This is a genomic window from Streptomyces sp. A18, assembly GCF_059026065.1.
Window position 1 is genome coordinate 1 of sequence record NZ_JBWLKL010000005.1, and the last position, 55,228, is coordinate 55,228.

A 55,228-nucleotide genomic window follows, 5' to 3' on the forward strand; every position below is an offset into this window, starting at 1 on the left:
CCGAGAGAATGGCGGCCCGCTTTCGCGCGGACCCCTCGCGCAATGTCTTCGTGGTCGGCGTCTTCGTCGTCGGCATGGCCACATCTTAGCCTTCCCTCGCCGTTTTCTACACTGCACGGTGTAGTGTAATACTGGCTCGACAGGCGCCGCACTCGAACAACCGCTGCGCCCCGCGCAATTGGCCGCCGTGTCCGCGCCGGGCCCGGCAAGGCGGCAGCCCTGCGTACGGCTGACCCCTGACTCGCCCGGCACTGACGGAAGGGACGCCCATGACCACAACTCTGGCTCCACCGGTCCGTATCGGGAAGGCCGCTGTCTGGGCACTCGGGCTGCTGGCACTCGCCACCGGAGCCCTGGAGTCGGTGGTGACACCAACGCTCCCGCTCCTGCAACGCGAACTGGACATGAGTCCATCCGAAGGTTCGTTACTCAGCATCGTGCTGCTCATCACCGGCGCGCTCGTCACACCGCTCGCCGGCAAATTCGGCGACCGGTACGGAGGAAAGCGGGTCCTGGTCCTGCTGATGGCGGTGGTCTCGGCCGGTGGCCTGGTGTCCGCCCTGGCACCGAACCTGCCGGTGCTGCTGCTCGGCCAGGTACTCCAAGGGGCGATGGTGGGCGCGCTGCCGCTGTCGTTCATCGTGGTGCGCAAACACCTCTCCGCGGGAGAGTCGAAGATGGCCATCGGGGTGGTCAGCGGGTTGTTCGTCGGGGGCGGGATGGCCGGAACGCTGGCGGCCGGGCCCGTGGCGGAAGGGCTGTCCCGGCACTGGATGTTCGCGCTGCCGACGTTCGCGGTCATCGGCGCCACCGTGCTCCTTGACCGACTGATGCCCGCGGATCCGCCGGGCCGGTCGGACGGCTCGGGGGTCGACTGGCCCGGCCTGTTCCTCTTGAGCGGGACGCTGGTCACGCTGATGCTCGTGCTCGCGATCGCACCCGAGATCGGCTCGCAGCAGCCACTGGTGCTCTGCGCCCTGCTCGTGGTGCTGGCTGCCTTCGTGACCGGATGGATAGCCGTCGAGCGGCGCGCGGCCTCGCCGATGGTCGATCTGAGCCTGCTGGCGCGGCCCACGATGTGGAAGGCGTGTGTGCTGACGTTCGTGATCTGCGTCGGTACCTCGATGGCGATCTACCTCATCCCGCAGATGCTCGCGGTGCCCACCCGTGCGTACGGTTTCGGGGCCAGCGCCACCGAGACCGGCTTCATCCTGCTGCCCGCCGCCGTGGCCGCGTCCCTGGCCGGGCCGCTGAGCGGCATCGGGGAGCGGCGTTTCGGCTCGCGTGCCGTGGTCGTCACCGGGCTCGTCATCATGGGCGTCGCCCTGATCGCCCTGGCAGCCATGCACAGCCAGGTCTGGCACATCGTCGTCGGCAAGGTGATGATCTCGCTCGCCAACGGCCTGTGCGTCACGGCGATGGTGACCAGCATCGCGACCTCCGTCCATCAGAGCGACACCGGCATCGCCACCAGCCTGGTCCTGGTGACTCGCGTGGTCGGCCTCGCCGTCGGGGCGCAACTCGGCGGCGCGCTCCTCACCGCAAGTACCCCTTCCGGTTCGAAGGTCCCGGCCGAATCGGCCTTCGTCACCGGCTTCGTCATAGCCGCCGCCATCACGGCGCTGTCCCTCCTCGTCACCCGCACCATGAGCAAAGGAGTCAAGGAATGACCCGCACTGATCAGTTGAGCAATGTCCGTACGACGCCGAGGCGCAAGGTCCTCATATCCGGGGCCAGCATCGCGGGACCCGCCCTCGCGTTCTGGCTGAACCGCCACGGATTCGCGGTCACGGTGGTGGAGAAGGCGGCCACGCTTCGCGACGGCGGTTACCCCATCGACGTACGCGGCACCGCACTTGAGGTCGTCCGGAGGATGGGCATCCTGCCGCGCCTGCGGGACGCGCACATCGACCTGCGCCGGCTGACCTTCCTCGACGGGGACGGCAGCGAGGTGGCCTCGGTCAGCCCGCACACCGTCACCGGCGGTGTCGCCGGCCAGGACATCGAGGTACGGCGCGGGGATCTGACCGACGCCCTCTACACGGCGGTCCGTGACGACGTGGAGTTCTTGTTCAACGACTCCATCGACACCCTCGACCAGTCCGGCCACGGGGTCGACGTAACTTTCCGCGGGGGCAGCAGGCGTACGTTCGACATGGTGATCGGCGCGGACGGCCTGCACTCACGTACCCGCGAGTTCCTGTTCGGCCCCGAAGAGCAGTTCCACCGATACCTCGGCTACTGCTTCGCCGGATTCACCATGCGCAACACCTTCGGGCTCTCCCACGAGACCGTCATGTGGAACACGCCGGGCCGGGCAGCGGCGCTCTACGCCGTGGGCGACAACGACGAAGTGCACGCCTTCCTCAACTTCGCCCACCCGGAACCGCCGTACGACGCGTTCCGCAACCCGCAAGCCCAACGGGACCTGGTCGCCACGGTCTTCGCCGACGCGGGATGGGAGGTCCCGGGCATGCTTGCGGCCATGCGTGACGCGGACGACCTGTTCTTCGACGCGGTCAGCCAGATCCGCATGCCCCACTGGTCCAGCGGCCGGGTCGCGCTGGTGGGCGACGCCGCGTACGCACCCTCGTTCCTCACCGGGCAGGGCTCAAGCCTCGCGCTCGTCGGCGCGTACATGCTCGCCACGTCCCTGGCCGACCGGGACCACGCGGCCGGCTTCGCCGCGTACGAACACGACACCCGCGAGTTCGTGACCGTGAACCAGGCGCAGGTCGGTGAGGGCGACGCCACCCTCTTCCCGACCACCGCCCAGGCCCTGAAGCAGCGCAACGACATGCTGCGCAACCTCAGCTCGATCCCCTCCTCCGAGGGACGACCCGCCCATTCGGCCCTGACCCTGCCCGAGTTGGTGCCCATGACGTGAGCCCGGAAGCGCGCGCCGATGGCGGGCGTCACCGGATCCCGGGGACGGCCAGCGGTTGGGTACAGTCCCGGCGAGCCGACCGGAGGAGGGGGCAGCGTGAACAGCTCGATCAGCCAGATCGTGATCGCCGTTCTGGGCATCGGCGGCACGCTCGCAGCCGCCGTGATCACACAGCGCGGTGCCGACCGTGCCAGGGCCCGCGAGCTCGAGCACTCCAGGCAACTCCAGCAGGACGAGCGCGAGTACGCCACGCGGCAGGCTCACCTTGAGGCGCGGCGCGCGTGCTACGCGACGCTGAGCGCCGGTACGCGCGACTTGGCCAACGTGATGACGAAGTTCCTCCATGCCCTGGAGAGCGGCGAGATGACCCAAGACCTGCGGTCGGACCTGGACCGGGCACGCCGTGAACACCGTATGCGTCACGCCGAGGCCCAAATGGTGCTGCCCGACATCGCGGCGGAGGCGGCCAGCACGGCGAACCGTCATCTCGGCGATCTCTACGGCCTGTTGATGCGACTCGACGGAGGCACAACGCGGCAGGGAGAGGACCTGGACGCCGCCCGGGAGAGCCTGAACCAGCTGTGGGAGCCGCTGTGGAGCATGCGCCACATCATGCGTGTCGACCTCGGGATCACGGAATCCGGCCAGTCCTCGTAGAGGCCGAAGCATCTGCACCGGCCAGCGCCTGCTCGACTTCGGCTGCGGGGAACGGAGTGTGCTTGCTCTGCGTGAGGAGACGCTGATGGAAGCCGTCCAGGATGATGGCGTGCGGGGCATGCCGGTCAATGATCGCGCTTGCTTCGGGCGGAACGCCGCCAGGGCGACGGCCCTCGGCCCACTCGCGCAGGAAGGCCGCGTGCTCGGTGCGACCACGCCCCACGCCGGGCAGATGGCGCAGCAGATGACCCGGCGCATAGGAGCGGTCGTACACAAGGTGATCGGCAAGGAAGTGAGCCTCTTCCGCGGAGAGTTCGAAGTCCCGGCTCAACGCGAGCCCGAAGTCCGTGAAGTACACCTGCCGACCGTCGGTGAGGAGATTGGCGAAGTGCGCGTCGAAGTGGACCATGCCGCGCGCGCTCATGAACTCCGTGCCCCGCGCCAGTTCGTCCTCGACCCACCGGTACGGCGACCGGCTTCCCGGCTGCGATCGGGCGGCCGCATCCGCGCCGGCGCCGAGCCGGGCGGCGAGCGTCTGGGGCACGGACTCCAAGAAGAGCACCAGGCTGAAGGAGGACCTCCCGATGGCCTCCAGGCGTCGACGCACGGCGGGAGACCCATCCCAATGCGCCACGGCCCCCTCGATGCCGCCGAATTCGTCGACGAAGCCGGCAGGCGGGCTGTCGGGCAAGATCCGCCAGTGATAGAGCAGCGGAAAGCCCGCGTACTCGTTCTTCAGAACCCAGCCGGTCGTCATGAGGTGCGCTGCCAACTCTCGCCAGGCACCGAACCCCGCGGACCCGACCCCGTACTGGTAGAAGAGGGGGAGGCCGAACAGGTTGGCGGTCGACCGCACGTGCTCCGGCTGACGCTCGATGTCCGTCAGCGGAACCCGCTTCACAAAGACGCGCATCCCCGCGACCTCCAGCTCCGCCGACCTGCCGCCGATCCCGGAACCGAGCCGCGGTGCGGCGGCCACAAGATCCCTGATCCGACGGTCGCTGAACATGGAGAGCCACGACCCCACGGTCGCGTACGCCGCCACTCGCTCGGCATGGCCCGACCCGGTCCCATCCATCGGCGGCTCCAACACGGCAGGAAAGATCTCTGCCGTTGAGCATGCCAGGCACCCGAACGCGAATCCCGACGAACGGGCACAGCGGGCTCGGTGACGAGCAGCCGACTGCGCCTGCGGCGGCGCTTGAAGTTAAGGTGCCGCGAGAGCACATCGTGAACCGGAACAAGGAGCAGACGTGAGCGAGCCGGCGTCCATCGCCCTGCAGCAGGAGATCGCCCAGGAACTCCAGGTCGCCGAGACCTTCGAGGCCGAGCACGAGATCGAACGCCGGGTGGCCTTCCTCGCCGAGCGGCTGACCTCGGCCGGTCTGCGCTCACTGGTACTCGGCATCAGTGGCGGCGTCGACTCCACCGCCACCGGCCGGCTGTGCCAGCTCGCCGTCGAGCGGGCCAGGGCCGCCGGGCACGAGGCGCGGTTCTACGCGATGCGGCTGCCCTACGGGGTCCAGGCCGACGAGCACGACGCTCAGCTCGCGCTCTCCTTCATCCAGGCCGACCACGTGCTGACCGTGGACATCAAACCCGCGAGCGACGCCGCGCTCGCCGCCGCGGTGGCCGCGGACGTCAGCTTCCGCGACGCCCACCACCAGGACTTCGTGCACGGCAACATCAAGGCCCGGCAACGCATGATCGCCCAGTACGCGGTGGCCGGTGCGCATGACGGCCTGGTCGTCGGCACCGACCACGCCGCCGAGGCGGTCTCCGGCTTCTTCACCAAGTTCGGCGACGGAGCCGCCGACCTGGTCCCGCTGGCCGGCCTGACGAAGCGCCGGGTGCGCGCGGTCGCGGACACGCTGGGCGCGCCCGCCGAGCTGGTGTGGAAGTCCCCGACGGCCGACCTGGAGAGCCTCGCCCCGGGCAAGGCCGACGAGGACGCGCTCGGGGTCACCTACGACGACATCGACGACTTCCTGGAGGGCAAGCCGGTGGACGAGCAGGCCTTCGCGAAGATCACCAGCCGCTACCGCCTCACCGAGCACAAGCGCCAGCTGCCGATCGCACCGCGGTAGCCGCCTGGGCGGGCTGCTCGGCAGCGCGGGCAGCTCGGCTGGGGACTGCGGGTGAATGGTGCTCGCGCAGAGGGCTCTGCTTGACCTTGACACGGTGACAGGGCTTTCACTCCTTGCCGAGGAGGTGATCTCCATGACGATCACGAAACAGGACAGGGATGCGGCACGAGCACTCCAGGGCCTGGAGGACGACCGTTCGTCGGTGCGCCTGAGGGCGGCTCTGGCGGTCGGTACGACGCCGGACCCGCGCTTCGTCGACAAGCTCATCGAGCGGTGCGCGATCGAGCCCGAGTTCTTCGTCCGCGACATGCTGACCTGGGCGCTCACCCGCCACCCGGTGTCCCTGACGCTTCCCGAGCTGCTCCGCGAGGTGCGCTCGCAGCGTGCGCAGGCACGGAGCCAGGCGCTGCATACGCTGTCCAAGATCGGGGACCGGCGGGCTTGGCCGGCGATCACCCGTACGCTCCTGTCCGATGCCGACGACGAGGTGGCGCGGAGCGCCTGGCGGGCCGCAGTCGTGCTCGTGCCGGAAGGGGAGGAGTCCGTGTTGGCTACGGCGCTGGTGACGCAGCTCGGGCGCGGTGGACACCAGACGCAGTTGAGTCTGAGCCGGGCGCTGGTCGCACTGGGGGACGTGCTGGTGCCGGCTCTGCACGCTGCGACGACGGCCCCTGACCCGCGTGTGCGCGCACACGCGGTCGCCACGGAGCGGCTGCTGCGCGACCCGGACGCAGGATTCGAGTCCCTGATCGCGGAGGCGAAGCGCGTCGTGGCCCTCGGCGGGTACGGCCGGGAGGGACGATAGGACGTGTTGATCGGTGAGGTGGCGCGACGGTCCGGGGTCAGTGCCCGCATGCTCCGGCACTACGAGTCACTCGGTCTGGTACGGCCTTCGGGTCGTACCGGCTCCGGATATCGGGAGTACTCCGGCGAGGACATCCGCCGCATCTTCCACATCGAGAGCCTGCGGTCGCTGGGACTGTCGCTGCGTGAGATCGGGCGCGCGCTCGACGATCCCGGCTTCACGCCCTCGACGCTCGTCGGCGACCTCATCCGTCAGACACGCGAACGCATCGCGGCGGAGACGGAGCTGCTCACGCGGCTGCGCCGGATCGACGCCGCGGACCCCGCAGGTTGGGAGGACGTCCTCCAGGTCGTCACGCTCCTGCAGGCACTGGGGTCGAAGAACGCCGACGCACGTCAGCGCGCGGCCCTCTCCTCGGTCGACGAGGTTCCGGTGCCGGTGGAGGCCCTGGTCGACGCGGCACTGAGCGAGACCGATCCGAACGTCGCCGGGGCGCTTCGCTGGGCGCTGGCGCGATCGGGAGACGGCGGCCCGGCCCTGCTGGCGGAGGGCCTCCGCTCACCGGTGCCCGCGGTACGGAGACGTGCCGTTCAGTCCCTCACCGAGATGCCCGGCGACGAGGCCACCGCGCAGCTGCGGGGCGCGCTCACGCACGCCGACGCCGTGGTCCGCGGGTATGCGGCTCTGGCGCTCGGGGCACTCGGCGTGACCGATGCGGTCCCGACGCTCGTCGACATGATCGTGGAAGGAAGGAACGACATCGACGCGGCCGATGCCCTGAGCGTGCTGGCGAGCGACACCGCGACGGCGGATCAGATCGCGACCAGACTCGTCGACCGCCTCGCCCACGGCACCACGGAAGCACCTGCACGCGGACGGCTGACCCAGTCGCTGGCGGGCATCCCGGGGGCGAGGGCGTCACGGGCCCTGGTGGAACTGTCGCAGGACGGGGACCGCGCCGTGGCACTGACTGCGACGTACCTCCTTCAGCTACGCGACGCGCAGTGACTCCGTCGAGTCCGTCCGGTCCCTCCGGTCCGTCGAGTCCGTCGAGTCCGTCGAGTCCGTCGAGTCCGTCGAGTCCGTCGAGTCCGTCGAGTCCGTCGAGTCCGTCGATGGAAGTTGTCCTACCCGGTGAGGACGTGGTCGTGCAGACGGGCGGACGTCAACGACGCTGTCCGTGTCGCCAAAGGACATGAACGACACGGATCACCCCAATGACTCCGGCAACCCAAGCCCCGGCAACCACCAGAAACTCCTCGACGACCGCGGGAAGTTGCCACACAGCGGTCGGGCCGGCGATCGTGGCGAACACGACACCCCCGAGGACGCAGGCGCCCCGGTAGTCCATGAGATCAACTCCGAACCGGGAAACGAGCCACAGACTCCCCCTGCTATCGTGCGCCGATGTCAACGGTCAAGCAGTTCCAAGTCACCTTCGACTGCGCGGAACCCGAGCGAGTCGCTCGCTTCTGGTGCGAGGTGTTGGGGTACGTCGTACCGCCTCCGCCGGAAGGCTTTGCCACGTGGGGCGACTACGACCGCTCCCTGCCTCCTGAGGATCAGGGTGCTTGGTTCGCCTGCGCTGATCCCTCAGGTGTGGGCCCGCGGCTGTTCTTCCAGCGCGTTCCGGAAGGCAAGGTCGTCAAGAATCGGCTGCACCTCGACGTGCGGGTCGGCACCGGACTCGTGGGTGAAGAACGCCTGGCCGCACTCGAGGCCGAATGCGCACGCCTGCTCCCGCTCGGCGCGGTACGCGTGCGACTCCTGCCTGCCGATGAGGACAACGAGTCGTGCCTCGTGATGCAGGACATCGAGGGCAACGAGTTCTGTCTCGACTGAGCATCCTCCAGGACCCCACGGATACGGGTACTCAAACGGTCAAGCGGGGGGGCAGCCCACCCGCGGCGTTAGCCATCGCTGTGAACCCCGCACCCTCCGGAGTTCACAGCGCCGCCGCCGCGCAAGAGGCCGCGCGGTGCCTCAGGTGGCGAACTCGCCGAGCCAGCCGCGTTCCAGGAGGCGCTTGGGCAGGTACTCCGACTCGACCCCGATGGGGATCTTCCCGTCGTGGGCCAGGCACGCGATGGCCAGCGGGCCCAGAGCGATACTGCCGTCGAGATCGCTCCTCCGGTCCTCGTTCAAGGTCCAGTACGCGTGGTGCAGCTTCAGCGCGTCGACAAGAGCGGGGCCGAAACCCTCCTCGTCCTTGATGACCAAGCGGTAGAAGAGCTGGATCGGCGGATAGTGGATGCCGTCCAACAGGTCCCTCGGGGCGACATGTGCCGTCGACCGGTCTGCGGCTCGGAATGTGTCCGTGAGCTTCTCCACCAGGCCGGGGCGGCGCAGCCAGTAAGTCTGCAGGGTGTCCACCCAGTGGTAGATGTACGCGTCGTAGTGCCTCTCCGAAGCACGCAAGCGGTCCAGCGGGATCTCACACAGCTGCGTCATCCTTCCCTGCTCACGGCAGATGACAGCCAGCCAGAACGCCTGCAGCCACGTGCCCACATCCGCCGCCGGCAACGGTCCGGCAGCCCGCAAGCTGCGCACCTCGCGGGCGATACGGCACTCGACGGTGCCTTCGGTCACGCCCGTGACGGCGAACAGCGCAGACCCCGACTGCGCCGCCGTGACCGCGGCCTCCCACGTCTCCAACGCCGTTGCCCCGGGGTCAATGACACAGCGAGCTCGCAGATTCAGGACCGATGTGCCGAAGACGGAGTCGATGGCGGACCCGGACTCTTCAAGTCCATCGATCTTGCCGCTGAGGTACTGACCGAGCCGCGCCGCGTACTCCTCGGCCTCGGGCCCTGACGGCAGTTCATGCCGGTCGATGCGTACGGTCACGGATGGGTCCCCTTACTGATGTCGAACCGGCGAGGCGAGCGAGGCCGAAGTTGCCCTCCGATCGTCGCATCCCAGGTCGTGAGGACAACAGCCACCACCCGGAGGCGTTCAACACGTTCCCGCACCACTACTCACCAGTCCTTCCAGAGCACAAACACAACTCCGTACGCCGCTACGTATTCTTCGCCTCCAGCACGTCTACATCCGCCGACGACCGATACCGATGGTGGGCTTCGGCCATCTCCGCCGGCCGCGGGCGATCCAGCGCCCGGTACGCCGTCACGAGGAGTTCATTCGCCAGTGCCTCGCGCGCCGGGTCTCCCCCGGACGCCCAGTGCAGGTCGCGACCCAGGAGGAGTGCCTCCGTCGGGTCGCCCGCCGTGCAACGGCGGCGGGCCTCTTCCACGGACTCCCGCAGAGTCGAGGCAACGTCGAACATGCCATACATGTACGTCGCGAACTTGTACTCGTCGGCGCCGTTATAGGGCGGGCGGCCCAGCGCGGAATCGCCCGACGCGAGTGCGCCCGCGCCGTCCAGTGTCGTGATCCGGTCGGGGTCCACGGGCGGGATACTCATGTCGTACGCCCTGGAGTAGGCGAACCCCACCTCGGGGCGCTCGCCCGTCTCAACGGCCATCAGGGCGTCGCGCAGCAGGCCCAGGCGCGAGCGCAGAGCCGGGGCCTCGTCCTCGCCGTGCATGAACGTCAGGAACTCGGGCGGATCGCGGTAGTAACGACTGTGCACCCGGACGTCGATGCCGTCGCGCGTCTTCCGGCCGGCGTCGGCGAACAGGTCCAGCTGCCACCCGGGTGTTCCGGCCCGGTCTCGGGGGGCGGAGGCAGGTCATTCCGAAAGCGTCGGCTCCGTACTGATCAGCCCCTGCCGGTAGGCGACGCCCACCGCCTCCGTGCGGCTCGCCGCTCCCAGCTTGGAGAGGATGTTGGAGACGTGGACGCTGGCCGTCTTGGGGCTGATGAAGAGCTCTTCGCCGATCTGCCGGTTGCTGCGGCCGAGGGCGAGGAGCCGCAATACGTCCTGCTCACGGGCCGTCAGTACGGCGGTTCGGTCCCGGTCGGGCACCGTAAGCCGGCCACGGCGCACCAAAGCGTCCAGCCGTTCGCGCAGGAGCGTGGCGCCCAGCCGGTCGGCCTCTTGGCGCACCGAGTCGGCTTCGGCGGCCGCTTCCTCGCGGCGGTCTGCCGCCAGCAGGGCCTCGGCCAGCCGCAGTCGGCAGCGTGCGCGTTCGTAGGCGTCGCCGTACGTGAAGGCGATCATCGCCTTCTCCCAGGCCGCCGGGTCCGGCCCGGACACAGCTCGCACCCATTCGGCTTCGGCACGGGCCAACCACGCCTGTCCCTCCGGCCCCTGGGGCGAGCCGTTCTCACCGCGGGCGGCAGAAGCCCGTGCCTGTTCCACGAGTTCGGTCGCGGTGTCCGCTCGACGCTTCGCCCCCTCCTCGTCACCGCGCATGCGCAGCTCGATCGCCGAGTCGGCGACAGCGGACAGGGCGAGAACGGCGAGCCGGACCGTGACGTCGGGCACTGCGCCCGTGTCGCCGGCGAGGGCTTCGAGGGTGTAGCGCATCGACCGCACCGCCTCCTCCGGGTCCCCGCGCAGCGCGGCGGCGTCGGTTCGCACGATGCCCGCGACCAGGGTGTTGATCCAGTCGAACGGCCCCTCCAGCATCACCCGGGCGCGCTCCACCGCGGTGAAATCGCCGCGTGCCAGGGCTACGTACAGCCCGGGTCCCGACGTGTAGTCGCCCGCGCCGGACTGTGTTCCGGCCGCCTCGGCCGCGCCCCGCGCGCAATCGTCCCAGTGGCCGAGCGTGTACTGCACCAGCAGCTGCGCGTACCGCATCTCCCGCGGGTACGGCGAGGACAGCAGCCCGGAACGGCGGGCCCTGTCCAGGCCCGCCACCGTCCATGCCAGGCATTCCTCGAGGTCACCGGATTCGTAGCAGCCGGCGGCCAGGTTGAACAGGGCGCGCATTTCCACGGGCGCGTTGCCCGATCGCTGCGCGAGGTCCCGCGCTTCCCGCAGCCGCTCTCTGCCCTCCGGGGTACGACGGTTGCTGTCTCTGTGCACACTCATGGAGACCAGCAGGTCGGCCCGCGCGTCGTCGACCCCCAGTTCTTCGGCGACGCGCAGTGCCTGGTGGCCGACCCGTTTCGCGTCCTCGTTCTCCTCGCCCTGCCGCGCGGCGGCCATCACGTAGGTGGCTGCCGCCCACACCCATGTCGCCGAAGGCGGCTCGGCGGGGATCAGGGCGAGAGCTTCCCTGCTGTGGGCGAGGGCGGCAGAGAGGTTGTCGACGTGCAGCAGGTTCCCGGCGAGTGTGTAGCGGACGCGGGCCGCGAGCTCCAGGTCGGCGTCCTGGCCCAGCCCGGCAAGCGCGGACCGGGTGAGGGCGACGGCGCGGTGCAGTTCCCCGGCGTGGGCGGCCGCCGCCGAGGCACGCAGCGTGAGCGTCACGACGTCGGTCCCGGCGGGCAGGCCGGAGGCGTCGACCGACGACCACAGGTCGAGGGCCGCCTCGATGTGCCGCAACTCCTCGGCGGGCGCGCCGACGCGCTGCGCGTGGTCGGCGGCCTCCAGGGAGGCTGCGAGCGCCTCGGGCAGGTCATGGCTTTCGCGGTGGTGGTGGGCGCGCTCGGCCGCGCTGCCGGACTGGCGGCCCTGACCGGCGAGCAGGCGTGCGAACTCACCGTGCAGTCGGGCCCGTTCGCCCGGGAGCAGATCGGCGTAGACCGCCTCCCGCGCGAGCGCGTGCCGGAAGGCGTACGTGTCACCGTCGCCGGGTACGAGCAGCTGCCGACCAGCGGCCTCGCGCAGTACCGCCTCCAGCTCCCTCTCGGGCAGTCCGACGGCGTCCCGCAGCAGATCGTGCCCGACGCGGCGTCCGGCGACGGCCGCGGTGCGCAGCACCTGCTGGGCGGTGTCGGACAACTGCTCGAACCGGATCAGCAGGACGTCGGCCAGGCCACTGGGCAGACTGCTGTCCGAGGCGTCCGCGGCGACCGTGGCTTCCGTGGCGGCGACGAGTTCCTCCGCGTAGAACGCGTTGCCCTCGGCACGCTCGACGATCCGGTGGACGGCGGCATCAGGCAGCGGGCGGTCCCGCAGGGAACGCACCAGGCGAGCCACGTCCGCATCGGGCAGCGGCTGAAGTTCCAGCCGCTCCACGGCCGGCAGCCGCACCAGCTCGGCCAGCAGGGGACGCAGAGGGTGGCGGCGGTGCAAGTCGTCCGCCCGGTACGAGGCCAACACCGCGAGCCGCCGGTCGCGCGAGCCGCCGGTCGGCCGCTGGAGGACACCGCGGCTGAGCAGGAACCGCAGCAGATCCCGGGAGGACTGGTCGGCCCAGTGCAGATCCTCCAGGACCAGCAACAATGGCGCGACGTCCGTCACTTCGGCCAGCACAGCGGCCACGTCCTCGAAGAACCGCAGCCGCCGGTTCACGTCCCCCACGGCGTCCGCACCACCCGCGAGCATCCGTTCCGTCACCGGATGACCGCCAAGAACCGAGGCGAACCGCTGGTCCGCGGCCAACGCGCCAAGGACTTCGGTGAACGGCAGATACGGCAGCCCCACATCGCCGAGGTCGACACAGTGCCCGGTGAGCACGGTCATCCCGTCCGCGGCGGCCCGCCCGGCCAGCTCATCCAACGCCCGCGTCTTCCCGACCCCGGCATCCCCGCCGATCAGCACGGCACGAGCCTCGCCGCCTCGGGCACGCTCCAGCACATCGGCAAGACGGCCGAGCTCGTCTTCCCGGCCGATGAATGGGCTGGTGAACTGGGTGTACGACACGATCCACATCCTGGCACACGGCTTCGTGAGCGCCTGGTGGTGGACCTGGACAGAGCAGGGCCGCACGGTACGCTCCGCCACGTGACGAGCACTGGCATGAGCGACGCACAACTCAACCGGCTGTGGGGAGCCCTGGCCCTGTCTGTCCAGCCCCTCACTGCCCGTCCTGGGGGCACTCGTACTGCCTGTCAGGGCCCCAGTGGTCCACAGGACCATCGTTGTTCTGACTGAACGCGCCGCAGTGCAGCACCAGCCGCTGGCCCTGCTCCGTGTGGTTGAGCATCACGATTGCCTTGCTCAAATCCGACCGCTGACCCATGAGCGGCTACTGGTCCACGAACTCAACCGAGGCGTCTTCGTCCGCAGACCGAGCGCCGCGGACGTCGCCGACATCTACCGCGTACGTCTCCTCGTGGAGTGCGCCGTCGTCCGCTCGCTGCCCGAACCGCCGTACGCCCTCGACGGCTTGGCGGAGGCCGTCATCGAGGGCGAGCGGGCCGCCGCGGCGCAGGACTGGGACGCGCTGGGCACGGCGAACTTCCACTTCCACCGCGAACTCGTAGCCCTGGCCGGCAGCCCCCGCATAGACCAGACCATGCGCACGGTCCTGGCCGAACTCCGCCTGGCCTTCCACGCATTGGACGACCCGCAGGCCCTGCACTCCCCGTACCTGGAACGCAACCGGGCCCTGCTTGAAGCCTTGCAGACGGGCGACACGCCCCTGGCCGAGCAACTGCTGGAACGCTACCTCGCCCACTCCAGCGGCAACTTGACGCGCGCAACGAGCGACCAGGGGCAGCAGACGCCCAGAGCTACTGACAGGTAGCCGATTACAGGCGGCGGACTTGCAGTTCTCTTCACCGGACACGCCGACCGGGTCCCGCCCAGTGGCCACGGTGAACACGCTGGTACAACGACGGGATGACGTTTGGCCACCATCGAAGCGCCGGCCGACGACGCGGCCCGATTCCGTGAGGTCCTCGCCGAAGTATTGGCCTACGGACGAGCTGACGCGTTGCCCGTGCGTGTGGCGCGCGGAGTCAGTCACGCACCTGGTCGGCCGCTCCAGTGTGGGGACACTGATGCCGCCGCGGTCGTCGGTTCGAGCGGGTAACGCCCTGGAGGCCGGAGCCAGGCGTCCAGATGGGCTGCGATGCGCGTGATCGTCCGGGCATTGTCCTCGTACAAATGCCCCTGCATGCCCGCCGCCTGTGCGGCCTCGACATTGACCGGGACGTCGTCGATGAAGAGACAGCTCTCCGGCTGCACGTCCAGGCTGGCGCATGCGACATCGAAGGCGCGTGGGTCCGGTTTCTCGATGCCGATCTCGTGCGAGTAGACGATCTGTTCCACCAGGTCGTCGAAGTGGTACAGCGCTGTCTCCCGCTCCCGCGCGCCCACGAAGCTGTTGCTCAGGATGCCCAGCCTGCAGATTCCCCGAAGCTGTCGGACGTAGGCGATGAGTTCCTCGTTCGGCGTCCCCAGATACTCCGTCCAAAGATCAGTCATGAAGGCTTCGACCTGGGGCGCGTCGAGCCGTAGGCGTGCTCCCACCTGCTCGTGCACCTCACGTTCGGTGATGGTCCCGACGCTCCCGGCCTCCCACACATCACGCATCCGCTCATGCAGCGTGCCCAGCGGCAGCTCCAGCCGCTCCTCCCACCGTCGCACCCACCCTGTCTCCGGAGTGACCTCCAGTACGCCGCCGATATCGAGAATGACGCAGGTCGCGGTCACGCGAACTCCCCCTTCATGTGGTCTGTGGAACAGTGTTGTCCTTGCCCTGCTGCCACGGTCAAGCGATCTTGGAACGTTGTGACAGCTCTGTCGCGAGGCGAATTTCAGCCGCTGATGGGTGTTCGCGACCCGCGAGAGCCCGGCACTCTTGCGCCGGATGCTGCCCGTGTAGTCGGCTGGCCCTCATGGGGAAGAGGAGCATTGCCGTAATAACCGCCGCCCTTGTCGCGGGGTCCCTTCTGACGGGCGTACCGAATGCGGGTGCGCAAGCCGCCGAGCATGGCACCGGCAGCTCGTCGCCGCCGACCGGGTCAGGTCTCGCATCCGGGGTCGATCTGGACACCGTGACGATTCCGGAGTTGCAGACGCGTATGGCGGACGGTTCGTTGACCTCGTCGACGTTGACCCGTGCTTACCTGCGGCGCATCGAGAAGGTCGACCCCAAGATTCACTCGGTGCTGCGTACCAGCCCGACTGCCTTGCGCCAGGCGGCCGCCAGCGATGCAAGGCACCGGAATGGAGAGACACTTGGGCCACTGGACGGCATCCCCGTCCTGCTCAAGGACAACGTGAACACCCGTGACATGCCGACGACGGCCGGTTCGCTCGCGCTCGCCGGAAGCCCGCCCGACATCGATGCCGCGCTGGTCACCCGGCTGCGGAAGGCGGGGGCGGTGATCCTCGGCAAGACCAACCTCTCCGAGTGGGCCAACTTCCGTTCGGCCAAGCCCACTTCAGGGTGGTCGGCGGTGGGCGGGCAGACCAACAATCCCTATGTCCTCGACCGGAATCCATGCGGTTCCTCCTCCGGTTCGGCCGCCGCGCTCGCCGCGTCCTTGTCGCAGGTGGCGATCGGCACCGAGACGGACGGATCCATCGTCTGCCCGGCCGGGATGAACGGCGTCGTCGGCCACAAGCCCAGCCTCGGCCTGGTCAGCCCGTCGGGCGTGGTGCCGATCTCTGCCGAGCAGGACACGGCTGGGCCCATGGCCCGCAACGTGATCGACACCGCGCTCACGCTTTCGGTGCTGAGCGGTGGTGAGAGCTCGAGCCCATCCGGCCTGCCGGCCATGGACGCCAAGGACGCTTCGGCAGGCCACGGCGGCACCGACCTCCGCGGCAAGCGCATCGGCCTGTGGCGCCTGCCCTCGCTCGGATCCGACGTGGACGCCGTGATGACACGTACGGCGAAGAAGCTGCGCAAGGCCGGCGCAGTGGTCGTGGAGGTGACACCCCCATACCAGGCGCGGCTCGCCGAGCTCGAATTCCCGGCGCTGCTCAGCGAGTTCCACCGGGACATCGACGCCTACCTCGGCACACGCGAAGGCCCCCAGAACCTCGCCGAACTGATCGAGTTCAACCGCGGTCACCCCGAGGAGCAGGCCTGCTTCGCCGGCCAGGAGCTGTTCGAGCAGGCACTCGCCGCGCCGCCCACCACCGACCCCAAGTACCGTGCCATGCGCGCCGAGTTGAAGGACCTCTCCCAGCGTTCCATCGACGAGACGATGGCCACCCATCGCCTGGACGCGATCGCGGCGCCCACGAACCCGCCCGCGTGGACGACCGACTGCGCGCGCGGCGACAACGACGTCATCCCCTCCTCCACACCGGCGGCCGTCGCCGGATACCCGTCCCTCTCGGTGCCCGCCGGGACCGTGAACGAACTGCCGGTCGGCCTGCTCCTGATGGCCGGCGACCACCAGGACGCCAAACTGCTGTCTCTGGGGTCCGCGGTGGAGCACCGGTTGCAGGCCTGGCGAGCACCGCGCTTCCTGCCGACGATCGGGGCCGGCGCCCCACGGTAAACAGGGGGTCCGTTCGGAGACCGCCGACGTCAGCTCGAACGTAGCGCGGCTACGCTCGAGCTGACGTAGCGCGGCGCAGTCCCACCGGGTCGAACGCGAGGAGTGCTTGTCCGTCACCAGGCCGACGCTGAGGGTGCCGTCATGGAGAGGAAGGGCCCATAAGCATCCGTGCTTGCGGAAGACGTCGTGGAAGCGGCGCACACCCTTGAACCCAACGCAGAGACGGCCCTTCATGTCTGAGCAGGAAATCCCGCGCGATTCCATGTCCGCCGAGGAGATCGAGGCGGCGCACTTGGTCGCCGCGCCCAAGCTCAACGGCCAGGTCACCCTCCGGGAGTACGACCCGCGGTGGCCTGTGGTCTTCGAGCTGGCAGCCGCGCGGATGCGTGAGCGCCTCGGTCACCTGGACCACCGGATCGAGCATGTCGGATCCACCTCAGTGCCTGACCTCCCCGCCAAGCCGGTCATCGACGTGCTCCTGATCGTCCCCGACGCCGCCGACGAGGCGTCCTATGTGCCTGCCCTCGAGGAGCTCGGCTTCGAGCTCGTCATCCGCGAGCCCGAGTGGTACGAGCACCGCGTCCTACGCAAAGACAACCTGGACCCGAGTGCTGATCGGGCCAACCTGCACGTCTTTCCAGCGGGCTGCCCCGAGGTCGACCGCATGCTGCTCTTCCGTGACCGGCTGCGCGAGCACAGCGACGACCGTCAGCTGTACGGCGACACCAAACGCTCGCTGTCGCAGCAAACGTGGGAGTACATGCAGAACTACGCCGACGCCAAGTCCGAGGTGGTCGCCGGCATTCTGGAACGGGCGACAGCCGAGAACGGCAAAGACTCCGACGCGTGAAGCCGAACCTCGACTCGCCCGCGCGCGGGCGTGCCGCCGAGCTTCCCTTCGGCAACACGCCCGCTGGGCGGTCCAGCTATCCGACGCGCTGGATCCGCGCATTGCGGATCAGGAACTTCCCGGCCTCTCGCACCTCCTCGAATGCCGCGTTGTTGAGCAGCGCACAGCTGCCCGACGCCGAAGTGACCTCCACCGTGGTGGACTTGGAGTTGTCCAGGTTCGTCACCTTCAGTTGCGTCCCGACGGGGAACTCGTTGCTGGACGCGGCCGGTGCGCCGCCCTCGCCGGACAGCGTGACGGTGGAACCGGCACAGACGACCTCGCCCTCCGCCCCCGCGTTTCCGCCACCCGCGGGCGGCGCCGTGCCCGTGGCGTCGCCTCCCGGCTCCTCCGCCGGCGGCTGGGCAGCGTCCCCACCGGCGCCTTCACCTTCACCGGCGCCTGCTTCCTCACCGGCTCCCGCGCCGGCCTCCGCGCCCGCCTCGGCACCGGCCCCGGCCCCGGCACCCGCGTCCTCACCCGCGTCGCAGCCCGACGCCGCCTGCTTTCGCCTGATCTCCTCGATCACCGCTTCCCGATTGGCGATCCGCGCCGCGGACTGCGCATCAGGGTTCGCCCGCTGACCTGCGATGAACTCCTCGTTGTTGCTCAGTGCGGTGGCCAGTCCGTCACACGCCGGTGAGGCCTGGCTCGTCCCCGTCATCACCACCGCGGTGCCCGCCACCAGCGCGGCGGCGCCCACCATGAGGGCGACCTTCTTCTTTCGGCTGAGGGTCTTCTTGCGCGACACGAGCGACTCCTGTCCCCCGGGGTGTACGCCACCGCCGGATGGGTTCCGTGTGCCGTCACGTACGCGCAGCAAGCCCGTTCGTCTCAACTGCCCCATCAACAACTTCCGTACCAGGGAGGGGAATGCGCGCCGGGGTGCACGTCCGTGCCTCAGACGGTTTACTCGCCGCATGAGTGACACCACTGGAATGCTGACCGGTAAGACCGTCATGATCACGGGCGCGTCGAGCGGCATCGGAGAAGCTGCCGCCCGTCTGTTCGCCGCCGAGGGAGCAGCGGTCCTTCTGATGGCTCGCCGCGAGGACGTACTCAAGCAACTGGCCCAAGAGATAACCGACTCCGGGGGCCGGGCGGCCGTCAGCGCGGGCGACGTCGCGGTCGCCGAGGACGTACAGCGCGCCGTGGACGCGGCCCGTGAGCACTTCGGCGCCCTGGACGCGGCGTTCAACAACGCGGGTTTCGCCGGCAAGGACCTCGCCCCTCTGCACGAGCTCGATCAGACTGTCTTCGACCGCACGATGGCCGTCAATGTCAGCGGGACCTGGAACTGTCTGCGTTCTCAGATCCCGGTGATGCTCGAGGCGGGCAGGGGCGCGATCGTCAACACGTCGAGCACCGCGGCCATGGGAGCCACCGGAGCCCCCGTGCCTTACGTCGCCGCGAAGCACGCGGTGCTCGGCATGACCAGGGCCGCGGCGGCCGAGTACGCGGCACATGGCATCCGCATCAACACGCTCGTCGTCGGCACCACCCGCACAGACATGATCAACCAAGCGGTCGAGACCTACCCAGAGCTGGCCACGGCTTTCGTCGCCCGCCAGATGCAGCAACGCATGGCGGATCCCTCCGAGATCGCCGAGGCGGCCCTGTGGCTGTGCAGCGACCGCGCCTCGTTCGCCACGGGGTCGGCACTGGCCGTGGACGGCGGGTGGACAGCCGGCTGACGGCTGCCGCAGGGCGAAGACAGGAGGCCATGGGAAGCGCTGCGCGGCCTCCGAGCCGCGCAGTTGACCCAGACTCGTCGCCCGTCCATTCGGTCGAGGCGGTCGAGTCGGTCGAGCCCGAATCGCTTGATCACGTGTTCAGCTACCCCGTCCGCCGATCTGTGGGTGTTGTCGACGCGGACGTAGTAGCCAGCGCACCAACTCCCTTACTCTCCTTTCGAGTTGCTCCGATGCTCGCTGTCGACCTCCCGCAGGTGGCGCCGAGAAGCCTGGACGTCGCGCTTGGACGGCAGAGCGCGGGGGCTGGCCGCGCCGTCCCACGCGCCGACGAAAGGAAGGCGGGCCGAAAGGCCCTTCGGTCCGGGCCCTTCGCCGCGGTCCCGGCGGGCCGGGATGGCCCAGACTTGGCTTCGGACGGAACTTACGGTTCCGTAGGTTCCGGGGTTCGAGCAGCGAGGTTGTGCCACATGCCGAAGACCACAGTGGGCGGGGCGCTGCCCCAGATCATCCAGGGCGGTATGGGCGTCGGCGTCTCCGGCTGGCGCCTGGCCCGCGCCGTCTCCCGTGCCGGGCAGCTCGGAGTCGTCTCCGGCACGGCGCTCGACGCGGTGCTGGCGCGCCGCCTCCAGCTCGGCGACCCGGGCGGCCAAGTGCGGCGCGCCCTCGCGGCCTTCCCCGCCCCGGAGTTGGTGTCCGCCGTCCTGGACCGCTTCTATGTCGAGGGAGGCATCGGCGAGGGCGAACGCTTCCGTACGGAACCCATGCTGCGCGCCGAGCGGGGCCGCCCCGCGGAGCTCCTGACGGTGCTCGGCAACTTCGTGGAGGTGTGGCTGGCCAAGGAGGGCCACGAGGGCCGCGTCGGCATCAACTACCTGGAGAAGGTGCAACTGGCCCTCGCGCCCGCCATGTTCGGGGCCATACTCGCGGGCGTCGACTGTGTCCTCGTGGGCGCCGGTGTCCCCGGCCATGTCCCGGATCTGGCGACACGCCTTGCCCGCGCGGAGCCGGTGACGGTCGCCGTCGCGGTGGACGGGGACGACGATCCCTACCCGCACCGCTTCGATCCGCGAGCGGTCATGTCCGGGGACGCAGCTATGCCCGGGGAGCGGGAGCATTCCTCAACTCCCCCACTGGCGGCTGGCGTTGTGACGGACATCGGCGGTTCCCTGGTGACCGGGCTGCGCCGGCCCGACGTCCTCGCCATCGTCTCGCTGCCCGTCCTCGCCTCCTACCTCGCCAGGGACGACGCCACCCGGCCCGACGGCTTCGTCATCGAAACCCACGGCGCGGGCGGTCACAGCGCGCCCCCGCGCGGAAGGCTGACGCTCGACACCGACGGTGACCCGGTCTACGGCCCTCGCGACCACCCCGACCTGGCCAGAATGACCGCGCTCGGCATCCCCTACTGGCTGGCCGGCGGCACCGCCCATCCCGACCGACTCGCTGCGGCCCGCAGCGCCGGAGCCAACGGGGTGCAGGTCGGCAGTGCGTTCGCACTCAGTGAGGAATCCGGGTTCGACCCCAAGCTGCGCGGGGAGCTGAAGAAGCGGGCACGTTCCGGAACCCTCGCGGTGCGAAACGATCCCTCGGCCTCCCCGACCGGCTTCCCCTTCAAGGTGGCGAAGCTGCCGGGAACCCTCGCCGACGCCGATGTGCTCGCAGGCCGCCGTCGCGTCTGCGACCTCGGATACTTGCGTACGCCCTACCGCACCCCCACGGGCGCCATCGGCTACCGCTGCCCGGCCGAACCCGAGGCCGCCCATCTGCGCAAAGGCGGCGAGGCGTCCGCCACCGAGGGACGGCTGTGTCTGTGCAACGGGCTGCTCGCCACCGTCGGGCTCGGCCAGCGGCGCCCCGGCGGCAGCATCGAACCGCCCGTCCTCACGCTCGGCCAGGACCTGGACTTCCTGGGCGAGTTGAGCCCTGACGGCGCACCGTACGGCGCGGTCGACGTGGTGCGGTGGCTGATCGGCACCGCCTCCGACCTGCCGCGCTCCCCCGCCGAGCACGTCGGGTAAGCCGAGCACGTCTGGTACGCCGAACACGCCGGCCGCCAAGGAGCGTGCCCGCCGTGATCACAGGCCGCTACTGCAGTGCGTGGACCGTGGCCGAGAACACCGGAGGCAACCGGGCGGCTGCGGGGACGATGAGTCGGGCGGTGCCTGGGCGGCGGCTCGCGGCCAGCAGGGCTCCGGTCAGCAGCCGGTGGCGTCGGGTCAGCAGGGTCCAGGCGCGCTCGTACTCCTGCGGCCGCCCGGCGGCCAGGGCGTGGACGGCTGCCTCGGCCGTCGCCAGGCCAAGGGCGATGCCCTCACCGGTGAGCGCGTCCATATAGCCCGCGGCGTCGCCGACGAGCAGGACGCGCCCGGCGACCCGGCACCGTACTCGCTGCCGCAGTGGTCCGGCTCCGCGCACGTCGGTCGCGGCCGGGCCGCGCAGCGACGCCGCGAGCGCCGGGAAGGCGGCCAGGTGTCCGTCGAACCCGCGGCGGATGCGGCTGAGGACGGCGACACCGACCAGGTCGTCACCGACCGGTGTCACATAGGCCTCGCCGTACCGGGACCAGTGGACCTCAACGAAGTCCGTCCACGGCTCGACGCGGTAGTGCCGGCGCAGTCCGTAGCGGCCGTGCGGGCGGCCCGGCAGTTCAAGCCCGAGGCTCCGGCGCACCGGGGAGTGCAGTCCGTCGGCGGCGATCATCCAACGGGCGGTGATTCCAGCGGCGTTGACCGTGTCCGCGCTCTGGTGCACCTCGCCGACCTTGCCCCGCAGCATCCGTACGCCCAACTCCTGGGCGCGCAGGTGCAGTGCGTGGTGCAGTGTCGTACGACGGATTCCCAGCCCGCCGCGACCGCGGAAGGACGCTTCGGCGCGGGTGGCGCCGTCGACGTAGCGGATGCCCCGCAGTTCGCGGCCGGTGACCTCGACTCCCAGTGCGCGCAGCGCGGCGACGCCGCCGGGCATGACCCCTTCTCCGCAGGCCTTGTCCACCGGCCCGGCCCGGGGTTCGACGACCACGGCCTCAAGTCCGTGGAGCGCGGCGCGGATCGCGGCGGCCAGACCGGCGGGTCCACCGCCGGCCACCAGTACGTCGATCACGCCGGAACGGACGTGGTCGTCGTGGCCGGGGCAGCCAGCGCCCGGTTCTCGCAGCGGATGCGCACCGTGAGCAGGGCCGCGTTGAGGACCGTGAACACGGCCCCGGTGACCCATGCGGTGTGCACCAAGGGCAGAGCCACGCCCTCGGCGACGACGGCCACATAGTTGGGATGGCGCAGCCACCGCCACCGGTAGGGGCCCCGCGTCACCAGCGGAAGGCCCGGCACGACGATCACGCGGGTGTTCCAGCGGGGCCCCAGGGTGTGGATGCACCACCACCGCAGCGCCTGGGATGCCGCGAGCACGATCAGCATCGGCCAGGCCAGAGCGGGCACGAAGGGCCGGTCGGCCAGCCACACCTCGAGTGGGCAGGCGACCAGCAGGCCGGTGTGGAGGGCGACCATGACCGGGTAGTGGCCCTGCCCGGTCATGGTCCCCCCGCGGGCGATGCTCCACCGCTCGTTGCGGCGGGCGACGACGAGTTCGGCGACGCGCTCGGCGGCGACGGCGGTCACCAGCAGTCCGTACCAGATCATGCGTCCTGTGTCCTTTACCCTTCGCCCTTCGCCCTTTGCCCTTCCGAACTACCAACGCAGCAGGACCAGTTCGCAGGCGAAGCCGGGTCCCATCGCCAGGAGCACCCCCGGCGTGCCCGGCGGCGGGCGGCGTTCGGCCAGGGTGTCGCGCAGTACGTGGAGCACCGATGCCGAGGACAGGTTGCCCACGTCGGCCAGATGCCGCCAGGTCACGTCGAGCGCCTCACCGGGCAGCGCCAGCGCCTCGGTGACGGCATGCAGGACCTTGGGGCCGCCGGGATGGCACACCCAGGCGGTCACGTCCTTCGGCTTCAGGCCGTGATCGCCGAGGAACCCCTCGACATCGTCGGCGAGGTGACGGCGCACCACATCGGGGACACTCGGATCGAGGACGACCTGAAAGCCGGAGTCCTTGATGTCCCAGCCCATGACGCGCCCGGTGTCCGGATACAGGCGGCTGCGGGTGTCCACGATCGTCGGACCGGCACTCCCGCCCCGGCGGTCCGCGCCGCACGCGACGACCGCCGCGGCACCGTCGCCGAACAGACCCGTGGCGACCAAGTTGGCCATGGACGCGTCGTTGCGCTGGAAGGTGAGCGAGCACAGCTCCACGGACAGCAGGACGGCCACGTTGTCGGGCCGACCCAGCAGGTAGTCGTGCATCCGAGCCAGTCCGGCGGCGCCACCCGCACAGCCCAGGCCGAACAACGGCAGCCGGGTGACATCCGCCCGCAGTCCGAGCCTGGCGGCCAGCCGTGCGTCGATCGAGGGGGTGGCGATACCGGTGACGGACGTGAAGATCAGCAGGTCCACGTCGGCCGCGGTCAGACCCGCCATGTGCAGTGCGCCTCGGACGGCTTCGGCACCCAGGCCCGGGGCAGCGCTGATGAAGACGTCGTTGGCGGAACCGAATCCGTCCAGCTCCGCATACCGTTCCAGCGGCAGGGTCATGTGCCGTGAACGGACCGAAGCACTGCGGTGCAGACGGTCCAGGACGCGGCGGTCGGTGCCCTCGGGCAGACAGGTGCGGGCCACTATGTCGGTGATCTCGGTCTGGGCGTGACGGTACGGTGCGAGGGCACCGCGAACGGCGGCGATCCGCGTCATGTGATTCCCGTCCGGTGTACCGACTGGAGCGTTGCTCTGCACCTGTTCCCCGGTCGGGCCCATCCGCACCAGGGATCGCCCGTCCGGCCGTTAGCCCTGGTGGCGTGGCCCGGCCCGCGGGGCGGGCCACCTACGATCGGCCGCGTGGGCACTCCCGAGCAGTCGACGGCCTCAGATGCGGCCACGAGTTGGGCCGCCCGGATCGGTGGACTGGCCGGCTCATGTCACCCCGGGCCCGTCGTGGCGGTCACCGCCCTGACCACCGCTCTGGCCGTGACCGCCGGCCAGAGCGCCGGGCGCTCCGTACTGACCGCTACCGCCGTACTGACCGGGCAACTGTCCGTCGGCTGGTGCAACGACGCCTTCGACGCACGCCGGGACACCGCCGCGGGCCGCCGCGGCAAACCCGTCGTCGACGGCACGGTCGGTGTCACGCAGGTGTGGGTGGCCGCGTACGCCGCACTGGCGCTGTGCGTACCGCTCTCACTCGCGTGCGGTCTGTGGGCGGGCGCCGTTCACCTGACCGGGGTGGCCGCGGCATGGGCGTACAACGTGCGCCTCAAGGCCACCGCTTGGTCCTGGGCACCGTACGCGGTGGGCTTCGCCGTGCTCCCGGCGTTCGTGACGCTGGGGCTGCCCGGACACGCTTGGCCCGCCTGGTGGGTCGTCGCCGCCGGAGCGCTCCTGGGGATCGGCGCCCACCTGGGAGACGTACTCCCGGACATCCACGGGGACCTGTCGACGGGCGTACGCGGATGGCCGCACCGCCTGGGCCCGGACGGCGCACGTATGCTGCTGCCGGTTCCGCTGGTGCTGGCGTCCGCGGTTCTGGTGCTGGGCCCCGCCGGGCCTCCCGGCAGCTGGGGCATCACGGCGCTCGCGCTGGCCTGCGTGATCGCGGCGGCGGGGACGGTGCTGGGACGCCGTTGGGAACGGACGGCGTTCGCGGCAGCCGTGGCCGTGGCGGTGGTGGACGTGACGCTGCTCCTGCTGCGCGGCACGGGGCTCGCCTGACCGACCGCGCACCCGCGTCGAATGATCCGCCCCCTTGCCGGGATCGCCAGGGGGACGAGCTCAGCGTTCGGCGGCGAGGGTGACGCCCAGGCCGATGAACACGCTGCCGGTCGCCGCGTCCATCCGGCGGCGCACGGCGTCACGGCCGCGCAGCCAGGCGCCGATCCGCCCCGCCAGGACACCGACCGTCCCGTCGGCCAGGAACTCCAGGACGATCAGGACCCCGCCGAGGACGGCGAACTGCAGCCAGACCGGCCCCGCCGTGGGCTCGATGAACTGGGGAAGGAAGGCAACCATGAAGGCGAACGTCTGCGGGTTGGCCATGGAGGACACCACACCGTTGAGGAAGGCTCGCCGCCCCGACATGCCGCCGCTGCCGGGGCCCGCAGCCTGACTGCTCTTGCGCTTACGGATCATCTGGACGCCGAGAAAGATCAGGTACGCGGCACCCGCGACCCTCAGCACCGTGAACACCACAGGGAACGCCGTCAGCAGCGCGGCGAGTCCTCCGGCCGCCGCGGCGATGTACAGGGCGTCCCCGGTGATCACGCCCACTGTGGCCAGCAGCCCGGCGCGGACTCCTCCGCGCACACCGCACCCGAGTACGAACAACATGTCGGGCCCCGGCGTGACCAGGGCCACGATGGTGCTCAGCGCGAACACGGCGAGGAGATGCGGATCGACCGGCATCGGGCGACCATGTCACCTCTCCCAGCCGGAAGCCACCGAGATTCCGCAACGGTTTTTGCCTGCTCGCACATCAACTCTTGACGGCCTCTGCGATCTGCAGGGCGGCCTGGGCGGGCGTGAGGTGTGTGGTGTCGACGACCTCGGCCTCGTCGTGCAGCCATGTGCGGGCGGCCTCGGCGTAGGGCTCGAGGTACTTGAGACGGAACGGTGAGGGCCCAAGAACAGTGTCCCCCTCGATGCGCCCACGGAGGGCGTCCTGGTCGGCGTGGAGGACGAAGTGCCGTACGGGAATGGCATGTTGGGCGAGGCCCGTGCTGATCTCACGCCAGTACTGCTCGACCAGGACAGTCATGGGCATCACCAGCGTGCCGCCGGTGTAGTCGAGCACGCGGTGGGCCGTCTCGACCACGAGCGGACGCCAGGGCGGCCAGTGCTGGAAGTTGTCCGTCCCGGGCAGCCCCGGAGTGATGTCCATGAGTGTCTCGCCGACCTTCTCGGCGTCGAACACCCGCGAATCCGGGATCAGCTGCTGCACGAGTGCACTGGTCGTCGTCTTGCCCGCGCCGTGGGTGCCGTTGAGCCATACGATCATGGGACCCAACGCTAACGCTGAGCGGGCCGCGGGGCTGGGCGCAGCAGAAATCGAGAGCTGCTGGAGCTCGATCCAATCATGCCGGTTCGGTCTGGCCCACCGTCCAAGCCGTGCCGCTGTGCGATCCCGCCGAGCACATGATCGCTGTCCACGGGCCATCGATATGTACAGCGCATGGCGTCATGTACAGCGCATGGCGTCGGTCGTCTTCGCGGGGTCCGCATCGTCGGTCAGCCGGCTCTCACCCGGGCCGCGAACCCGCCGGCCGAGTCCACCTCGTCGGAGGGGCCTGGACCGAAGCCGCTACTTGTTCGTCAGGTGGGCCGTGACGACGACGTTGCCCTCGTACTGCTGGCGTTGTCTGTCGAAGCCGCCGCCGCAGGTGATCAGGCGCAGTTCGGGGCGGCCCGTGTCGGCGTAGACCTTGTCGTCGGGGAAGTCGTCGGCGTCGTAGACGTCGACGCTGTCGATGGTGAAGCGGGCCGTCGACCCGTCGGCGCGGCTGATGTTGACGCTCAGGCCGGCTTTCAGGGCGCCAAGGTTGTAGAACACCGCGGGGCCGGCGGGGACGTCGACGTGGCCCGCGATGACAGCGGTGCCCTGCTCTCCGGGGGTGGGGCCGCCTGCCCACCACCCCGCGAGGTTCTTGTCGTTCTCGGGCGGCGAGGCCAGTCGGCCGCCGTCCTCCAGGGCCAGGTCCATCAGCGGCGCGTCCACGCGAATCTCCGGGATACCGACCCGCCGCGGCGGGGAGGGCGACAGGGGCGCGGCAGCTTCCGTGTGCGTCGTGCCCGAACCCGCGTTCTGGGCGGCGGCGCTGGGCTGCGGTGGGCCGCCGGGCTGTTCCGTCACCGCGAACGCGAAGGCCACCGTGGCCGCCGTGAGCAGGGTCAGACTTCTGAACGCCCGCCCGGCAAGGGAGGGCCGCACGCAGTCGCAACCAGCCATGAGCAGCCCTCCTCCAGCAGGAAGTGAGCCGCCCTGCCACGCCAGTGGATCCCGGCAGGGCGGCTTACGGGTACGCGACCGTCAGTGCTGGCGGCTGCTAGCGCGGCGGCGCAGGACAATGCCTGCGGCGGCGACGACCGCGAGTCCGCCGGCGGCGGCGAGGGCAGGCACGGCCGCCGGGTCGGTGCTGGTGGAGCCGGTGCCGGTGTGCATGGCACCACTGGGCTTCTTGGTGGCGGGCGCTGTGGGGTTCATGACCGTGTCGCCGCAGATGCGCTGGGCTTCGGAGGCGAGGGAGTTGGCGTTCTGCTCGGCCTCGGCGACCTGCTGCTTGAGCGAGGTGTCGCCGGCTTCGTACTGCTTCTTGGCGGCCTCGTAGTCGTCCTCGGCCTCGACGGCCTGCGACTGGGCCTCCTCACACGAGGAGGGCGCCATCGGTACGGCTGCCTGCGCGGCCGTCGGCGCGGCGATCAGCAGAGCGGTGCCCGCAAGGACAGTGCCGGTGGCTATCTTCAGCGAACGCATCAGGACTTCCTCCAAAAGGAGCGGCCGCGGCACGGGAGGCACCGCCAACAAACCGCCGTAGCCCCGACACAATCCGCACCGGCGACACGGTGCAGGCGCACATGTCTCCGCATCCCCAGGGCATGAGCAGACGCTTGCTTGAACGTCGCAGCTCACAGAGGCGCGTGTGGTGCGCCAGGGTGACGCACCGCCGCTTACGCCGAACGAGCACCCACCCTTCTGGGGAGGCAGGCCGAAATCAGGTCAGCCTGGGGAGGATTTCGGCGGCGACTCGGTGGCCGGAACCGGCGGCTCCATCGATGTAGCCGGCCCATTTGGTGGCGGTCTCGGTGCCCGCCCAGTGCAGGGGGCCGACCGGCCTGCGCAGAGCCGGGCCGAAGCGGGTGAGGGTGCCGGGAACGGCGAATGCGCCGTAGCAGCCGCGGCTGTACTCCTCCTCCGCCCAGTCACGTTCGAGGTAGGCGATGGGGTCGCGTGCGCGGGGGCCGAAGTAGCCGACGAGGTCGTTGATCACGTGGGCGCGCCGCTCGTCGGGGTCCATGCGTGCTCCGGCGTCCGCGTGGCGGCCTTCGAGGAAGCCGACGAGCACGCCGGGCGAGCCGTCATGGGGTGTGTTGTCGAAGACTGTGGCAAAGGGACGGTGGGTGCTGTTGGCCGTGCCGCTGAGGCCTGCCTGACGCCAGAAAGGCTCGTCGTAGGCGACGTTGATTTTGATCACCCGGCCCATCGGCATGCGCTGGACGAGCTGGTCTCGGTCGCCGGGCAGGCCCGGGGAGTACCGGATGCGTGCGGCGAGCGGAGGCGGCACCGCGACCACGGCCCGGCGGGCGCGCACGGTCAGGCCGTGGCGTGTGGCGACGCGGACGCCCGAGTCGTTCCAGTCGATGTCAGTGACCGGCGCGTCGAGGACGACCCGGTCGCCGAGTTGCTTCGCCATCTCCAGTGCGATGCGCTGTGTCCCGCCGATCACGCGGTCCTGCTGCGCGCCGCCGACGGTGTTGATCAGCATGTCGAGGCCGCCGGCCGACCCGATGTAGAAGGCGGCCCAGAGCGCGGACATGTCCTGAGGCCCGGTGGAGAACACCGCCTCGGTCACCATCCGGAAGAACGCGCGGCCGTTCTCGGTGTGCGCGGTCTTGCGCAGCCAGGTGTCGAACGTCTGGGCGTCCAGCTCCTCGGCGCCCGCCGCCAGCCACGGATCGCTCGCGGCGACTTGGCGTGCGATCCGGTCCAGGCGGTACTGGACCTGCCCGATGTCGGCCAGGACGATGGGGTTCGACTGCGGGATCCGGCCCGTGTACTGCGACCGGGACGAACCGAACTCGGCGATGTGCTCGCCGTCGACATGGGTGGGGTAGGTGCGCAGCCCCAACTCCTTGATCAGCGCCAGGACTTGGTCCTGTCCCGGACCGACCCACTGTCCGCCCGCCTCGATGGGCGCGCCGCCGGGCAGCTCACTGTTCAAAAGGCGGCCGCCCACGCGGTCGCGTGCCTCGATGACCAGTACGTCCGCACCGTTCTGCGACAGGTCGCGGGCGGCCACCAGGCCGGCCACCCCGGCCCCGACGATCACGACGTCCACCGACTTATCCATCACCCTCACCTCACATGCAGAGTGAATCTGACATACACAGCGTATGTGATATCCATGCCGCATGGATACGCTGCGTGAGAGGTACGCGGAGAACACCCGCCGGACCCTGCTCGAGACCGGCCTGCGCCTCTTCACCGAGCGGGACTACGCGAACGTATCCGCGGAAGAACTCGTGCGCTCCGCCGGGCTGACCCGCGGCGCGCTCTACCACCACTTCAACGGCAAGCCCGGACTCTTCGAGGCCGTCTTCGAGGAACTCGAGCGCCAGGCCACCGAACGCATCGAGGCGGCGATCGCCTCGTTCCCGGACGCGCGCGAGGGCGCCGACCGCGCCGTCGACGAGTTCCTCGACGTGTGCACCGAACACGCCTACCGGCACGTCGTGCTCCAGCAGGGCCCCATCGCCCTGGGCTGGCAGCGCTGGCGCGAGCTGGACCAGCGTCATCTCGGCGGCCTGGTCCTCGACATCGTGAACACCGCCCGCGACGCCGGCCTCATCCGGCCCCACCCGACCGATCTGATCGCCAGAGCGCTCTACGGCGCCTTCACCGAACTCTCCCTGACGATCTCGGAGTCCGACGATCCCGACCACGCCCGGGACCAGGCAGCGAGCCTCGCTCGTGATCTCATCAGCGGGCTGATGGTCAACAGCCAGTCCTCATCGGCGTGATGGCCTCCACCGGCACATAACCCCCTTGGCCCTGGCCATCATCGGTCAGCCGCGCCCCTTCCGGCCCGACTGTAAAGAGCACACCAATTCCCGGAGCGCTCCACCGGCGCTCCACCAAGTGCCCTTCACCGAGCCGCCGTCGGCCAATTAGTCTTTCCTCCGCCGTCTGCACCTCCGATGGCGCCGGTGCCACCAGCGGCCACTGACAACTCCTGGACGTGCCGTCCTAGTTGGAGCCCGCGGTCCCACCACACCGCGTGGCCTGTTCCCCTTTCCCGAGGAGCCATCGCATGCACCAGTCACCGCCCCTTGTCCTGGACGCCGCCGGCAGCGACCGGCACTCCGAGGATGCCGAACTGCGCTCGCGCGGTCCGGCTGCGCGCGTCGACGTCCTGGGCGTCGACGCGTGGGCGGTGTCCGACCCGGCTCTGCTCAAGCAACTCCTCACCGACCCACGGGTCTCCAAAGATCCGCGGCAGCACTGGCCGATGTTCCCGGACAAGATCGTCGGCGTGTGGCCGCTCGCGCTGTGGGTGGCCGTCGACAACATGTTCACCGCCTTCGGCAGCGACCACCGGCGGCTGCGGCGGCTGGTCAGCCCGGCCTTCACGTCGCGCCGTATCGCCGGCCTGCAGCCGCGCATCGAGGAGATCTCCCACGCGCTGCTCGACGAGTTCGAGCACGAGCTCGCCAACGCTTCTGCCGCAGAACCCATCGACCTTCGCGAGCGGTTCGCCTATCCGCTGCCCATCCGGGTCATCAGCGAACTCATGGGGCTCCCCGACCACTCCAAGACCGGCTTTCGCCGTACCGTCGACGCCATCTTCGACACCACACTCAGCCTCGACGAGGCCGCCGCGAACACCCAGGAGGTGTACGCGATCATGGCCGACCTGGTCGCGGCCAAGCGCGCGGAGCCCGGCGATGACATGACCTCCGTACTCATCGCCGCCCGGGACGACGACGGCTCCACGCTGACCGAGCAGGAACTCCTCGACACGCTCCTCCTCGTGATCAGCGCGGGCTACGAGACCACCGTCAACCTCCTCGACCAGGCCATCGCCGCGCTGCTCACCCACCCCGAACAGCTCGCGCTCGTCCGCGAGGGCAAGAGCGCGTGGACGGACGTCGTCGAGGAGACGCTGCGCTACGAGGCACCGGTCGCGCACCTGCCGATGCGGTACGCGGTCGAGGACATTCCGCTGGCTCAGGGACTCACGATCCGTGCGGGCGAGGCGATCCTCGCCTCCTACGCGGCAGCGGGCCGCCACCCCGACCTGCACGGCCCGAGCGCCGAGTCCTTCAACCTGACCCGGGCCAGCAAGACCCATCTCGCCTTCGGCCACGGCGTGCACGTCTGCCTCGGCGCCGCCCTGGCCCGGATGGAGGCCGAGACCGCGCTCCGGGCGCTGTTCACCCGCTTCCCGGACCTCACCCTCGCCGTCCCGGCATCCACCCTGCTCCCCGCGGAGTCATTCATCTCCAACGGACACCGGGAGCTGCCGGTCATCCTCCGTCCGAACACCGGCAACTGACCGGGGCCGTCCTCACCCGGAGGGCTCGTCCGGCACCGGCTTCTCGGGGTGGCTCTCCAGGCCCCGGGATTCGCCGCGCCTCGCGGTGCCTCCCTCGTCCGTGTCGGGTACTTCGGCCGCGTTGCCGCTGCTGTCGTCGTCGGCCTTGCCCGCGTCCAGGTCCCAGGCGTCCGGCCCGTCCGTCGCCTGCTGGTCGGGCGGGTCCCTGGGGACGGGCGTGCTGCCGTCCTCGCCGGGGGCGGCCGGTATCCGATCACTCACGTTGTCTCCTCGTCGACCGTTCGGCTCCTGGCCGGAGCAGGTACCCGCAGACGCCGCGCCGACACGTCCGCGGCTTTGTGCGCCGCGCCGGGACGGTGCCCCGATCTTCGTGGCTTCTGCCAGTACGGAGGTCCGCCGCCCCCCGTAGAGACTGCCAACCAAGAGCCGCGGCATGCCCCGGCGACGGGGGCGGCATCCAAGGGCGTACCGAAGGAGACAGCACCATGGGCTCGCAGCAGTACGACATGATCGGTGAGGCCTACGAGGGCTTCAAGGCCCTGCCGCTGGAGCAGTACGCGATAGTGCCCAGCTTCTTGGCCATGGTCGGGGACGTGCGCGGCAAGTCGATCCTCGACCTGGCCTGCGGGACCGGCTTCTACAGCAGGGAGTTCAAGCGGCGCGGCGCCACCGATGTCCTCGGCGTCGACATATCCGGCGAAATGGTCTCTGTGGCCCGGCAGTTGGAGGAGCGCGATCCGCTGGGTGTGCGCTATGAGGTCGGTGACGTGGCCCAACTGCGGCCGCTCGGTGAGCGCTTCGACATCACGCTGGCCGTCCAGTTGCTCAACTACGCGCCGGACATCGCGACCACGGAACGCATGTGCCGCAACATCCACCGGAACATGAAGCCGGGCGGCGATCTGTTCTTGCTCAATCAGTCACCTGACTTCCGCTTCGACGGACCGGGCCCGGACAAGTACGGCTTCCGCAGCGTGCTCACCGGCGAGGAGGTCGAGACGGGACGGCAGGTGAGGACCACGGCGCTGCTCGACCCGGCACCGGTCTCGTTCGTCGCCAACCTGCCGCGCCGCGACGTCTATGAGAAGTGCCTCCATGCGGCCGGGTTCAGCGACTTGGCCTGGGCCCCCCTGACGGTGTCGGAGGCCGGCGTGCGCGAGTTCGGCGCGGACCACTGGTCGGACTTCCACGCCAATCCCCCGCTGGAGATGCTGCACTGCCGCGCCTGACGACCGCCCGGACACCCGGCGGTCCTATCCGCCCCATCCAGCGGCGACCGCCGGGCAGTCGGGCACGGCGGTCACGACGGTCACGACGCTGAGGGCCGCCACAGCGGTGCTTGCGACCGGGCCTGTTCCGCGGGCGTCTCGCGGACCAGGTGGTAGAGGATCTCGAAGTACGCCTGCCAGCGGTCGGGATCCGGCAGAGCACTCTGCGTACGCCGGGACCGCTCAGCTCGCACCAGTGGCTCCATGTGCTCCCACACCGAGAGCACCGACCCGCCCAGGTAGCCGGAGACAGGACCTATGTCCACCACCCCGTGGGCGACAAGGGCGCCGAGGTTGTCGTAGTACCAGCCCAGCTCACGCACCAGGTCGCGCCCCTCCTCTGGAAGCCCGGCCAGGCCCAGGGAGAGGTCATAGCCAGGCAGTTCCTCGTGCACGAAAGTCCGCGCCTGCCCAAGCCGGATGCTGCGGTGCTCCCGGAACAGGTCCACCACCACGGGCAGGGCGTTGGCCTGCTGCGAAAGCCTCAGCTGACGCAGCGACACCAGCCCCGACATGCCGAACGCCAGCAACGACACCACCAGTGCCGCGATCTCCATCAGAATCCCCCGCCTCCGGTCAGCCCTTGTCCGCCACGTGCGCGGCAGCCTCAGGGCATCCACGCCGTCCGGCCGCCCCAGCACACCCTCTCCGATCTCCGGATCCATGGTGAGCACAAGCTCGGCGCCCCGCGGTCATTCCGACGTCCACCCTGTCTTGATCACTGCCTCGCAAGCACCTTTTCAGCCCCACGTTTCGGCAAGACCCGCGGCGTCAACGCTCGAGTCCCGCCTCAAGCAGCCTGCTCACCGGTCGACGCGTGGCGAACAGGGCCAGGCCGATGCCGATGCCGCAGACCGCGGTGATGGTGAAGTAGGAGGCGTTGTCGATCGCGGTGAACAGCTGGCCGAGGAGGCCAGCCAGGGACGAACCGAGGGCGAGCGTGAGGAAGTTCAGTCCGACCATCTGGGAGCGGAACTTCTCCGGACCGATCCTCGTGGCGAGTGAGAGGCCGATCGGGCCGATGAAGACCTCGGAGGAACCGGCCGCCATCATGAACAGGAGGATGAGGAACAGCGGTATCTCGGCGTTGCCCGTGGCCTCGGAGATGACGAGCAGGAAGAGGTAGGCGCAGCCGATCTGGGTCAGGCCGATGGCGACCTTCGTCACCGGCCCGGGTTGGCGCTCTCCCAGAGTGCTCCACAGCCGTGCGATGAGCGGGGTCACGAGCACGGCCGCCAGCGGGCTGACGGTCGTGATCCAGGCGACCGGGAACGTCCAGCCGCCGATGTGCAGGTCGATACGCTCGGTGATGAGGATCGAGATCGCGGTGAACTTCTGGAAAAGGAAGCCGAAGTAGACCCCGGACGCGAGGAAGAGCGGGAGATAACCGAGGACGCGTCGGCGCTCGTCGCGGGAGACGGCCGACGACGTGGTCATGGTGAGGAAGTAGACGGCGGCGGCCACCAGCGCGGCGATGGTCACCACGGTGGACAGGTTCTCGATACGGAACAAGCCGACGGCGACGGCGGCCATCACGGCGACGACGCAGGCGAGAGCCACCAGGGCGACGAACGGCCGACGGGCCGCCGGAAGGGGGTTGTTCACGGTGCGGGCTCGTTCGGGTAGCCGCTTCATCGATACGGCGTACTGGACGAGTGCCGCGGTCATGCCGATGGCCGCGAGGCCGAAGCCGTAGTGGAAGCCGAGTTCGTTCTGGGCGAGGCCGGTGGTGAGCGGTCCGAGCACGGCGCCGATGTTGATGGCCATGTAGAAGTAGGTGAAGCCGGCGTCCCGGTAGCGCTCGTCCTCGTTCTGGTCCAGGACGAAGCCGACGATCGAGGTGATGTTCACCTTGAGCGCACCGGTGCCCAGGACGATGCACGCCAGGCCGACACCGAGGCCTGCCGCCCCGGGCGCGAAGGCGAGCACCACGTGCCCCACGGTGATGACGACCGCGCCGTAGAGCACCAGGCTCTGCGGGCTGACGAGCCGGTCGCCGAGCCAGGCACCGAGGATCTGGGACAGGTAGACGGCCCCGCCGTAGGCGCCGACGATGCCCGCCGCGACGGCCGGGTCCATCGCGAGGCCGCCGTCGGCGAGTTCGTACAGGAGGTAGAACGAGAGGATGCCCTGCAGCCCGTAGAAGGAGTAGCGCTCCCAGAGTTCGGTGAAGGCCATGCTCACCAGGCCGCGGCGGGCGGGTCCTCCGGGGGGCGCGGCCGAAGTCCCGGTCGCTTCTCCCTCGACTGCCGTGGCCGCCTGCTCTGTTGTAGCTCTCATTCGCTCAGCCCTGCCAGTCGTGATCCGAATCGTGCGATGAGGGAGGTGTCCTGGGAGTGCCTGTTCTCCTCCCATCGGTCGGCGACGCCGAAGAGCCGGTACATGGCGTGGACGCCGATCCAGCGCAGCGGTTCGGGTTCCCAGCGTCCGGAGTCGTGGTCGTTCCAGGGCAGTTGCGTCAGCGGGGTGTCCTGCCCTGCGGCTCGGTCGAGGAGGGTGCGCGCCGCCAGGTGGGTCGCGGTCACTCCGTGACCCGCGAAGCCGCGCACCACTCCGATCCGCGTGGCGGGGTCGAAGCTGACCCCGGCGCACCAGTCGCGGGTCACCCCGATGGCGCCCCGCCAGGCGTGCTCGATGGTGAACTGCACGTCTGGGAAGAAGAGTTCGAGCCGTGCACGCAGGGTGCGTACGGTACGGGCATCGACGGCCCCCTGGCCGGGAGTGCCGGAGTTGAAGGCGTAGGGCGTGCCACGGCCGCCGATGGCGATGCGGTCGTCGGCGGTGCGCTGTGCGTAGACGAAGGTGTGCGCGGCGTCGCCCAGACACTCCCGGTCCTGCCAGCCGATGCGCTCCCAGACGCTTTCGGGGAGCTGGTTGGTGACGACCATGGAGGAGTTGACGGGGATGACGTCGCGCTTGCCCAGGCCGCGTGCGTCGCTGTCGACCTGTCCGGAGTAGGCCTCCAGGCAGGTGAGGACGGTCTTGGCCCGTACGGTTCCGCGAGCGGTGGTGACCGCGCCGGCCTCGATGCGCGTGGCGCGTGTGTGCTCGAGGATCCGCACTCCCTTGGCCTCCACGACCGCCGCGAGACCGCGGACCAGTTTGGCCGGGTCGACACGGGTCGTGGAGCGGGTGAGCAGACCACCCAGGGCCGGGCCGATGGCGATCCGCTTCCTGACGGCGTCGGCGTCGAGGAGTTCGAGAGTCTCGGCACGGTATCCGTTCGCGAGATCGGCGGCGTGGGACAGCTCAAGTCGCTTCATCGCGGCAGGAGTTGTGGCCACCCGCAGATGCCCGCCCCGGTGCTGGTCGGCCTGGATCCCCTCCTCGTCGAGGATGCGCAGGGTGTCGTCGATGGACTGGTCCATCTCCCGCTGGAAGGAGGCGACCGCGGCGGCACCGTCCTGCCCTCGTTTACGCGCCGCCTTGGCGTACACGGCCCGGTTGCCCGGGATGAGCGGCGAGAGCCAGCCGCCGTTGCGCCCGGAGGCGCCGTATCCGACCTGCTCGGCCTCCAGGACGGTGACCTTGGCGGCGGGGCGGTCCACGGCGGCGTGGTAGGCGGCCCAGAGTCCGGTCAGGCCGCCGCCGACGATGACGAGGTCCTGCTCGTCGTCGGGCAGGCCTGCCGACCGGCGCTGCGACGGGTCGACGGACGCATTGTCCGCGGTGTCGCCTGCCGTCATCCAATGCGATATCTCGCCGTTGCGGTACGGGATCATCAGTAGCTCCAACAGGGGGCGCCGTCAGCGCGGAGGGGGTGCCGTCAGTAGGTGGGGGGCGCCATCGTCCACAGGACGCGGGCCTCTTCCGTGCCCGTCACCTCGGCGACGCGGTGGGGGTCGCTGCTGAGGTAGTGGATCGAGTCGAGGGCGGACAATCGGTGATGCTGATCGCGGACCCACACCTCGACCTCGCCGGACAGCACCAGGAGCACCTCCTCGGAGCTGCCGTGCGTATAGGGCTCCACGCCGGTGGAACCTCCCGGCTCGAAGTGACCGAGGAGCACCTCGAGGTGGTCGAAGGAGCTCGGGGTCAACTTGATCTTCGTGGCGCCTTCACCGAACGACATGCCGCGGGCGTCGCGGAACCGCAGGACCGGGCTGGCCGTGGACCCCCCGTGGTCGAAGAGGTCCCCCACGTTGAGCTTCAGCACTTCGCACAGCCGTTGAAGGGTGCGCACGCTCGCGTTGACCTGGTCCCGCTCGACCTGGGAGAGGTACCCCTCGGTGACGCCGGCCTGGTCCGCCACGTCCTTGAGCGTCAGGTGGAGCGCCTTCCTGCGTTTCCGCAGGCGGGCACCGACGCCGGAACCGGCGTCCGGCTGATCTGTCGTCATGGGCGGGAACTTAACAAGATCTTCGTTTGGACACAATGATTATTACTGCCATCAAAGTTTTCTTTACCAGCTCGACGCGCGGCGCATGCCTGCACCCACACCCGCGCACACGACAAGCCGGAACCACTGGGTCAGAATTGACCCAAAGGAAGCTCTCGCCCCCGCACGCGTGAGGGGGGTTCCCCGTGCTGGATGTGCCGTTGTGGCTGTGGCTGGCGTTCGCCGTCACCGTGGTCGTCTCGCTGGCCGTCGACCTGCTGGCGCACCGGGAAGCGCATGTCATCGGGTTCAAGGAAGCCGCCGCGTGGAGCGCGGTGTGGATCAGCCTCGCCCTGATCTTCGGCGGGGTCGTCTTCCTGGTCCTCGGGGTGACTCCAGGGGTGGAGTACACGACCGCGTGGCTGCTGGAGAAGAGCCTGTCGGTCGACAACCTCTTCGTGTTCGCGCTGATCTTCGCCTACTTCAAGGTGCCCCGCGCCTACCAGCACCGCGTGCTGTTCTTCGGCGTCATGGGCGCGCTGGTCTTCCGGGGCATCTTCCTGGCGGCCGGCGTGGCTGTGGTCAGCCGCTTCACGGCGGTGCTCTTCGCCTTCGCGGCCGTCCTCTTCTACAGCACGTACAAGATCCTCAAGGAGGAAGAGGACAGCTTCGACCCGGGCAAGAGCTTCGCCGTACGGATGCTGCGCAGGGTGATGCCGGTCCGGGACGAGTACGCCGGGATGAAGTTCTTCGTCAAGGAGGCCGGAAAGCGGGTCGCGACCCCGCTGCTCGCGGTCGTCGCCGCGATCGAGGCAGCCGACCTGATCTTCGCCGTGGACAGTGTGCCCGCCGTCCTCGCGGTCAGCGACGACGCCTTCATCGTCTACACCAGCAACGCGTTCGCGATCCTGGGCCTTCGGGCCCTCTACTTCCTGCTCGCCGGTCTGCTCGACCGGTTCCACTACCTCAGCAAGGGCCTGGCCCTGATCCTGTCCTTCATCGGCGTCAAGCTGATCCTCCAGGCCTCCCACAAGATGATCAGCACCAGCATCCCGGAGATCCCTTCACCGGTGAGCCTGGCAGTGATCGTCACGGTCCTGGCCGCGTCCGTCGCACTCAGCATTCGACACCCTCAGCCGGCCGACCGGGAAGGGGCCGGCGCCGCGGGGTCGACCGACGCACCACCCCCGCCTCAGACCCCTGAGGGGCGGGACGCCCCACCGAAGGACACCTGAATGGAGCCCATTTTGCAAAGTAGACCCCATCTTTTCGCAAAATGACCGTATTCTGTTGATATGAGCAGCGACGAGCGTGCGAAGACAGCGCAGGCCGGAGATGTCTGCCCCGCCTGCAAGAGCCCCGTGACCTCGGAGGTCACCCGACACAAGACGATGGGGGTTTACGTCCCTGAGTGGAAGTCAGGCCCCTGCCACAACCCGAGCTGCCCGAAGTGCGTCGACGAGCAGAAGACGTCGACGAGCAGCGCAGCCAAATCCTGACCCCGCCTGTCCGGCAGATCATGCCGGACAGGCCCCTGGTGACGAGGTCGGGTCAGCGCTTGAGCGTGAAGGTGAAGTCGCCGGAGAGCTTGCCGCTCAGCCGGACTGCCGATACGAGCTTCCCCTCTTTGAGCAGTCTCTCGACCTCGGCCCGCGAAAGGCCGCACCCTTCAGCGATCAGCCGCACCGGCCGGACGGGGATCCGCGCCGCGAAGCGGACCAAGACGTCGATCACCTCTCGGTCCAGGTGATCCGATCCGCCGGTGTCGAGACGCCACGCGTTGTCCCAGTCCAGGGCAGTGCGATTGCGGCGCTGCACGGCCGGGTCCTGGAGCAACTCGGCTGTCAGGCCGGGGTCGTTGTCATGCAGTCGGTCCAGGAGCTCAGGTCGTACGGAGCGCACGTTCATCCGCTCCAGGACCGTGAGCTTCGCCGTTTCCCCGCAGCCGGTACAGAGCACGAGGAGCCAGGCATCGATCAGCTTGTGGTTGGCGTTGACGCGAAATTTGTTGCTCGCCCGGAAGCGTTCGGACGCGCACGCGTGGCAACGTCGGAGGACGAGCGGCAGACAAGTGGGCATGACGGCCCAGTCGTTGAGCACGAAGTACACCGGTTTCAGTGAGAGTCCGCAGCAAAAAGGAGCGCGGCGCACCTGCGCGACGCGCGACAGATCAGCGTTCGGGAGGTCTCACACGGTGTACAACGGGACGCCCTTGGCTAGACGACGTGGTTCGGCAGCACGGTAATGGCGCGCGGCGGCACTCTTCCACTGGTTTTCGAGCGCCTCACCGCCCGGTTCCTTCCGACGGATCATGCGTCGAATCGACCGGAAGGCGCGGAGCTAGAATCGGAATCCGATATCGGTTCCGTCACCCATGACCGTGACGGTGTGGAGGTGGGCGGGAGTGCGGGAATTCCAGCGGGGCGCCGTACGGCTGCACATCCTCCATCACGCCGCCCAGGAGGAGATCCACGGCGCCTGGATGACCCAGGAACTGGCCGGCCACGGCTACCAGATCAGCCCCGGCACCATGTATCCGACGCTCCACCGGCTGGAGGCCGACGGACTGCTGGTCTCCGAGCAGCGGGTGGTCGACGGCCGTACCCGACGGGTGTACTGGGCAACCGAGGCGGGCAAGCAGGCCCTGGCCGATGACCGCCGGGCTCTGAAGGAACTGGCCCGCGAGGTTCTGGGCGATGGCGTCTCCGACGGGCCAGGACCGGCAGCCTGACGGGCCTGGCCGCTACGGCTCCCGGCGGGCGGTGAGCGTGCGGCGGATGCCGTAGGCGGCCACGCCCGCGGTCAGCACAGCGGCTCCGGAGATCACCGAGGCGGCGGGAAGAGCGAAGGCCAGGACCAGACAGCCGGTCAGGCCTACGACCGGAATGATCCGGGCAGGGCGCCCCTCGGCCGGAGTGAGGGTCCAGGCGGAGGCGTTGGCGACGGCGTAGTAGGCCAGCACGCCGAAGGAGGAGAACCCGATCGCGCCGCGCACGTCGGTCGTCGCCGCGAGCACGGCCACGACCGCGCCGACGACCAGCTCGGCGCGGTGGGGCACCTTGAACTTCGGGTGCACGGCGGCCAGGGCGTGCGGCAGGTGCCGGTCGCGGGCCATCGCAAGGGTGGTGCGGGAGATGCCGAGGATCAGCGCCAGGAGCGAGCCGAGCGCGGCGACGGCCGCGCCGACGCGGACGACCGGGGCCAGCCAGTCCGCCCCCGCGGCGCGTACGGCGTCCGACAAAGGTGCGCCCGCGTCCGCCAGTTGCTCCGGGCCGAGCACGGTCAGGGCGGTGACCGCGATGACGGCGTAGACGACCAGGGCGATGCCGAGGGCGAGCGGGATGGCCCGCGGGATCGTGCGCGCCGGGTCGCGGACCTCCTCACCGAGGGTGGCGATGCGCGCGTAGCCCGCGAAGGCGAAGAACAGCAGCCCCGCGGCCTGGAGCACCCCGCCGAACGTCGCGTCCGAGCCGAGCTCGATGCGGGCGGCATCCGCCTGCCCGGAGGTGAGGGCGGCGATGGCCACGGCGACCAGGACCGCCAGGACGATCGCGACGATCGCCCGCGTCAGCCAGGCCGACTTCTGCACCCCTGCGTAGTTGACCGCGGTCAGGGCCACCACTGCCGCGACCGCGACCGCGTGTGCCTGGCCGGGCCAGACGTAGGAGCCCACCGTCAGCGCCATCGCCGCGCAGGAAGCGGTCTTGCCGACGACGAAGGACCAGCCCGCGAGGTATCCCCAGAAGTCGCCCAGGCGCTCACGGCCATAGACGTAGGTGCCTCCGGACGCCGGGTAGCGGGCAGCAAGGCGTGCGGAGGACGTCGCGTTGCAGTAGGCGATCACGGCGGCGAGGGCGAGGCCGAGCAGCAGACCGGTACCCGCGGCCCGTGCTGCCGGGGCGAGGGCGGCGAAGATGCCCGCCCCGATCATCGACCCGAGGCCGACCACCACCGCGTCGGGCACGCCCAGCCGCCGCTGCAACTCCTGCGACGGCCTCGCGTCGGTCGACGGCTTGTCCATGACTCGACTCCTTGGTACGCGACATCCGGGCCATCCGGGCCATCGGGCCATCCGGAACGGTTGATATCGGGCTCCGATATCGGCCTCGGATAGCGTACGCCCTCAACGCCGACCGCCTGGCTGCGAGTGCGCCTGTGCCTGTGAGTGCGCCTGCGCCTGCGCCTGGGGGGCTTCGCCTCACCGCGCCTGGCGGCATCAGCGAGCGTTCGGGGTGATCAAACCGGATTCGTAGGCAAGGACGACGAGTTGGGCCCGGTCACGGGCGTGGAGCTTGGTCATGGCCCGGTTGATGTGGGTCTTCGCGGTCAGCGGGCTGATGACCATGCGGGCGGCGATCTGGTCGTTGGACAGGCCCCGCGCGACCAGCGTGACGGCCTCGCGTTCACGGCTGGTCAGCCCTGCCAGTTCCTCGGCGGCGCCGGTGTGGAGCGGCTGGGTGACGTACCGGTTGATCAGCTTGCGGGTGATCGACGGTGCCAGCAGGGCGTCACCGCGGGCGGCGACGCGTACGGCGTGCAGGAAGTCTTCCGGCACGACGTCCTTGACGAGGAACCCCGCGGCACCGGCACGCAGCGCGTCGAAGACGTATTCGTCGAAGCCGTAGTTGGTCAGGATGACGACGTGCACGCCGGCCAGGGATGGGTCGGCGGCGATGATGCGGGTCGCCTCGATGCCGTCGAGGACCGGCATCTGGATGTCGATGAGCGCGACATCGGGCAGGTGCTGCCTTGCGAGCGCGATGCCCTCCTGCCCGTCGGCGGCCTCGGCCACCACCTCGATGCCGTCCTCGACGTCGAGGAGTGCGCGGAATCCGCTGCGCAGGAGCGGCTGGTCGTCGACCAGCAGGACACGGATCACGACACGCGGTCCATGGGAAGTTCGGCCTGAACGCTGAAGCCGCCCTGGCCACGCGGTTCCGCGCGCAGGCTGCCGCCGAGGGCGCTGACGCGTTCGCGCATGCCGAGGAGCCCCACCCCAGGCATCGGGGTGCTCGGCGGCGCCGCCGTGCCGTCGTCGTCGACTCGTACGGTCAGGGCATCCGGACGGTAGCCGATGTGGACCGACGCCGATGTGGCGGCGGCGTGCCGGCTGATGTTGGTGAGTGACTCCTGGACGATCCGGTAGACGGTCCGGTCAAGAGCCGCCGGGAGGCCCTGGCGATCGCCTTCGATCGTCAGGGTCGCGTCCAGGCCGGTGTTCCGGGCCCGTTCCACCAGGTCCGGGACGCGGTCCAGTCCATGCGGCGGGCTGCTGTCGTCATCACGCAGCGCCTCCAGGGTCGCGCGCAGTTCCCGGGACGCCTCACGACCGGCTTCCCGGATCGCCAGCAGGGCCTCCGGAACCGGCTCACCCCGCTTGTCGGCGACATGCACAGCGGCTTCGGCCTGCACCTTGATGACCGAGATCTGGTGAGTGAGCGAATCGTGCAACTCCCGTGCGATGTGCAGCCGTTCCTCGTCGGCGCGGCGCCGCGCGGTCTCCTCCCGGGTGCGCTCGGCCTCGTCCGCCCGCCGCTCCGCCTGCCGCAGCGCTTCACCCGCGGCGCCCGCGGCGACCAGCCAGGCAATCTCCAGGGCCCCTCGGGCCTGCGCGAACGCCTCGCTCATGTCGCGCAGGGAAATCAGGGCGGCGAGCGGGAGAGCGGCCAGCAGGAGCACACTCGCCACCGCGGTGATGATGCGGTGCCCCGCCCTGACCGCCGCGTACACCGCGAACAGGAACGCGACGGCAGGCACATCGAATCCGGTCGCCTGGTAGCCGAGCGCACACAGGCCGGAGACGGCCAGAACGGGAACGGGAGCCCGGCTGCGCGCCGCCAGCGCCAGGCCACCGGTCGCCAGAAGTCCGTAGCCGAGCAGGTCGAGGCCGCCCACGGCCGAGCTCTGCTCCGACACTCCGGTGACGAGCAGCGTCGCCGCCACCCCGGCGGCGATCGCCCAGTCCCTGACATCGGCCCGGACACCGAACCGTTCTGTGGTCATACGCGGACCCTAACCGCAGGACGCAGCCGCCGAGTCCCGCCTCGGGACGAGGAGTTGGCTACCACGCACGCGGTACCGCTGCGACGGCTGTGGTATTCGCAGCACCCGGCTGCGCCACCTGCAGCAGTGCGAACTGTCTCCGTCTGCTGGACGACCGGCGATGTGCCCGGCGGACATCCTCGGACGACAACCAATCCGTGGACGAGACGCACAAGAACGAAGGAAGAGACACATGAGTTCACCAGAAGCCCTTGGGCCGGTCCGACTGACGCTTGCCGTGGCCGCGGCCGCCCTCCTCGGAGTGTTCATCCTCGCGGCACCGGCCGCCGCCCACGCCTCCGTCCAGCCGACCGCCGCCAGTGTCACCACCATGAGCGCCGGTCGCCTTGGGGCCAGCACGGCGGCCGTGCTCGCACTGACAGGCGTGATCATCGGCGGGCTGGCCCTGGCCCGCCCGGCCGGTCGCTTCGGCACCGGCACCGGGCGACTGGGAGCCGGTGCGGCCCTGTCGGCGGGGCTGATCGGCATGGCCATCGGTGGCCTGGTCGTGGCCACCTCCGAGGGAGGTCTCGGCACCGGAAACGGACTGGGCGGAGGCATCGTGGCCCTGGTGGTGGGGCTCATCGCCGTGAGCCTCGGCGGGCTGGCTCTGGCCCGCTACCTTCACACCGTGCGCACCGGCTGAGGGGCCTCGGGGGCGTCGTGCAGGTCGTGAGCGGTGTGGCTGCGCCGCTGGACAGCAGGGCCGGACCCTGGACGATCCGGATACGCGTCCGGATCACTCCCCCGCCTCCGGTTCGGCGGGGGGTGACGGGCCGCGTGAGCTGTTAACACCGCCTATCCCCCCGACACGCCGCGCCGAGCAGGCGTCAGGCGGTCTGCGGGGAGGGCGTTGTCGGGGCGGGCGCTGTTGGGGCGGCCTCGACCTCGCGGGTCTCGCGCATGATCAGCAGGCCGTTGACCACCATCAGTGTCGCGGTCAGGGCGTGGACGCCGAGCGCGGTGGCCACGGAGCCGTGGTGGGCCAGCACGGTGGCCATGTCGCCGTATGCGGCGAAGGCCTCCACCAACAGCACCCAGCCCAGCGCCCTGCGGTGACCCGTCACCAGCAGGATGCCCAAGACCAGGGCCAGGACGACGTCGCGGATTCCCTTGACGACCAGAAACCCGCCGCCGTCGCCGGACGGCCAGCTCGGCAGGCCGAAGCCCGGGGCCGTCATCTCCGGGCGCACGATGAACTCCGTCCCGAACCAGAGGATGAAGAGGATGAAGGCGACGACCAGGAACGTGTTGATCTTCTTCAGCGACATCGTTGTTCTCCTTGCGAGTTGCGAGTCCTCGTCGGCTTGATGAGCTTCGTGGAGCTTGCCGCGTCGCGTGAGGCCTGCTCGGGCCGCGCACGACGGGGCGGCTTTGGCGTCAGGCCAGGGCGGCGACCAGCAGGGCGAAGGCGGCGATGATGACGGCGACGCGGATGTAGTGGAAGCGGTCCCAGCGGGTCATCTGCTCCTTCCAGTCGTCCGGCAGGTTGCCGGCGGTCCATGTCTTGACTCGGTTGTTGATCGGGACGAGCAACAGGATCGACATGATCACGCTGACGATCAGCAACGCGGCGGCGGTGACGACGAGGCCGGTGCCGTCGTGGCGCCAACCGGCGATGGCCCAGACCCCGACCAGGGCGAGTGAGGTGATGTACCAGAACGGCATCACGGCGCCACCCAGCCGGGCCCCGTGGGTGCGGCCGCGCAGGCCGTTGTCGCCGGGCAGGCCGTTGAGGATCGGGGTGAGGAAGAAGGAGACGGCGAACTCCACCCCCACCATCACGCCGACGACCACGGTGGTGAAGACCTCAAGTGCGTTGAGCATGATGGCCCTTCCTGGGATCTAGCACTGCTAGCTGATGAGGCAACGCTAGTACTGCTGCCGCTCGATTGTCTAGCAGTGCTAGGATCGAATCATGTCGGTCAAGGAACGCAAGCAGCGCGAACGGACGGAACGCGAGCGCCTCATCGTGGCCACGGCCCGCGAACTCGCCGAGCAGCAGGGATGGGACGCGGTCACCACCCGGCGGCTCGCCGAACGCATCGAATACAGTCAGCCGGTCCTCTACAGCCACTTCCGCGGCAAACGCGAGATCATCGGCGCTGTCGCTCTGCAGGGCGCTTCCGAGATGGCCGTGGCGATGCGGGCCGCAACCGCCGCCGCGGACGGCCCGCACGCCCGGGTCACCGCGCTGGCCCGTGCCTACCTCTCCTTCGCCGAACGCCATCCGGCGGTCTACGACGCCCTGTTCCAGCTCGACGGCGGCCTGGCGTACGCGCAGGAGACCACCCCCGAGCCGTTGAAGGACGCCTTCGCCGCCCTTCTGGAGAGCCTCAGCGAGGTCGCCGGGGACGGCGTCCACCCAGGGCTGTTCACCGAAGTGTTCTGGGCTTCCCTGCACGGCCTCGCGACGCTGACACGGGCGGGACGACTGCCGCCGGAGGACATCGAGCCGCGGGTGGAGCTACTGGTGGACCGGCTCGCCGTGGTCTGACGCACCGTCCCGGCGCGCACGCAGCCGCGGTCCTCGGACCCCTGCCCGGTCCGCCACTCCGCGGGGGCCCACCATCAACTGACGGCGCGCCAGCAGCACTCCCCCGGTCAGGGCGGCCAACGCCGGGGGGCGGTGATCCTACCGGGCCCCGCACCCCACGTCCGCGACGGGCCCGCCGCCGTGCTCCCGCACCCGCTCGGCGAACAGCGTCATGACCTCGCGCTCCGCCGGCAGCGCGGTCAGTCCAGGAGCCGTTCTCCGCATCAAGCATCCGAATCTCCGTACGTCGTGATCCACATGCCTGACAATGGCAGCACGATCAGCACGATCCGTTGCCGCCGCAGCGGCTGTGCACCCAGAACACCTCGTGGGTGAGCGAGAAAAGGGGAAGACGTGAGTGAGAGCCAGCAGCCGTCGGACGTGTCGGGCAGGCTGAATACCGGGGTCGCGCACAACGCACGCGTGTGGAACTACTGGATCGGCGGCAAGGACAACTACGAGGTCGACCAGCAGGTCGGTGACCAGGTCGCCACGATGTTCCCCGTGATCCGAGACGTGGCCCGCGCCGACCGCCTCTTCCTGCGCCGCGCGGTCCGATTCCTGACCACCGACTGTGGGGTACGGCAGTTCCTGGACATCGGCACCGGACTGCCGACCCTGGACAACACCCACGAGATCGCCCAAGCGATCGCACCCGAGTCCCGGATCGTCTACGTAGACAACGACCCCATCGTGCTGGTCCATGCCCGCAGCCTGCTGACCGGCACCCCCCAGGGAGTCACTGACTACATCGACGCCGACGTCCACCACCCGGACGGCGTCATCGAAGGCGCACAGGTAACCCTCGACCTCGACCAGCCCGTCGCGGTCATGATGCTGGGCATCCTCAACTTCGTCCTCGACACGGGCGAGGCACAGGACATCGTGCGCCGGATCATGGCTTCGGTCCCCTCCGGCAGCTGGCTCGCCCTGACCCACCCCACCACCGATTCCGATCTCGGTGGCGAGGGCAACGTCGAGGCCATGAAGTTCTGGAACGAGAACGCCACACCGCCGATCACCGCCCGCAGCCGCGCGGAGGTCAGCTCATTCCTCGACGGACTGGATCTCGTCTCCCCCGGCCTCGTGTCTTGCTCGCAATGGCGCGCTGAGTCCAACTCCGCTCCCGTACTCCCTCAGTTCGGCGCCATTGCGTTGAAACCCTGATCTCTGTCAGGTCACCCGCCACAGGTGGTCCGCCGTGCCGTTGTCCTCGAACTGCACGACCTGCGCGCTGTTGGCCGTCGACATGCCGTCCACCCCGAGGACCTTGCCGCTGTGCCGATTGCGGAGCAGGAACCAGCCGTCTCCCTTGTCGACCTGCTCCCAGCACAGATGCGCGGCTCCGGTGTCGGTGAACTGAACGGCCTTGGCGGAATTGGCGGTTGACGCATCCTCGATGCCGAGCACCTTGCCGCTGTAGCCGTTGCGCAAGCTGTACCGCCCCTCGCCTCGGTCGATGAGCTGCCACGCGTGGTCGCCGGTACCGGAGTCGTCGAACTGGACCACGCGCCCGCCGTCGTCCAGCGACATGCCGTCGACCGCGAGGACCTTGCCGCTGTGCCGGTTCTCGATCCGACGATAGGGAGGCTCGGGCGTCCACGGGCGGCCGTCGGGCGTCGCCGTGGGGAAGGCGGTGACGCGCAGCCGGGCCGCGCCCATCGGAATGAGCGTGACCTCTTCCTTCGCACCGGTGGCACGAGCCGGGCTTCGCTGGAGGGGTGCCACCACGTGCTCGTCGTCCGCGACCCATTCCTCCAGGCGCCGGGCGCGGGCACGGATGCGTACCGGGACGCCCTCGTGCGTGAACGGGTCGCGTGTCAACGGCCCCGGGTCGACGGTGAAGGAGAGGTCATCACTCGGGTCGGGGGCGAGCGCGTAGTTCCAGGGAGTGGTCGCGTGCACCGCTTGGTGCGGGAAGGCGTCCGTGCCCGCGTACCGCTCGTAGGACTCGCCTATGCGCAGGGAGTACGTCAGGGGACCGCGGTCGACACTGACGGCGCCGCTCTTCCAGGTGCGCACGGCGGTGCGCTGCGGCAGCCGCAGGGTGATGCGGTCGCCGTCGCGCCACGTGCGCTCGACCTCGGCGAAAGCAGGCCCCTTCGGGGCCTTCGCCTTCCGTCCGTTGACGGAGAGTTGGGGTGTGTCGCACCAGCCGGGTATGCGCAGCCGGAGCGGGAAGCGCACCGGCTCGTCCATGTCCAGGGTGAGGGTGACGGTCTCCTTGAAGGGGTAGTCGGTGTCCTCGGTGATCGTGACCGAAGTGCCGTCCCCGACCTTCGCCGTGACCCGGCACGGTGCGTACATGGCCGCCGCCAAGCCACGGTCCGGAGTCGCGAGCCACAGCTCCTCGGTGAAGTACGGCCAGCCCATGCCGTAGTTGTGCGGGCAGCAGCGGTACTGGTCGACGCCCGGCTGGAAGGCCTGCATCGCGAACCCGTTCTGGAACTGCCCTTGGGTCTTACGGGTGTTGTCGAGGTCGACACTGTTGGCGCTGGTGACGTAGTGGACGCCCGATCCGGCCGGGTCGGTCGCCGCGGGGAGCAGGTTGAAGGCCAGCTCTTCGCACAGGTCGGCCCAGACCGGGTCGCCGGTGATGCGGGTGAGGAGTTCGTGGCTGGCCATGAACTCGACGGTCCCGCAGGTCTCGAAGCCCTGCCGGGGATCGCTGAAGCCGGGACGTGAGTTCTCGTCCCCTGCGAAACCGCCGCCGGGGAACTGTCCGTACGTCCCGATCGCGGTCGCGTAGTTGCGGTACGTCGCCCGGGTGTGGGCCGCCTTGCCGGAGCGCAGGGCGTACTGGGCGGGCTCGCGAAAACCCTGCGCCACATTGACGTTGTGCCAGTCGGCGACGCCGCCGGCCCAGTCCACGCCGTGGGTGTGCATCTTGTCGGCGAGTTCGAGCAGGAAACTCTCCTGGGTACGGTTGTAGACCCAGAAGGCGACGTCGAGCCCGTCGCCCCATCGCTTGGAGACCCAGCTGGAGTCGAAGGCGCTGGAGCCCTGCGCGTTCATGAAGCGCAGGAACCGCAGCAGGAACGGCAGGATCCGCTCGTCCCCGGTGAACTCCTCGTGGGAGCGCAGCGCCTGAAGGAGCGGCAGGTAGGGCCAGAAGTCCGGGCCGCCGTTCAGCTGCGTACGAAGCCTTCTCGGGCCGAAGAACCCGTCCGCTTCCTGGGTGGCGATGATCGCGTCTATCCACCGGCGGCACTCCGCCAGGGCGGTGCGGTCTCCGGTGAGCGCGGCGAGGTCGACGTATCCGCGCAGCCAGTACGTCACTTCCTCCCACCCGGCCTTGTCCGGGTGCACCCAGCCGGAGTCGTCGAACGCGAGGAAGTGCGAGACCTCCGCGTACCGCCCGAACAGCCCGCCGAGCAGGAGATCGAGCTGCCCGCGCAGCCAGCCGCGCGCGGTGACGCTGCCCAGCGGAAGCTTCTGGAACGCGGTGGGGGCCAGGGGTGCGGCGTTCGGTCCGTACAGGCCGCCGCGCGCCGCGGTCGCCGCCTGCGCGGCGGGGCCGGTGACGGCGACCGTCCCGCCGGCCGCGCCGAGGGTGATCGCGCCGGAGCTCAGGAGGAAGTGGCGTCGGCCGAGATGCGTCATGAGTACCGTCCCGTCGTTGTCCGTGGTCGCTGGTGGCTGCCGTGCTGGGCGCTTTACAACGTTGGAAAACTGAGGTGTACGCGTGCTCTACGTGCTCTACAACGTGGGAAACAGGGGCAGTTGGCATCTCAGCACCGAGTGACGGGATTGTCCAGAGGGAGGGATGGGGCCAGCCGACCCCGGCAATCCGTCCCCTCACCGGCCCGCGGTTGGCAGGCGGGCCGGCGGGTTCCCGCGGCCGTCGTGCGGACACGAGCCGGGACACGAGCCGGAGCGGAGGTCTACGACGCGGCCGCGCATGAGGTGCTCGGCGGGGTGGACGGCCCTCTCAGCGTGCCGCGGTGATCCTGATCTCCGCCACCGTGCCGTCGCCCCGCAGTGTCAGCATCCCCGCACCTTCATGACGTACACAGTCCAGACGGCCGAGCGCGGTCTCCGCCCCGTCCGGTCCGCCGACAGCGATCCCCTCGGTGGTGGCCATCACGAGCAGCGTCTCGCCCGCGGCACACGCCATCTCCGTCCCCTGAGCGGCAGCGACGGTGGCAATCCGCACCTGTGCCGTCGCCCGGCCTCTGCGGGTCATCACATTCATGTCGCGCACCGCACCCGACTCCAGCCGACAGTCCGTCGCCGCATCGCCGGAGAAGGCAAAGGGGCTCAACGGCTCTACCGGGTGCGGGGCCCCGTCCACGGTCAGCACCATGCCTTCGCCCTCGACCAGGGTGATCACACGGTCGACCCCCGGGAACGGAGAGAAGGGGCCGCCCGCGTCCACGTCCGCGACACTCACCCGCCAGTCGAAGCCGTCAGCGCGTTGCGCCGAGGCCAGGGGCTCTCGCACATCGCCGGACGCGACCTCGCGGGTCAAGCCGCCGCCGTTCTTCCACGGCATGCTGTCGTATTCGTTCCAGCGCAGAACGTCTCCGCCCATCCGACGCCGCCTCCTTCTTCCCGTGCTTCCAGTCGTGGGCCGATGAGCGCGTGCAGGCGCGTGATCACCGACTCCGGAGGCAGCCTAATCCGTAGGCGTGGACGTTCAGGAGCCGGCGGCCGGGGCGGCGAGCTTGGCCAGATGGTGCAGCGAGTTGGTGAGATGCTCGGGGCCGAACGGCGGGAACTGGAGGTAATCCCGGATGTACCGCGGCACCGCCGACCAGTCGTAGGTGAGCGTGACGGCGGTCTCGGACGGACCGAGCGGCGCTAGGTCGTAACGCCAGAACCAGCCGCCGAACTCCAGGCGACCGTCCTCCTTCTCCTCCCCCGTCATCCAGCCGATGGCGCGCGGCGGGTCGAGCACCTGGACCTTGTTGGCCACCCGGTAGTCACCGTCCGGATGGTTGGCGTGATACATGTCCATCCGGAAAACCTGCCCCACCTCACTCAGCGGTGCCCGGTCGGCGGCTTCCTGGACCCAGCCGGTGCCGTCGATTGAGGCATGCGTCGTCGGGTCCGCCAGCACCGCGAACACCCTCGCGGCGGACGCGGCGACAGTCAGGGTTGCCCTCACGTTGTCCTCAGCCACGGTGTGCACGCTCCATGCCGTCTCGTCTCGGCCTCCCGCAGGTGCGGAAGGAAACGTTCCTGATCTGTAGACGCGGCAGCCAGGCGAAACTCATCGGTTGTGTACGGAAGCGCGGTGGCCAGCCCGGCCCGCCTAGGCTTTACGGGCGAGCAGGTGAATCGCCTGGAACTGCCGCCGGTCTGTGGGCTGAGGCTCGCGGACCATCCGGGCCACCTCGTCCAAGCCGGACTTGCGCAGCAGCGCGGCGAGGTGATCAGGCCACCACCGGTAGGCCGGCGCGACCGAGTGATCGAAGACCTGCGTCGGGTGCGACGGGTCATCGTTCGCCGAAAAGCCGAGCAGCAAGTGACCGCCGGGTGCCAGCACACGATGGAACTCGGTCAGGATGGCGGGAAGTTCCTCAGGCGGAGTGTGGATGATGGACCAACGTGAGAGTACGCCGCCCAGCTCGCCGTCGGCGATGTCCAACGCGGCCATCGAGCCCACGTCGAACTTCAGGCCCGGATAGGCCTGTCGAGCCAACTCGATCATCGTGGAGGAGGCATCAACGCCGGAGGCCGAAAGCCCCAACTCGGCGAGATACGCGGTGATATGGCCGGGCCCGCACCCCAGGTCCGCGACCCGGCCGTCCCCACTCGCACTGACGGATTCGGCGAAGGCACCCAAGATCGCGCGATCCAGGGGAGCCTCGCGCAGCGAGTCTCGGAACAGATCCGCGTAGGTGTGGGCGGCGGCGTCGTATCCATCGCGGGTGGCACTGAGGGCATCGTGTTCGACCATGCCAGCGACACTAGTTGCTGACGCCGAAGCGAGCCGAGGGAAGCCGGATGCTCAGGCCCTCTGCAGCGCTCTGCGGGCGTCAGCTCAGTGGTTGTTCACGCCGTTGCCCGACAGCGCCGGGATGTCGTTGAGGATGTGCGACAGCGGCTCGTCCTGCTTGGCCTGCGTGGAGTTGTCGGCACACTGCTGGTTCTGCGGGGCCGAGAGGACCGGGATGTCCTGGACCGCGACCGGCACGAGGATGCCGACGAGGGCGCCCACGTTCGCCTTGACGGGAACACCTGCACACAGCTTGTTCAACGAGCCCTCGACCAGGCTCGCCTGCGGACTCTGATTCCCCGCGGTGGCGCTGTTGCCGAACGTCTGCTCGGCACCGTTGCCGCTGAGCGAGGTGGTGCCGGTGTCGTCGCCGATGGCGGCCGCTCTGGCCGGCGCCGCCGGCCAGAGCGGCGGCAGCAAGCCCCAGGGCGAGGGGGAGATTACGGGTACGCATTGCACTCCAGAACGGATAGTCGCTTGCCAGAAGCGTCAGTACATCCATCGATGCCCCCAAGTGTGATCAATTCGCCCGTTAGCGGAGTGCCGGCGTAGCGATGCTGACGACTGGCCGCCGTCCTTGTCCGGATCATCACGGCACCGCACTGTCCCTGGAACCCGCGCGAGGGGTAGCCAGTGCCCCAACGGATAGGGTCGAGGCATGTCGTCCGACCTCCCCCAGACTCTGGCCATGGCGTTCCTGGAATCCCAGGAGATAACCACGACGGACTGCCGCCGATGCGGCACCGAGGTGTCGGGCGTCAACGGCCGCTACGCCTGCGGGGTGTGCGGGTGGGTCAACAACTGGACTGAGGGCCACAACGAACTGCCCAGCGGCGACAACCACTCATAGCGCTGCGCCACAGCGGTCGAGCGGGACGATGAGTGCGGAGACCCGGCACCTGTCGGCTGGCTCAGCGCACGGAGCGGGCATTGCCCCGATACTCTGCACCGCATGATCAACTCGAGTCCGGGGCTTGACGATACCGAGGTCGCGATAGCCGCGGCGCTCGCCGGCGCGCAGGCCGTGCACACCAGGTACGGGCAGCGGCACACCCGCATCGACAAGGGTGCCGGGGACTTCGCCACTGACGCCGATGTGGCTGCCGAGGAGGCGATCCTCGGCGTCATCCGTGCGGCGCGGCCCGAGGACGCGGTGCACGGCGAGGAGGGCGGGCAGCGAGGTGCGGCTGACGCGGCCCGCCAGTGGCTCGTGGACCCCTTGTGCGGCACGCTCAACTACGCCGTCGGCAACATGCTGGTGGCCGTCAACGTGGCCCTGCGCCATGGCCCGGCCGCGGTGGCCGATCCGTTCAGCGGCGAGGTCTTCTTCACCGACGGTGCGACCGGTTGGGTTCGGCGCGACGGGAGCGACACGTTGCTGGCGCCGACGGCCGGCACCCAGCTGGTCGACGTGAACCTTGATCCGCCTTTTCCGAGCGCGCCGGGATTCCGGGCCGTGAACCTGCTCGCCCACCCTGATTTCGTCGAACGGTTCCGGCCGCGGGTGGTGTCCACGTCGCTGGCGCTGGCCTGGGTCGCCGCCGGCAAGCGCGCCGCGTACGTCACCGACGGCGGTGACCTGACCGCCAGCCTGCACTTCGCCGCCGGCATCGCCCTGTGCCGGGCCGTCGGCTGCGTCGTCTCCGGAGTCGACGGCGCTCCGATCGGACACGCAGGCCGCGGGCTCGTGGCGGCTGCGGACGCCGAGACTCACGGGATGCTGTTGTCGATGATCCAGGGTCGGCGCGGCTAGTCGGCGCAGATAGCGGTGCAACCTGGTTGGGATCAGCCCCTGACCGGGGCGTTCTCACCGGGATCGACCCAACGCAGCCAGTGCTGGAGCAACGCTCGCCCATCGTGATGCGTCGACACCACCCAGTGTCCGTCTTCTGACGAAACCAACCTTCTTCGCATCATTGATGGCTTATATAAATTGCTGTCTGTATTGCGGGATACTCATGCGGAATAGCGCGCTCTGGCAGGCCGTCGATCCGCATTCCACCCGCACTCCAATCCGTGAAATGGGTCACAGGGGCAACGAGTGCGGCTCCGGGAGTCGCCGAGCGTACTTCCGTTCCACGCAAAGAAAGTTGGGCTTTTCGATCAAAGGGTGCGAGAGCTTTCGATCACCACGGACAAGAGGTGCGCATTCCCTATGTGAATTCTGGTCTTGTTTCGGCCGCACTTTCTCGCCTAACGTCACCGTCAATCCGGATGGAACGCCGAATCCTGCCGCTGTCCGGAATCCCTTCCACTCACACACTCACGCACGGCAGGAGCGGGGGACCCAGGTAAGCCGCCGATCCGGAATCCGGAACGGCTCGGGGTGAAGTCGCATTCACAGTGTGGCCGGACATCTCCCGTCCGAACCCGACAGCTCACCTCGTAGGCGACGGAGAGGAATTCGTCATGCCTGCAAAGGGTAAGCACCGCCGCCCCAAGTCCAGCTCCCTCACCCGGGGCATCGCCGCCGCAAGCACCGGCGGGGCCGTGCTCGCACTCCCGATGCTCGGCGCTACCGCCGCCAGTGCGGCGCAGCCTGCCGCAGCCGCCAAGCCCGCCGCCGCCCCGAAGACCTACGTCGTCACCGCGGGCGACTCCCTCTCCAAGATCGCCCGAGAGCACTCGCTGAGCGGCGGCTGGAAGAAGCTGTACGAGGACAACCGCAGCGCTCTCGGCGACGACCCGCGGCTGATCCACCCCGGTCTCAAGCTCACCCTCGGTAAGAAGGCCCCGGCCCAGGCCGCGGAGAAGTCGGACGCCTCCAGGACGTCCGCCGAGCGGGCGGACCGCTCCGAGCGCGGGAACGCGGCGGCCGCCGAGCCCGCCGCCGCCCCGGCGAAGAAGACGTACACCAATGACCTCGACGGCTGGATCAAGGAGTCGCTCGACATCATGGCCCAGCGTGGCATCCCCGGCTCGTACGAGGGCATCCACCGCAACATCATGCGCGAGTCCTCCGGCAACCCGCTTGCCACCAACAACTGGGACTCCAACGCTGCCGCCGGTACCCCGTCCAAGGGTCTGCTGCAGGTCATCGGCCCCACGTTCGACGCCTACCACGTGCCCGGCACGTCGTTGGACAGCTTCGACCCCATCGCCAATATCACGGCCGCCTGCAATTACGCGGCGGACCGGTACGGGTCGATCGACAACGTGAACGGCCCGTACTAAACCGCATTCAGTACCCTCCGCTGTAAGCCCCGGCACGCCATGTGTCCGGGGCTTCGGCCTTTTCTGGGACGAATTCCTCGCGTGCAAATCAGTACCGAACTCGTCAGCAACGGGACAGAGTATTGAGGTGCCGTCATATAGCCCCTGAGGGCGGGCAGTTCGCGAGGCCCCGGATCTCGGGGAGTTGTCGGAAGCCGCCTGCCGTGTATGTCGCGACCGCGGGGACGTCCCGCACCCCGGATTCCGTCCGGTGCCGACGGGACAGCGCACGCTTCGCCGTGCGTGCAACAACCGGAACTTGACTCCAACTTGAGGCGGGCTGCCGAGCAGGCGGAGAAATCGGTCCGTAGGGTGCGCTGTCCGGCATCGTCGGTGGATGTCCCCACCGCCGGTCCCGGCTGCAGTCCTGCGCAG

56 protein-coding genes and 1 riboswitch are annotated in these 55,228 nt (G+C 69.5%); of the genes, 24 read left to right on the plus strand and 32 right to left on the minus strand.

Annotated features, from left to right (window positions below):
• Window positions 1-269: 269 nt before the first annotated feature.
• The 3 genes from AC5P1C_RS10135 (at window position 270) to AC5P1C_RS10145 (ending at window position 3,544) form a co-directional block, all read left to right on the plus strand.
• Entirely contained in the window at window positions 270-1,670 is a 1,401-nt protein-coding gene (locus AC5P1C_RS10135) for an MFS transporter (protein ID WP_493865381.1), read from the plus strand.
• Entirely contained in the window at window positions 1,667-2,887 is a 1,221-nt protein-coding gene (locus AC5P1C_RS10140) for an FAD-dependent monooxygenase (protein WP_493865382.1), read from the plus strand. The genes AC5P1C_RS10135 and AC5P1C_RS10140 overlap by 4 nt, the downstream gene beginning before the upstream one ends.
• Before the next feature lie 96 nt (window positions 2,888-2,983).
• On the plus strand, window positions 2,984-3,544 hold the full coding sequence (locus tag AC5P1C_RS10145) for a hypothetical protein (protein WP_493865383.1): 561 nt from the start codon (window positions 2,984-2,986) through the stop codon (window positions 3,542-3,544).
• Here AC5P1C_RS10145 and AC5P1C_RS10150 read toward each other — a convergent pair.
• On the minus strand, window positions 3,519-4,622 hold the full coding sequence (locus AC5P1C_RS10150; protein WP_493865384.1) for a protein kinase family protein: 1,104 nt from the start codon (window positions 4,620-4,622) through the stop codon (window positions 3,519-3,521). The two genes, AC5P1C_RS10145 and AC5P1C_RS10150, sit on opposite strands and share 26 nt — an antisense overlap.
• A gap of 175 nt (window positions 4,623-4,797) precedes the next feature.
• Between AC5P1C_RS10150 and nadE the strand changes: the two genes are divergently transcribed.
• The 3 genes from nadE to AC5P1C_RS10165 all read left to right on the plus strand — a co-directional run bounded on the left by nadE (window position 4,798) and on the right by AC5P1C_RS10165 (window position 7,444).
• A complete protein-coding gene (gene nadE, locus AC5P1C_RS10155) occupies window positions 4,798-5,631 on the plus strand; it encodes an NAD(+) synthase (protein WP_493865385.1) in 834 nt (277 codons plus the stop codon).
• A 133-nt stretch (window positions 5,632-5,764) separates the two neighbouring features.
• A complete protein-coding gene (locus tag AC5P1C_RS10160; protein ID WP_493865386.1) occupies window positions 5,765-6,436 on the plus strand; it encodes a HEAT repeat domain-containing protein in 672 nt (223 codons plus the stop codon).
• Window positions 6,437-6,439: 3 nt separating this feature from the next.
• Complete coding sequence (locus tag AC5P1C_RS10165) at window positions 6,440-7,444, plus strand: MerR family transcriptional regulator (protein WP_493865387.1); 1,005 nt, start codon at window positions 6,440-6,442, stop codon at window positions 7,442-7,444.
• 157 nt (window positions 7,445-7,601) lie between these two features.
• Here AC5P1C_RS10165 and AC5P1C_RS10170 read toward each other — a convergent pair whose 3' ends face one another.
• Window positions 7,602-7,787 (minus strand): DUF6332 family protein, encoded by a 186-nt coding sequence (locus tag AC5P1C_RS10170; RefSeq protein ID WP_493865388.1) that lies wholly within the window; start codon window positions 7,785-7,787, stop codon window positions 7,602-7,604.
• Window positions 7,788-7,843: 56 nt separating this feature from the next.
• Here AC5P1C_RS10170 and AC5P1C_RS10175 point away from each other — a divergent pair, with 56 nt between their 5' ends.
• The gene (locus tag AC5P1C_RS10175; protein WP_493865389.1) at window positions 7,844-8,278 is read left to right on the plus strand and encodes a VOC family protein; all 435 of its coding nucleotides are present in this window, start codon (window positions 7,844-7,846) and stop codon (window positions 8,276-8,278) included.
• Window positions 8,279-8,419: 141 nt separating this feature from the next.
• On the opposite strand, the gene AC5P1C_RS10180 is transcribed toward AC5P1C_RS10175, so the two are convergent.
• From AC5P1C_RS10180 to AC5P1C_RS10190, 3 genes are all read right to left on the minus strand, one after another.
• On the minus strand, window positions 8,420-9,283 hold the full coding sequence (locus AC5P1C_RS10180) for an immunity 49 family protein (RefSeq protein WP_493865390.1): 864 nt from the start codon (window positions 9,281-9,283) through the stop codon (window positions 8,420-8,422).
• A 172-nt stretch (window positions 9,284-9,455) separates the two neighbouring features.
• Window positions 9,456-10,028 carry a hypothetical protein gene (locus AC5P1C_RS10185; RefSeq protein ID WP_493865391.1) on the minus strand — a complete coding sequence of 191 codons (573 nt, stop codon included), beginning with the start codon at window positions 10,026-10,028 and terminating at the stop codon, window positions 9,456-9,458.
• Between the two features lie 99 nt (window positions 10,029-10,127).
• Complete coding sequence (locus AC5P1C_RS10190) at window positions 10,128-13,097, minus strand: helix-turn-helix transcriptional regulator (protein WP_493865392.1); 2,970 nt, start codon at window positions 13,095-13,097, stop codon at window positions 10,128-10,130.
• Window positions 13,098-13,368: 271 nt separating this feature from the next.
• Between AC5P1C_RS10190 and AC5P1C_RS10195 the strand changes: the two genes are divergently transcribed.
• Window positions 13,369-13,923: a GntR family transcriptional regulator gene (locus tag AC5P1C_RS10195; protein ID WP_493865393.1), complete on the plus strand. Its 555-nt coding sequence runs from the start codon at window positions 13,369-13,371 to the stop codon at window positions 13,921-13,923.
• A 218-nt stretch (window positions 13,924-14,141) separates the two neighbouring features.
• Here AC5P1C_RS10195 and AC5P1C_RS10200 read toward each other — a convergent pair whose 3' ends face one another.
• Window positions 14,142-14,834 (minus strand): HAD family hydrolase, encoded by a 693-nt coding sequence (locus tag AC5P1C_RS10200; protein ID WP_493865394.1) that lies wholly within the window; start codon window positions 14,832-14,834, stop codon window positions 14,142-14,144.
• Between the two features lie 185 nt (window positions 14,835-15,019).
• On the opposite strand from AC5P1C_RS10200, the gene AC5P1C_RS10205 reads away from it, so the two are divergent.
• Both AC5P1C_RS10205 and AC5P1C_RS10210 read left to right on the plus strand, forming a co-directional pair.
• Window positions 15,020-16,639 (plus strand): amidase, encoded by a 1,620-nt coding sequence (locus tag AC5P1C_RS10205; RefSeq protein WP_493865395.1) that lies wholly within the window; start codon window positions 15,020-15,022, stop codon window positions 16,637-16,639.
• A 232-nt stretch (window positions 16,640-16,871) separates the two neighbouring features.
• Entirely contained in the window at window positions 16,872-17,489 is a 618-nt protein-coding gene (locus AC5P1C_RS10210; RefSeq protein ID WP_493865396.1) for a GrpB family protein, read from the plus strand.
• A gap of 76 nt (window positions 17,490-17,565) precedes the next feature.
• On the opposite strand, the gene AC5P1C_RS10215 is transcribed toward AC5P1C_RS10210, so the two are convergent.
• Window positions 17,566-18,279 (minus strand): SCO2207 family protein, encoded by a 714-nt coding sequence (locus tag AC5P1C_RS10215; protein WP_493865397.1) that lies wholly within the window; start codon window positions 18,277-18,279, stop codon window positions 17,566-17,568.
• 169 nt (window positions 18,280-18,448) lie between these two features.
• Here AC5P1C_RS10215 and AC5P1C_RS10220 point away from each other — a divergent pair, with 169 nt between their 5' ends.
• Window positions 18,449-19,222 carry an SDR family NAD(P)-dependent oxidoreductase gene (locus AC5P1C_RS10220; RefSeq protein ID WP_493865398.1) on the plus strand — a complete coding sequence of 258 codons (774 nt, stop codon included), beginning with the start codon at window positions 18,449-18,451 and terminating at the stop codon, window positions 19,220-19,222.
• Between the two features lie 467 nt (window positions 19,223-19,689).
• On the plus strand, window positions 19,690-21,240 hold the full coding sequence (locus AC5P1C_RS10225; protein ID WP_493865399.1) for a beta/alpha barrel domain-containing protein: 1,551 nt from the start codon (window positions 19,690-19,692) through the stop codon (window positions 21,238-21,240).
• A gap of 67 nt (window positions 21,241-21,307) precedes the next feature.
• Here the strand turns inward: AC5P1C_RS10225 and AC5P1C_RS10230 are convergent, their stop codons facing one another.
• From AC5P1C_RS10230 to AC5P1C_RS10240, 3 genes are read right to left on the minus strand one after another with little or no spacing between them, the layout of a single operon-like run.
• Window positions 21,308-22,321: an NAD(P)/FAD-dependent oxidoreductase gene (locus AC5P1C_RS10230; RefSeq protein ID WP_493865400.1), complete on the minus strand. Its 1,014-nt coding sequence runs from the start codon at window positions 22,319-22,321 to the stop codon at window positions 21,308-21,310.
• Entirely contained in the window at window positions 22,318-22,857 is a 540-nt protein-coding gene (locus AC5P1C_RS10235; RefSeq protein WP_493865401.1) for an isoprenylcysteine carboxyl methyltransferase family protein, read from the minus strand. Before AC5P1C_RS10235 ends, AC5P1C_RS10230 begins: the two co-directional genes overlap by 4 nt.
• Before the next feature lie 48 nt (window positions 22,858-22,905).
• The gene (locus AC5P1C_RS10240) at window positions 22,906-23,964 is read right to left on the minus strand and encodes a type III polyketide synthase (protein WP_493865402.1); all 1,059 of its coding nucleotides are present in this window, start codon (window positions 23,962-23,964) and stop codon (window positions 22,906-22,908) included.
• A 144-nt stretch (window positions 23,965-24,108) separates the two neighbouring features.
• Between AC5P1C_RS10240 and AC5P1C_RS10245 the strand changes: the two genes are divergently transcribed.
• A complete protein-coding gene (locus AC5P1C_RS10245) occupies window positions 24,109-24,978 on the plus strand; it encodes a UbiA family prenyltransferase (protein WP_493865403.1) in 870 nt (289 codons plus the stop codon).
• A 60-nt stretch (window positions 24,979-25,038) separates the two neighbouring features.
• Here AC5P1C_RS10245 and AC5P1C_RS10250 read toward each other — a convergent pair whose 3' ends face one another.
• The 5 genes from AC5P1C_RS10250 to AC5P1C_RS10270 form a co-directional block, all read right to left on the minus strand.
• Window positions 25,039-25,668 carry a LysE family translocator gene (locus tag AC5P1C_RS10250; RefSeq protein ID WP_493865404.1) on the minus strand — a complete coding sequence of 210 codons (630 nt, stop codon included), beginning with the start codon at window positions 25,666-25,668 and terminating at the stop codon, window positions 25,039-25,041.
• Between the two features lie 70 nt (window positions 25,669-25,738).
• Entirely contained in the window at window positions 25,739-26,260 is a 522-nt protein-coding gene (locus AC5P1C_RS10255) for an ATP-binding protein (RefSeq protein WP_493865405.1), read from the minus strand.
• 303 nt (window positions 26,261-26,563) lie between these two features.
• Entirely contained in the window at window positions 26,564-27,208 is a 645-nt protein-coding gene (locus AC5P1C_RS10260) for a class F sortase (RefSeq protein ID WP_493865406.1), read from the minus strand.
• An 81-nt stretch (window positions 27,209-27,289) separates the two neighbouring features.
• Window positions 27,290-27,733: a GVDTG sorting domain-containing protein gene (locus AC5P1C_RS10265; protein WP_493865407.1), complete on the minus strand. Its 444-nt coding sequence runs from the start codon at window positions 27,731-27,733 to the stop codon at window positions 27,290-27,292.
• Window positions 27,734-27,971: 238 nt separating this feature from the next.
• Window positions 27,972-29,327 carry a flavin monoamine oxidase family protein gene (locus tag AC5P1C_RS10270; RefSeq protein ID WP_493865408.1) on the minus strand — a complete coding sequence of 452 codons (1,356 nt, stop codon included), beginning with the start codon at window positions 29,325-29,327 and terminating at the stop codon, window positions 27,972-27,974.
• 61 nt (window positions 29,328-29,388) lie between these two features.
• On the opposite strand from AC5P1C_RS10270, the gene AC5P1C_RS10275 reads away from it, so the two are divergent.
• Window positions 29,389-29,997, plus strand: coding sequence for a TetR/AcrR family transcriptional regulator (locus AC5P1C_RS10275; RefSeq protein ID WP_493865409.1), 609 nt, complete (start codon window positions 29,389-29,391; stop codon window positions 29,995-29,997).
• A 290-nt stretch (window positions 29,998-30,287) separates the two neighbouring features.
• The gene (locus AC5P1C_RS10280) at window positions 30,288-31,532 is read left to right on the plus strand and encodes a cytochrome P450 family protein (protein ID WP_493865410.1); all 1,245 of its coding nucleotides are present in this window, start codon (window positions 30,288-30,290) and stop codon (window positions 31,530-31,532) included.
• A 12-nt stretch (window positions 31,533-31,544) separates the two neighbouring features.
• Here AC5P1C_RS10280 and AC5P1C_RS10285 read toward each other — a convergent pair whose 3' ends face one another.
• Window positions 31,545-31,793 carry a hypothetical protein gene (locus AC5P1C_RS10285; RefSeq protein ID WP_493865411.1) on the minus strand — a complete coding sequence of 83 codons (249 nt, stop codon included), beginning with the start codon at window positions 31,791-31,793 and terminating at the stop codon, window positions 31,545-31,547.
• 224 nt (window positions 31,794-32,017) lie between these two features.
• Here AC5P1C_RS10285 and AC5P1C_RS10290 point away from each other — a divergent pair, with 224 nt between their 5' ends.
• Window positions 32,018-32,761, plus strand: a complete 744-nt coding sequence (locus AC5P1C_RS10290) for a class I SAM-dependent methyltransferase (protein ID WP_493865412.1) — start codon at window positions 32,018-32,020, stop codon at window positions 32,759-32,761.
• An 80-nt stretch (window positions 32,762-32,841) separates the two neighbouring features.
• Here AC5P1C_RS10290 and AC5P1C_RS10295 read toward each other — a convergent pair whose 3' ends face one another.
• From AC5P1C_RS10295 to AC5P1C_RS10310, 4 genes are all read right to left on the minus strand, one after another.
• Window positions 32,842-33,357 (minus strand): DUF4760 domain-containing protein, encoded by a 516-nt coding sequence (locus tag AC5P1C_RS10295; protein WP_493865413.1) that lies wholly within the window; start codon window positions 33,355-33,357, stop codon window positions 32,842-32,844.
• 214 nt (window positions 33,358-33,571) lie between these two features.
• Entirely contained in the window at window positions 33,572-34,978 is a 1,407-nt protein-coding gene (locus tag AC5P1C_RS10300; RefSeq protein WP_493865414.1) for a peptide MFS transporter, read from the minus strand.
• A 98-nt stretch (window positions 34,979-35,076) separates the two neighbouring features.
• Window positions 35,077-36,522, minus strand: a complete 1,446-nt coding sequence (locus AC5P1C_RS10305) for an NAD(P)/FAD-dependent oxidoreductase (RefSeq protein WP_493865415.1) — start codon at window positions 36,520-36,522, stop codon at window positions 35,077-35,079.
• Window positions 36,523-36,566: 44 nt separating this feature from the next.
• On the minus strand, window positions 36,567-37,139 hold the full coding sequence (locus tag AC5P1C_RS10310; protein ID WP_493865416.1) for a helix-turn-helix domain-containing protein: 573 nt from the start codon (window positions 37,137-37,139) through the stop codon (window positions 36,567-36,569).
• 185 nt (window positions 37,140-37,324) lie between these two features.
• On the opposite strand from AC5P1C_RS10310, the gene AC5P1C_RS10315 reads away from it, so the two are divergent.
• Window positions 37,325-38,353, plus strand: coding sequence for a TerC family protein (locus AC5P1C_RS10315; protein ID WP_493865417.1), 1,029 nt, complete (start codon window positions 37,325-37,327; stop codon window positions 38,351-38,353).
• A gap of 316 nt (window positions 38,354-38,669) precedes the next feature.
• Here the strand turns inward: AC5P1C_RS10315 and AC5P1C_RS10320 are convergent, their stop codons facing one another.
• Window positions 38,670-39,218, minus strand: a complete 549-nt coding sequence (locus AC5P1C_RS10320; RefSeq protein WP_493865705.1) for a DUF1062 domain-containing protein — start codon at window positions 39,216-39,218, stop codon at window positions 38,670-38,672.
• A gap of 304 nt (window positions 39,219-39,522) precedes the next feature.
• On the opposite strand from AC5P1C_RS10320, the gene AC5P1C_RS10325 reads away from it, so the two are divergent.
• On the plus strand, window positions 39,523-39,849 hold the full coding sequence (locus AC5P1C_RS10325) for an Rv3488 family transcriptional regulator (protein ID WP_493865418.1): 327 nt from the start codon (window positions 39,523-39,525) through the stop codon (window positions 39,847-39,849).
• A gap of 12 nt (window positions 39,850-39,861) precedes the next feature.
• Here the strand turns inward: AC5P1C_RS10325 and AC5P1C_RS10330 are convergent, their stop codons facing one another.
• The 3 genes from AC5P1C_RS10330 to AC5P1C_RS10340 form a co-directional block, all read right to left on the minus strand.
• Window positions 39,862-41,139 (minus strand): APC family permease, encoded by a 1,278-nt coding sequence (locus tag AC5P1C_RS10330; RefSeq protein WP_493865419.1) that lies wholly within the window; start codon window positions 41,137-41,139, stop codon window positions 39,862-39,864.
• A gap of 195 nt (window positions 41,140-41,334) precedes the next feature.
• Window positions 41,335-41,997, minus strand: a complete 663-nt coding sequence (locus tag AC5P1C_RS10335) for a response regulator (RefSeq protein ID WP_493865420.1) — start codon at window positions 41,995-41,997, stop codon at window positions 41,335-41,337.
• Window positions 41,994-43,121 (minus strand): sensor histidine kinase, encoded by a 1,128-nt coding sequence (locus AC5P1C_RS10340; protein ID WP_493865421.1) that lies wholly within the window; start codon window positions 43,119-43,121, stop codon window positions 41,994-41,996. The genes AC5P1C_RS10335 and AC5P1C_RS10340 overlap by 4 nt, the downstream gene beginning before the upstream one ends.
• 232 nt (window positions 43,122-43,353) lie before the next feature.
• Between AC5P1C_RS10340 and AC5P1C_RS10345 the strand changes: the two genes are divergently transcribed.
• On the plus strand, window positions 43,354-43,806 hold the full coding sequence (locus AC5P1C_RS10345; protein WP_493865422.1) for a DUF6223 family protein: 453 nt from the start codon (window positions 43,354-43,356) through the stop codon (window positions 43,804-43,806).
• A 184-nt stretch (window positions 43,807-43,990) separates the two neighbouring features.
• Here AC5P1C_RS10345 and AC5P1C_RS10350 read toward each other — a convergent pair whose 3' ends face one another.
• A complete protein-coding gene (locus tag AC5P1C_RS10350) occupies window positions 43,991-44,431 on the minus strand; it encodes a DUF4267 domain-containing protein (RefSeq protein WP_493865423.1) in 441 nt (146 codons plus the stop codon).
• 109 nt (window positions 44,432-44,540) lie between these two features.
• Window positions 44,541-44,987 carry an anthrone oxygenase family protein gene (locus AC5P1C_RS10355; protein ID WP_493865424.1) on the minus strand — a complete coding sequence of 149 codons (447 nt, stop codon included), beginning with the start codon at window positions 44,985-44,987 and terminating at the stop codon, window positions 44,541-44,543.
• A 91-nt stretch (window positions 44,988-45,078) separates the two neighbouring features.
• On the opposite strand from AC5P1C_RS10355, the gene AC5P1C_RS10360 reads away from it, so the two are divergent.
• Window positions 45,079-45,657, plus strand: coding sequence for a TetR/AcrR family transcriptional regulator (locus AC5P1C_RS10360; RefSeq protein ID WP_493865425.1), 579 nt, complete (start codon window positions 45,079-45,081; stop codon window positions 45,655-45,657).
• A 138-nt stretch (window positions 45,658-45,795) separates the two neighbouring features.
• Here AC5P1C_RS10360 and AC5P1C_RS10365 read toward each other — a convergent pair whose 3' ends face one another.
• Entirely contained in the window at window positions 45,796-45,924 is a 129-nt protein-coding gene (locus tag AC5P1C_RS10365) for a hypothetical protein (protein WP_493865426.1), read from the minus strand.
• A gap of 126 nt (window positions 45,925-46,050) precedes the next feature.
• Between AC5P1C_RS10365 and AC5P1C_RS10370 the strand changes: the two genes are divergently transcribed.
• Complete coding sequence (locus tag AC5P1C_RS10370) at window positions 46,051-46,863, plus strand: SAM-dependent methyltransferase (RefSeq protein WP_493865427.1); 813 nt, start codon at window positions 46,051-46,053, stop codon at window positions 46,861-46,863.
• 6 nt (window positions 46,864-46,869) lie between these two features.
• On the opposite strand, the gene AC5P1C_RS10375 is transcribed toward AC5P1C_RS10370, so the two are convergent.
• The 5 genes from AC5P1C_RS10375 to AC5P1C_RS10395 all read right to left on the minus strand — a co-directional run bounded on the left by AC5P1C_RS10375 (window position 46,870) and on the right by AC5P1C_RS10395 (window position 52,060).
• Complete coding sequence (locus AC5P1C_RS10375) at window positions 46,870-49,299, minus strand: beta-L-arabinofuranosidase domain-containing protein (RefSeq protein WP_493865428.1); 2,430 nt, start codon at window positions 49,297-49,299, stop codon at window positions 46,870-46,872.
• A gap of 328 nt (window positions 49,300-49,627) precedes the next feature.
• A complete protein-coding gene (locus AC5P1C_RS10380; RefSeq protein WP_493865429.1) occupies window positions 49,628-50,230 on the minus strand; it encodes a HutD/Ves family protein in 603 nt (200 codons plus the stop codon).
• A 105-nt stretch (window positions 50,231-50,335) separates the two neighbouring features.
• A complete protein-coding gene (locus tag AC5P1C_RS10385; protein ID WP_493865430.1) occupies window positions 50,336-50,821 on the minus strand; it encodes an SRPBCC family protein in 486 nt (161 codons plus the stop codon).
• Between the two features lie 132 nt (window positions 50,822-50,953).
• Entirely contained in the window at window positions 50,954-51,601 is a 648-nt protein-coding gene (locus AC5P1C_RS10390; RefSeq protein WP_493865431.1) for a class I SAM-dependent methyltransferase, read from the minus strand.
• A gap of 84 nt (window positions 51,602-51,685) precedes the next feature.
• Window positions 51,686-52,060: a rodlin gene (locus AC5P1C_RS10395; RefSeq protein WP_493865432.1), complete on the minus strand. Its 375-nt coding sequence runs from the start codon at window positions 52,058-52,060 to the stop codon at window positions 51,686-51,688.
• A 238-nt stretch (window positions 52,061-52,298) separates the two neighbouring features.
• Here AC5P1C_RS10395 and AC5P1C_RS10400 point away from each other — a divergent pair, with 238 nt between their 5' ends.
• The 3 genes from AC5P1C_RS10400 to AC5P1C_RS10410 all read left to right on the plus strand — a co-directional run bounded on the left by AC5P1C_RS10400 (window position 52,299) and on the right by AC5P1C_RS10410 (window position 54,814).
• On the plus strand, window positions 52,299-52,490 hold the full coding sequence (locus AC5P1C_RS10400; protein ID WP_493865433.1) for a hypothetical protein: 192 nt from the start codon (window positions 52,299-52,301) through the stop codon (window positions 52,488-52,490).
• Window positions 52,491-52,592: 102 nt separating this feature from the next.
• A complete protein-coding gene (locus tag AC5P1C_RS10405; protein WP_493865434.1) occupies window positions 52,593-53,393 on the plus strand; it encodes an inositol monophosphatase family protein in 801 nt (266 codons plus the stop codon).
• 497 nt (window positions 53,394-53,890) lie between these two features.
• Window positions 53,891-54,047: riboswitch (cyclic di-AMP (ydaO/yuaA leader) on the plus strand.
• 2 nt (window positions 54,048-54,049) lie between these two features.
• On the plus strand, window positions 54,050-54,814 hold the full coding sequence (locus AC5P1C_RS10410) for a transglycosylase SLT domain-containing protein (RefSeq protein ID WP_493865435.1): 765 nt from the start codon (window positions 54,050-54,052) through the stop codon (window positions 54,812-54,814).
• The last annotated feature ends 414 nt before the right edge of the window (window positions 54,815-55,228 follow it).

What these genes read in the sequence shown, in the direction of transcription:
- AC5P1C_RS10235 (WP_493865401.1), bottom strand. Translation starts at nt 22,857, where the DNA reads ATGATCTGGTACGGACTGCTGGTGACCGCCGTCGCCGCCGAGCGCGTC.
- AC5P1C_RS10330 (WP_493865419.1), bottom strand. Translation starts at nt 41,139, where the DNA reads ATGGACAAGCCGTCGACCGACGCGAGGCCGTCGCAGGAGTTGCAGCGG.
- AC5P1C_RS10260 (WP_493865406.1), bottom strand. Translation starts at nt 27,208, where the DNA reads ATGGCTGGTTGCGACTGCGTGCGGCCCTCCCTTGCCGGGCGGGCGTTC.
- AC5P1C_RS10135 (WP_493865381.1), top strand. Translation starts at nt 270, where the DNA reads ATGACCACAACTCTGGCTCCACCGGTCCGTATCGGGAAGGCCGCTGTC.
- AC5P1C_RS10355 (WP_493865424.1), bottom strand. Translation starts at nt 44,987, where the DNA reads ATGCTCAACGCACTTGAGGTCTTCACCACCGTGGTCGTCGGCGTGATG.
- AC5P1C_RS10140 (WP_493865382.1), top strand. Translation starts at nt 1,667, where the DNA reads ATGACCCGCACTGATCAGTTGAGCAATGTCCGTACGACGCCGAGGCGC.
- AC5P1C_RS10405 (WP_493865434.1), top strand. Translation starts at nt 52,593, where the DNA reads ATGATCAACTCGAGTCCGGGGCTTGACGATACCGAGGTCGCGATAGCC.
- AC5P1C_RS10210 (WP_493865396.1), top strand. Translation starts at nt 16,872, where the DNA reads ATGTCTGAGCAGGAAATCCCGCGCGATTCCATGTCCGCCGAGGAGATC.
- AC5P1C_RS10400 (WP_493865433.1), top strand. Translation starts at nt 52,299, where the DNA reads ATGTCGTCCGACCTCCCCCAGACTCTGGCCATGGCGTTCCTGGAATCC.
- AC5P1C_RS10350 (WP_493865423.1), bottom strand. Translation starts at nt 44,431, where the DNA reads ATGTCGCTGAAGAAGATCAACACGTTCCTGGTCGTCGCCTTCATCCTC.
- AC5P1C_RS10290 (WP_493865412.1), top strand. Translation starts at nt 32,018, where the DNA reads ATGGGCTCGCAGCAGTACGACATGATCGGTGAGGCCTACGAGGGCTTC.
- AC5P1C_RS10345 (WP_493865422.1), top strand. Translation starts at nt 43,354, where the DNA reads ATGAGTTCACCAGAAGCCCTTGGGCCGGTCCGACTGACGCTTGCCGTG.
- AC5P1C_RS10275 (WP_493865409.1), top strand. Translation starts at nt 29,389, where the DNA reads ATGGATACGCTGCGTGAGAGGTACGCGGAGAACACCCGCCGGACCCTG.
- AC5P1C_RS10360 (WP_493865425.1), top strand. Translation starts at nt 45,079, where the DNA reads ATGTCGGTCAAGGAACGCAAGCAGCGCGAACGGACGGAACGCGAGCGC.
- AC5P1C_RS10170 (WP_493865388.1), bottom strand. Translation starts at nt 7,787, where the DNA reads ATGGACTACCGGGGCGCCTGCGTCCTCGGGGGTGTCGTGTTCGCCACG.
- AC5P1C_RS10305 (WP_493865415.1), bottom strand. Translation starts at nt 36,522, where the DNA reads ATGATCCCGTACCGCAACGGCGAGATATCGCATTGGATGACGGCAGGC.
- AC5P1C_RS10340 (WP_493865421.1), bottom strand. Translation starts at nt 43,121, where the DNA reads ATGACCACAGAACGGTTCGGTGTCCGGGCCGATGTCAGGGACTGGGCG.
- AC5P1C_RS10225 (WP_493865399.1), top strand. Translation starts at nt 19,690, where the DNA reads ATGCCGAAGACCACAGTGGGCGGGGCGCTGCCCCAGATCATCCAGGGC.
- AC5P1C_RS10310 (WP_493865416.1), bottom strand. Translation starts at nt 37,139, where the DNA reads ATGACGACAGATCAGCCGGACGCCGGTTCCGGCGTCGGTGCCCGCCTG.
- AC5P1C_RS10295 (WP_493865413.1), bottom strand. Translation starts at nt 33,357, where the DNA reads ATGGAGATCGCGGCACTGGTGGTGTCGTTGCTGGCGTTCGGCATGTCG.
- AC5P1C_RS10220 (WP_493865398.1), top strand. Translation starts at nt 18,449, where the DNA reads ATGAGTGACACCACTGGAATGCTGACCGGTAAGACCGTCATGATCACG.
- AC5P1C_RS10175 (WP_493865389.1), top strand. Translation starts at nt 7,844, where the DNA reads ATGTCAACGGTCAAGCAGTTCCAAGTCACCTTCGACTGCGCGGAACCC.
- AC5P1C_RS10375 (WP_493865428.1), bottom strand. Translation starts at nt 49,299, where the DNA reads ATGACGCATCTCGGCCGACGCCACTTCCTCCTGAGCTCCGGCGCGATC.
- AC5P1C_RS10240 (WP_493865402.1), bottom strand. Translation starts at nt 23,964, where the DNA reads ATGACGCGGATCGCCGCCGTTCGCGGTGCCCTCGCACCGTACCGTCAC.
- AC5P1C_RS10160 (WP_493865386.1), top strand. Translation starts at nt 5,765, where the DNA reads ATGACGATCACGAAACAGGACAGGGATGCGGCACGAGCACTCCAGGGC.
- AC5P1C_RS10390 (WP_493865431.1), bottom strand. Translation starts at nt 51,601, where the DNA reads ATGGTCGAACACGATGCCCTCAGTGCCACCCGCGATGGATACGACGCC.
- AC5P1C_RS10255 (WP_493865405.1), bottom strand. Translation starts at nt 26,260, where the DNA reads ATGATCGTATGGCTCAACGGCACCCACGGCGCGGGCAAGACGACGACC.
- AC5P1C_RS10270 (WP_493865408.1), bottom strand. Translation starts at nt 29,327, where the DNA reads ATGGATAAGTCGGTGGACGTCGTGATCGTCGGGGCCGGGGTGGCCGGC.
- AC5P1C_RS10410 (WP_493865435.1), top strand. Translation starts at nt 54,050, where the DNA reads ATGCCTGCAAAGGGTAAGCACCGCCGCCCCAAGTCCAGCTCCCTCACC.
- AC5P1C_RS10280 (WP_493865410.1), top strand. Translation starts at nt 30,288, where the DNA reads ATGCACCAGTCACCGCCCCTTGTCCTGGACGCCGCCGGCAGCGACCGG.
- AC5P1C_RS10265 (WP_493865407.1), bottom strand. Translation starts at nt 27,733, where the DNA reads ATGCGTTCGCTGAAGATAGCCACCGGCACTGTCCTTGCGGGCACCGCT.
- AC5P1C_RS10150 (WP_493865384.1), bottom strand. Translation starts at nt 4,622, where the DNA reads ATGGATGGGACCGGGTCGGGCCATGCCGAGCGAGTGGCGGCGTACGCG.
- AC5P1C_RS10380 (WP_493865429.1), bottom strand. Translation starts at nt 50,230, where the DNA reads ATGGGCGGAGACGTTCTGCGCTGGAACGAATACGACAGCATGCCGTGG.
- AC5P1C_RS10250 (WP_493865404.1), bottom strand. Translation starts at nt 25,668, where the DNA reads ATGCCGGTCGATCCGCATCTCCTCGCCGTGTTCGCGCTGAGCACCATC.
- AC5P1C_RS10205 (WP_493865395.1), top strand. Translation starts at nt 15,020, where the DNA reads ATGGGGAAGAGGAGCATTGCCGTAATAACCGCCGCCCTTGTCGCGGGG.
- AC5P1C_RS10300 (WP_493865414.1), bottom strand. Translation starts at nt 34,978, where the DNA reads ATGGCCTTCACCGAACTCTGGGAGCGCTACTCCTTCTACGGGCTGCAG.